This window comes from Natronorubrum tibetense GA33, from assembly GCF_000383975.1.
Taxonomy (GTDB): Archaea; Halobacteriota; Halobacteria; order Halobacteriales; family Natrialbaceae; genus Natronorubrum; species Natronorubrum tibetense.
On sequence record NZ_KB913017.1, the window covers coordinates 882,086 to 939,756 of the forward strand.

51 protein-coding genes (1 of these 51 cut by a window edge) are annotated in these 57,671 nt (G+C 62.7%); 33 read left to right on the forward strand and 18 right to left on the reverse strand.

The genetic code is table 11. From position 1 onward, the window contains the following. Window positions 1-232 carry the 5' end (the start) of a helix-turn-helix domain-containing protein gene (locus NATTI_RS0104630; RefSeq protein ID WP_006089217.1) on the reverse strand. Its footprint begins 515 nt before the window's first position, so 232 of the gene's 747 nt are visible here — the first part of the coding sequence; its start codon is at window positions 230-232; its stop codon lies beyond the left edge, outside the window. A gap of 62 nt (window positions 233-294) precedes the next feature. Between NATTI_RS0104630 and NATTI_RS0104635 the strand changes: the two genes are divergently transcribed. Both NATTI_RS0104635 and NATTI_RS0104640 read left to right on the forward strand, forming a co-directional pair. Further along, window positions 295-834, forward strand: a complete 540-nt coding sequence (locus NATTI_RS0104635; RefSeq protein WP_006089216.1) for a hypothetical protein — start codon at window positions 295-297, stop codon at window positions 832-834. Window positions 835-920: 86 nt separating this feature from the next. Continuing rightward, window positions 921-1,751 carry a CPBP family intramembrane glutamic endopeptidase gene (locus NATTI_RS0104640; RefSeq protein WP_006089215.1) on the forward strand — a complete coding sequence of 277 codons (831 nt, stop codon included), beginning with the start codon at window positions 921-923 and terminating at the stop codon, window positions 1,749-1,751. A gap of 295 nt (window positions 1,752-2,046) precedes the next feature. Here the strand turns inward: NATTI_RS0104640 and NATTI_RS0104645 are convergent, their stop codons facing one another. Continuing rightward, window positions 2,047-3,198: an acyl-CoA dehydrogenase family protein gene (locus NATTI_RS0104645; RefSeq protein WP_006089214.1), complete on the reverse strand. Its 1,152-nt coding sequence runs from the start codon at window positions 3,196-3,198 to the stop codon at window positions 2,047-2,049. A gap of 114 nt (window positions 3,199-3,312) precedes the next feature. Between NATTI_RS0104645 and NATTI_RS0104650 the strand changes: the two genes are divergently transcribed. Both NATTI_RS0104650 and NATTI_RS0104655 read left to right on the forward strand, forming a co-directional pair. After that, complete coding sequence (locus NATTI_RS0104650) at window positions 3,313-5,286, forward strand: 3-hydroxyacyl-CoA dehydrogenase/enoyl-CoA hydratase family protein (protein WP_006089213.1); 1,974 nt, start codon at window positions 3,313-3,315, stop codon at window positions 5,284-5,286. A 339-nt stretch (window positions 5,287-5,625) separates the two neighbouring features. Beyond that, a complete protein-coding gene (locus NATTI_RS0104655) occupies window positions 5,626-6,210 on the forward strand; it encodes a HalX domain-containing protein (protein WP_006089212.1) in 585 nt (194 codons plus the stop codon). 139 nt (window positions 6,211-6,349) lie between these two features. On the opposite strand, the gene NATTI_RS0104660 is transcribed toward NATTI_RS0104655, so the two are convergent. The 4 genes from NATTI_RS0104660 to NATTI_RS0104680 all read right to left on the reverse strand — a co-directional run bounded on the left by NATTI_RS0104660 (window position 6,350) and on the right by NATTI_RS0104680 (window position 10,876). Beyond that, complete coding sequence (locus NATTI_RS0104660) at window positions 6,350-8,431, reverse strand: sensor histidine kinase (protein WP_019991640.1); 2,082 nt, start codon at window positions 8,429-8,431, stop codon at window positions 6,350-6,352. Window positions 8,432-8,672: 241 nt separating this feature from the next. Next, window positions 8,673-9,827, reverse strand: coding sequence for an acyl-CoA dehydrogenase family protein (locus tag NATTI_RS0104665; RefSeq protein ID WP_006089209.1), 1,155 nt, complete (start codon window positions 9,825-9,827; stop codon window positions 8,673-8,675). Between the two features lie 100 nt (window positions 9,828-9,927). Beyond that, the gene (locus NATTI_RS0104670; RefSeq protein WP_006089208.1) at window positions 9,928-10,266 is read right to left on the reverse strand and encodes a hypothetical protein; all 339 of its coding nucleotides are present in this window, start codon (window positions 10,264-10,266) and stop codon (window positions 9,928-9,930) included. 238 nt (window positions 10,267-10,504) lie between these two features. After that, complete coding sequence (locus NATTI_RS0104680) at window positions 10,505-10,876, reverse strand: cupin domain-containing protein (protein ID WP_006089207.1); 372 nt, start codon at window positions 10,874-10,876, stop codon at window positions 10,505-10,507. 390 nt (window positions 10,877-11,266) lie between these two features. Here NATTI_RS0104680 and NATTI_RS0104685 point away from each other — a divergent pair, with 390 nt between their 5' ends. Beyond that, window positions 11,267-12,616 carry a metallophosphoesterase gene (locus tag NATTI_RS0104685; protein ID WP_006089206.1) on the forward strand — a complete coding sequence of 450 codons (1,350 nt, stop codon included), beginning with the start codon at window positions 11,267-11,269 and terminating at the stop codon, window positions 12,614-12,616. Between the two features lie 90 nt (window positions 12,617-12,706). On the opposite strand, the gene nikR is transcribed toward NATTI_RS0104685, so the two are convergent. Next, window positions 12,707-13,135 (reverse strand): nickel-responsive transcriptional regulator NikR, encoded by a 429-nt coding sequence (nikR, locus tag NATTI_RS0104690; protein ID WP_006089205.1) that lies wholly within the window; start codon window positions 13,133-13,135, stop codon window positions 12,707-12,709. Window positions 13,136-13,263: 128 nt separating this feature from the next. Between nikR and NATTI_RS0104695 the strand changes: the two genes are divergently transcribed. The 3 genes from NATTI_RS0104695 (at window position 13,264) to NATTI_RS0104705 (ending at window position 18,077) form a co-directional block, all read left to right on the forward strand. Continuing rightward, window positions 13,264-14,037, forward strand: a complete 774-nt coding sequence (locus NATTI_RS0104695; RefSeq protein ID WP_006089204.1) for a creatininase family protein — start codon at window positions 13,264-13,266, stop codon at window positions 14,035-14,037. A gap of 177 nt (window positions 14,038-14,214) precedes the next feature. Continuing rightward, window positions 14,215-17,682: a PAS domain S-box protein gene (locus tag NATTI_RS0104700; protein ID WP_006089203.1), complete on the forward strand. Its 3,468-nt coding sequence runs from the start codon at window positions 14,215-14,217 to the stop codon at window positions 17,680-17,682. A 143-nt stretch (window positions 17,683-17,825) separates the two neighbouring features. Then, window positions 17,826-18,077 carry a hypothetical protein gene (locus NATTI_RS0104705; RefSeq protein ID WP_006089202.1) on the forward strand — a complete coding sequence of 84 codons (252 nt, stop codon included), beginning with the start codon at window positions 17,826-17,828 and terminating at the stop codon, window positions 18,075-18,077. Between the two features lie 170 nt (window positions 18,078-18,247). Here NATTI_RS0104705 and NATTI_RS0104710 read toward each other — a convergent pair whose 3' ends face one another. Both NATTI_RS0104710 and NATTI_RS0104715 read right to left on the reverse strand, forming a co-directional pair. Further along, the gene (locus tag NATTI_RS0104710; RefSeq protein ID WP_006089201.1) at window positions 18,248-18,436 is read right to left on the reverse strand and encodes a hypothetical protein; all 189 of its coding nucleotides are present in this window, start codon (window positions 18,434-18,436) and stop codon (window positions 18,248-18,250) included. 323 nt (window positions 18,437-18,759) lie between these two features. Then, a complete protein-coding gene (locus NATTI_RS0104715) occupies window positions 18,760-19,080 on the reverse strand; it encodes a hypothetical protein (RefSeq protein WP_006089200.1) in 321 nt (106 codons plus the stop codon). Between the two features lie 224 nt (window positions 19,081-19,304). Here NATTI_RS0104715 and NATTI_RS0104720 point away from each other — a divergent pair, with 224 nt between their 5' ends. Next, complete coding sequence (locus tag NATTI_RS0104720) at window positions 19,305-19,760, forward strand: hypothetical protein (RefSeq protein WP_027119058.1); 456 nt, start codon at window positions 19,305-19,307, stop codon at window positions 19,758-19,760. 144 nt (window positions 19,761-19,904) lie between these two features. Here the strand turns inward: NATTI_RS0104720 and NATTI_RS0104725 are convergent, their stop codons facing one another. Then, the gene (locus NATTI_RS0104725; protein WP_006089198.1) at window positions 19,905-20,573 is read right to left on the reverse strand and encodes an O-methyltransferase; all 669 of its coding nucleotides are present in this window, start codon (window positions 20,571-20,573) and stop codon (window positions 19,905-19,907) included. Window positions 20,574-20,659: 86 nt separating this feature from the next. Between NATTI_RS0104725 and NATTI_RS0104730 the strand changes: the two genes are divergently transcribed. Continuing rightward, window positions 20,660-21,328 carry a LysE family translocator gene (locus NATTI_RS0104730; protein ID WP_006089197.1) on the forward strand — a complete coding sequence of 223 codons (669 nt, stop codon included), beginning with the start codon at window positions 20,660-20,662 and terminating at the stop codon, window positions 21,326-21,328. Between the two features lie 45 nt (window positions 21,329-21,373). Here the strand turns inward: NATTI_RS0104730 and NATTI_RS0104735 are convergent, their stop codons facing one another. Both NATTI_RS0104735 and NATTI_RS0104740 read right to left on the reverse strand, forming a co-directional pair. Then, window positions 21,374-22,708, reverse strand: coding sequence for a DUF7544 domain-containing protein (locus tag NATTI_RS0104735; RefSeq protein ID WP_006089196.1), 1,335 nt, complete (start codon window positions 22,706-22,708; stop codon window positions 21,374-21,376). A gap of 229 nt (window positions 22,709-22,937) precedes the next feature. Then, the gene (locus NATTI_RS0104740) at window positions 22,938-23,609 is read right to left on the reverse strand and encodes an HD domain-containing protein (protein WP_019991642.1); all 672 of its coding nucleotides are present in this window, start codon (window positions 23,607-23,609) and stop codon (window positions 22,938-22,940) included. A gap of 322 nt (window positions 23,610-23,931) precedes the next feature. Here NATTI_RS0104740 and NATTI_RS0104750 point away from each other — a divergent pair, with 322 nt between their 5' ends. The 3 genes from NATTI_RS0104750 to NATTI_RS0104760 all read left to right on the forward strand — a co-directional run bounded on the left by NATTI_RS0104750 (window position 23,932) and on the right by NATTI_RS0104760 (window position 26,476). Next, complete coding sequence (locus tag NATTI_RS0104750; protein ID WP_006089193.1) at window positions 23,932-24,348, forward strand: cobalamin B12-binding domain-containing protein; 417 nt, start codon at window positions 23,932-23,934, stop codon at window positions 24,346-24,348. Beyond that, the gene (gene meaB, locus NATTI_RS0104755; RefSeq protein ID WP_006089192.1) at window positions 24,345-25,427 is read left to right on the forward strand and encodes a methylmalonyl Co-A mutase-associated GTPase MeaB; all 1,083 of its coding nucleotides are present in this window, start codon (window positions 24,345-24,347) and stop codon (window positions 25,425-25,427) included. Before NATTI_RS0104750 ends, meaB begins: the two co-directional genes overlap by 4 nt. Before the next feature lie 107 nt (window positions 25,428-25,534). Next, complete coding sequence (locus NATTI_RS0104760; protein ID WP_006089191.1) at window positions 25,535-26,476, forward strand: alpha/beta fold hydrolase; 942 nt, start codon at window positions 25,535-25,537, stop codon at window positions 26,474-26,476. A 159-nt stretch (window positions 26,477-26,635) separates the two neighbouring features. Here NATTI_RS0104760 and NATTI_RS0104765 read toward each other — a convergent pair whose 3' ends face one another. Then, window positions 26,636-27,031: a Zn-ribbon domain-containing OB-fold protein gene (locus tag NATTI_RS0104765; protein WP_006089190.1), complete on the reverse strand. Its 396-nt coding sequence runs from the start codon at window positions 27,029-27,031 to the stop codon at window positions 26,636-26,638. Beyond that, window positions 27,031-28,197 carry a thiolase domain-containing protein gene (locus NATTI_RS0104770; RefSeq protein WP_006089189.1) on the reverse strand — a complete coding sequence of 389 codons (1,167 nt, stop codon included), beginning with the start codon at window positions 28,195-28,197 and terminating at the stop codon, window positions 27,031-27,033. Before NATTI_RS0104770 ends, NATTI_RS0104765 begins: the two co-directional genes overlap by 1 nt. Before the next feature lie 235 nt (window positions 28,198-28,432). On the opposite strand from NATTI_RS0104770, the gene NATTI_RS0104775 reads away from it, so the two are divergent. After that, window positions 28,433-29,500, forward strand: coding sequence for a M42 family metallopeptidase (locus NATTI_RS0104775; protein ID WP_006089188.1), 1,068 nt, complete (start codon window positions 28,433-28,435; stop codon window positions 29,498-29,500). A gap of 50 nt (window positions 29,501-29,550) precedes the next feature. On the opposite strand, the gene NATTI_RS0104780 is transcribed toward NATTI_RS0104775, so the two are convergent. Further along, window positions 29,551-30,072, reverse strand: a complete 522-nt coding sequence (locus NATTI_RS0104780) for an SRPBCC family protein (protein ID WP_006089187.1) — start codon at window positions 30,070-30,072, stop codon at window positions 29,551-29,553. Between the two features lie 122 nt (window positions 30,073-30,194). Between NATTI_RS0104780 and NATTI_RS0104785 the strand changes: the two genes are divergently transcribed. From NATTI_RS0104785 to NATTI_RS0104875, 18 genes are all read left to right on the forward strand, one after another. Continuing rightward, window positions 30,195-30,983: an FAD-binding protein gene (locus NATTI_RS0104785; RefSeq protein WP_006089186.1), complete on the forward strand. Its 789-nt coding sequence runs from the start codon at window positions 30,195-30,197 to the stop codon at window positions 30,981-30,983. Window positions 30,984-31,074: 91 nt separating this feature from the next. Further along, window positions 31,075-33,213, forward strand: a complete 2,139-nt coding sequence (locus tag NATTI_RS0104795) for an IucA/IucC family protein (RefSeq protein WP_006089185.1) — start codon at window positions 31,075-31,077, stop codon at window positions 33,211-33,213. A gap of 74 nt (window positions 33,214-33,287) precedes the next feature. Beyond that, window positions 33,288-34,499 (forward strand): bifunctional phosphopantothenoylcysteine decarboxylase/phosphopantothenate--cysteine ligase CoaBC, encoded by a 1,212-nt coding sequence (gene coaBC / locus NATTI_RS0104800; RefSeq protein ID WP_006089184.1) that lies wholly within the window; start codon window positions 33,288-33,290, stop codon window positions 34,497-34,499. Window positions 34,500-34,697: 198 nt separating this feature from the next. Then, a complete protein-coding gene (locus tag NATTI_RS0104805) occupies window positions 34,698-35,285 on the forward strand; it encodes a DUF7344 domain-containing protein (protein WP_006089183.1) in 588 nt (195 codons plus the stop codon). Window positions 35,286-35,542: 257 nt separating this feature from the next. Further along, entirely contained in the window at window positions 35,543-36,112 is a 570-nt protein-coding gene (gene hpt, locus NATTI_RS0104810) for a hypoxanthine/guanine phosphoribosyltransferase (protein ID WP_006089182.1), read from the forward strand. Between the two features lie 306 nt (window positions 36,113-36,418). Continuing rightward, entirely contained in the window at window positions 36,419-38,197 is a 1,779-nt protein-coding gene (locus tag NATTI_RS0104815) for an ABC transporter substrate-binding protein (RefSeq protein WP_006089181.1), read from the forward strand. Between the two features lie 139 nt (window positions 38,198-38,336). Beyond that, window positions 38,337-39,392, forward strand: a complete 1,056-nt coding sequence (locus tag NATTI_RS0104820; RefSeq protein ID WP_006089180.1) for an ABC transporter permease — start codon at window positions 38,337-38,339, stop codon at window positions 39,390-39,392. Further along, window positions 39,389-41,131, forward strand: coding sequence for an ABC transporter permease (locus tag NATTI_RS0104825; protein WP_006089179.1), 1,743 nt, complete (start codon window positions 39,389-39,391; stop codon window positions 41,129-41,131). The genes NATTI_RS0104820 and NATTI_RS0104825 overlap by 4 nt, the downstream gene beginning before the upstream one ends. Further along, window positions 41,131-42,492, forward strand: a complete 1,362-nt coding sequence (locus NATTI_RS0104830; protein WP_006089178.1) for an ABC transporter ATP-binding protein — start codon at window positions 41,131-41,133, stop codon at window positions 42,490-42,492. Before NATTI_RS0104825 ends, NATTI_RS0104830 begins: the two co-directional genes overlap by 1 nt. Further along, entirely contained in the window at window positions 42,489-43,841 is a 1,353-nt protein-coding gene (locus NATTI_RS0104835) for an ABC transporter ATP-binding protein (RefSeq protein ID WP_006089177.1), read from the forward strand. The genes NATTI_RS0104830 and NATTI_RS0104835 overlap by 4 nt, the downstream gene beginning before the upstream one ends. Next, window positions 43,838-44,284, forward strand: a complete 447-nt coding sequence (locus tag NATTI_RS0104840) for a DUF7555 family protein (protein WP_006089176.1) — start codon at window positions 43,838-43,840, stop codon at window positions 44,282-44,284. The genes NATTI_RS0104835 and NATTI_RS0104840 overlap by 4 nt, the downstream gene beginning before the upstream one ends. Window positions 44,285-44,336: 52 nt before the next feature. Further along, window positions 44,337-44,840: a DUF7529 family protein gene (locus tag NATTI_RS0104845; RefSeq protein ID WP_006089175.1), complete on the forward strand. Its 504-nt coding sequence runs from the start codon at window positions 44,337-44,339 to the stop codon at window positions 44,838-44,840. 657 nt (window positions 44,841-45,497) lie between these two features. After that, complete coding sequence (locus NATTI_RS0104850; protein WP_006089174.1) at window positions 45,498-47,426, forward strand: ABC transporter substrate-binding protein; 1,929 nt, start codon at window positions 45,498-45,500, stop codon at window positions 47,424-47,426. Window positions 47,427-47,518: 92 nt separating this feature from the next. After that, window positions 47,519-48,475 (forward strand): ABC transporter permease, encoded by a 957-nt coding sequence (locus NATTI_RS0104855; protein ID WP_019991644.1) that lies wholly within the window; start codon window positions 47,519-47,521, stop codon window positions 48,473-48,475. Next, entirely contained in the window at window positions 48,468-49,520 is a 1,053-nt protein-coding gene (locus NATTI_RS0104860; protein WP_006089172.1) for an ABC transporter permease, read from the forward strand. The genes NATTI_RS0104855 and NATTI_RS0104860 overlap by 8 nt, the downstream gene beginning before the upstream one ends. After that, window positions 49,520-50,596 (forward strand): ABC transporter ATP-binding protein, encoded by a 1,077-nt coding sequence (locus NATTI_RS0104865; protein ID WP_006089171.1) that lies wholly within the window; start codon window positions 49,520-49,522, stop codon window positions 50,594-50,596. The genes NATTI_RS0104860 and NATTI_RS0104865 overlap by 1 nt, the downstream gene beginning before the upstream one ends. After that, window positions 50,589-51,965, forward strand: a complete 1,377-nt coding sequence (locus tag NATTI_RS0104870; protein WP_006089170.1) for an ABC transporter ATP-binding protein — start codon at window positions 50,589-50,591, stop codon at window positions 51,963-51,965. Before NATTI_RS0104865 ends, NATTI_RS0104870 begins: the two co-directional genes overlap by 8 nt. A 61-nt stretch (window positions 51,966-52,026) precedes the next feature. Then, window positions 52,027-52,575, forward strand: a complete 549-nt coding sequence (locus tag NATTI_RS0104875; RefSeq protein WP_006089169.1) for a hypothetical protein — start codon at window positions 52,027-52,029, stop codon at window positions 52,573-52,575. Between the two features lie 32 nt (window positions 52,576-52,607). Here the strand turns inward: NATTI_RS0104875 and NATTI_RS0104880 are convergent, their stop codons facing one another. From NATTI_RS0104880 to NATTI_RS0104890, 3 genes are read right to left on the reverse strand one after another with little or no spacing between them, the layout of a single operon-like run. Next, the gene (locus NATTI_RS0104880; RefSeq protein ID WP_006089168.1) at window positions 52,608-53,942 is read right to left on the reverse strand and encodes an ABC transporter ATP-binding protein; all 1,335 of its coding nucleotides are present in this window, start codon (window positions 53,940-53,942) and stop codon (window positions 52,608-52,610) included. Beyond that, on the reverse strand, window positions 53,939-55,006 hold the full coding sequence (locus tag NATTI_RS0104885) for an ABC transporter ATP-binding protein (RefSeq protein WP_006089167.1): 1,068 nt from the start codon (window positions 55,004-55,006) through the stop codon (window positions 53,939-53,941). Before NATTI_RS0104885 ends, NATTI_RS0104880 begins: the two co-directional genes overlap by 4 nt. A 9-nt stretch (window positions 55,007-55,015) precedes the next feature. Further along, window positions 55,016-56,209: an ABC transporter permease gene (locus NATTI_RS0104890; RefSeq protein ID WP_006089166.1), complete on the reverse strand. Its 1,194-nt coding sequence runs from the start codon at window positions 56,207-56,209 to the stop codon at window positions 55,016-55,018. 273 nt (window positions 56,210-56,482) lie between these two features. Between NATTI_RS0104890 and NATTI_RS0104895 the strand changes: the two genes are divergently transcribed. Then, window positions 56,483-57,475 (forward strand): ABC transporter permease, encoded by a 993-nt coding sequence (locus tag NATTI_RS0104895; protein ID WP_006089165.1) that lies wholly within the window; start codon window positions 56,483-56,485, stop codon window positions 57,473-57,475. Window positions 57,476-57,671 lie beyond the last annotated feature (196 nt).

The following is a 57,671-nucleotide window of genomic DNA, read 5'->3' on the forward strand; positions in this document are numbered from 1 at the left end:
CGCCGCAGTCGTCTTTCACGAGACAGTCCGCGAAGAATTCCGCCGTTTTGTAGGCCTTCTCGAGGGCCTCGAGCGCCTCCGGGGAGCCCTCCGCGTGGTCGACCCGCCAGAGGCTGTCGCTCGTGACGTGACACGACAGCGAACGAATCGACGCGTCGGGGTAGTCGGCGAGCACGTCGGCGACCGGGTTCGTCCTCGATTCGTACTCGAGGGCGAAGACGAATTCTCTCATTAGCCCTACAAAGGGGGGCACACGCCAAAGGGGTTTCTCGATGGCTGCTGTAGGGGTAGCCGATGGTGCCGGTATCGATGGTCGTGCTCTCGAACGTCACGCACTGGGTTCAGGACTTCTGGGTGTTCTATCGTCGCTATACGGACACAACGGTCCACACGGCGTCGACGGCAGCACTCGCCATCTTCGGGATCCTCGTCTTCGTCGACCCGTGGTTCGCGGCGGTCGCGATATTCTGTTACGTCGTTCCACCGATCGCACTGTACGTCCTCGCGGACGATCCGGTTCCCGGCCCGGAACGCCCCATCGATCGGCGCGGTTCCGAGGAGCAGGCGACGGAGACGCGCGGTCGAGCCGTCGACTCTGTGGCCGTGCGGGGTGAAACGGCTCGCTCGAGCGGCGAGGACGGTGGCTCGAGAGTGGTTCCGAACGACAAGTCCGAGGCCGGAGACGCGGACACCGACAGCGACATCCACTCCGACGACGGAGACACTGATTCAGATAGCGATGGTACAGATACCGATTCTGACAGCGACGGTACGGACACTGATTCCGACAGCGATTCCGACGACGGCGACACCGACTCGGATTCCGACGACTAATTGAACCACTCGAGTACACGTCTCGAGCAGCGCCCAGCCAGCGTCGGAGACGGAATGTTAAGACGATCGGCTTGCATTCTCCGGGAATGGACTCGAAGAGCGACTCCGAACGCGACAGCGGTGAGCGCAAAACGGAATTTGACGGCATCACGGCCCGTGGCGTCGGCGCGCTGTTCGCTCTCGGATTCCTCGGTATCGTCGCACTGGCGGCCACGACCCCCGCACAACTGGCCGACATCCCCGAGGCCGCAGACGTTCCCGTGGTATTGCTCGTCGCCGCAGTCATCGTCCAGTCGTCGATCCTCCTCGTAATCGCCGTCTTGATCGGCTGCTATACCGCACCCAGAGTCGGGCTTCGCTCGCACGTCCTCGAGCGAGTCACCCGCGGCACACCGATCCTTCCGCGACTCCGCGAGGAATTCCCCATCGCTGCCGGACTCGGTATCGCCGCTGGACTCGCGATCGTCTTGGCGGAAGCCGTCCTCGCACCGACGCCCGCGAACGCGCCGGGATCGGCCGACGCGACCATCGGTGCCGTACTCGCGAGCGTTCCGCTCCGATTCCTTTACGGCGGGATCACCGAGGAACTGCTCCTGCGCTGGGGCTTCATGTCGCTCGTCGCGTTCGGCCTCTGGAAGACGGTCGGCCGGACGTCGGCCGAGCCGTCCTCGAGACTGATGGCCAGCGCAGTTACAATCGCCGCTGTCGTCTTCGGAATCGGCCACTTGCCCGCCGCACTGGCGCTCTACGGCGAGTTGACGCCCGAGGTCGTCACCTGGATCGTCCTCGGCAACGCGATCGGCGGGCTGGCGTTCGGATGGCTGTTCTGGAAGCGGAGTCTCGAGGCGGCCATGCTCGCTCACGGCTTCGCGCACGTGGTGTTCGTCGCGCTGTCGCTCGTGATCGTGGCCGTTTGAGCGAAGCAGGCAGAGAGTACTGGCCGGGAGCGCGACTCGAGCAGACGCGAGAGTCGCGCGATCCGGGGGAGGGCAGGCTGTCAACAGTTACTCACCGCGAACGGCGAAGCCGTGAGCGGGCCGACGACTGATGTGACCGAACGACTGAAACGAGTGAGAGAACGGAAGGAGGAGTGCTTTTAATCGAATTTTTGCCGAGGGCCGGCGAAGCCGGCCCGTGGTTCGAGAGAGCTCCGCTCTCTCGTCATCACGAAAGGCGCGAGCGCCTTTCGAACGACAGAGCAAAACTTCGTTTCTAGAAGCCTTTGCCGAGCAATTCGCGTGCGATAACGTTCTTCTGGATCTCGCTGGTTCCCTCGTAGATCTGGGTGATCTTCGAGTCGCGGTAGAAGCGCTCGACGGGGAAGTCGTTGACGTAGCCGGAGCCGCCGTGGATCTGGACGGCTTCGTTCGAAACGTCGACGGCGACGCGGGAGGTGTACTCCTTGGCCATCGACGCGAGTTTCGTGATGTCGTTGCCCTGGTCGACGTTCCAGGCGGCCTTGTAGGTCAGGTTGCGGGCGGCTTCCGTCTGGGTCGCCATATCGGCGAGTTTGTGCTGGATGGCCTGGAACTCGCTGATCGGCTGGCCGAACTGTTCGCGGTCCTGGGCGTACTCGAGGGCCGCGCGAAGCGCACCCTTGGCGATACCGACGCCCTGTGCGGCGACGCCGGTTCGGGTGGCGTCGAAGAACTGCATCTGCTGCATGAACGCAGCGTCCTGCGTGCCGATGAGGTTCTCCTCGGGGACGCGGACGTTATCGAAGATGAGTTCGGCGGTGTCGGAGGCTCGAATGCCGAGCTTCCCGGTGATTTTCTCCGAACTAAAGCCGTCGCGATCGGACTCGACGACGATCTGGCTGAAGCCGTTGTATCGGCCCTCGGCGTCGGGGTTGGTCTTACAGAGGACGACGAAGAAGTCGCCGACGGTGCCGTTGGTGATCCACATCTTGTTGCCGTTGACGACCCACTCGTCGCCGTCCTTCTCGGCGCGCGTGGAGACGGAAGAGACGTCGGAGCCGGTGTCTGGTTCCGAAATCGCAGCGCCCGAGATCTTCTCGCCCATCGCGACGGGCTCTAAGAAGCGCTCCTTCTGGTCTTCGTTCCCGAACTCCTGGATGGCTTCGGTCCCGAACGAACAGGCCATGATCGAGAGCGCGATGCCGGGATCCCAGGAGAACAGTTCCTCGGCGATGAGCACCGACTCGAGCGTCGAGTAGCCCGCGCCACCGTACTCGATCGGGATCGACGAGCCGACCAGGCCCATGTCGGCGGCCTTATCGACGATTTCGTGGGGGAACGTTTCTTCGACGTCGTACTTTTCGGCTTCTGGGACGATTTCGTTCTTGGCGAACCGCTCGACTTCCTCGCGAATCTGTTCCTGCTCTTCGGAGATACCGAATTCCATGTGAACGTGTTCCTAGGCCAGCGGTAAAGAACTTTGTAACCGGGAGTAAACTGAACTATAGTTTCCGACGGGCGGAGGGAAACGTTGAAACACGTGCCGATTGCATGTGTACCCATGGAGTTAGAAGACATCAACACCGTCGCAGTTCTCGGCGCAGGGAATATGGGCCACGGCATCGCGGAGGTCGTCGCGATGGCTGGCTACGATGTCAACATGCGCGACATCAAAGGCGAGTTCGTCCAGAACGGCTACGACCAGATTGAGTGGTCGCTCGGGAAACTCGCCGAAAACGACCAGCTCACCGAAGACGAAGCCGAGGCCGCCCTAGAGCGGGTCACCCCGCTCGTCGACATGGAGGAGGCCTGTGGCGACGCGGATGTCGTCATCGAGGCCGTGCCGGAGCAGATGGAGATCAAAGAGGATGTCTACACCGAACTCGAGGCAGTCGCTCCCGACCGCGCGATTTTCGCGACGAACACCTCGAGTCTCTCGATCACGGACCTCGCGGAGTTTACCGAGCGCCCCGAGCAGTTCTGCGGGATGCACTTCTTCAACCCGCCGGTTCGGATGGACCTCGTCGAAGTCATCTCGGGCGCGGAGTCGGGCGACGAAACGCTCGACGTGATCGAGGAACTGGCCGAAGATATCGGGAAGTCGCCCGTTCGCGTACACAAGGACTCGCCCGGTTTCATCGTGAACCGTATTCTCGTTCCCCTAATGAACGAGGCCTGCTGGCTCGTCAGCGAGGACGAAGCCACCATCGCCGAGGTCGACTCGACGACGAAGTACGACATGGGGCTCCCGATGGGGTCGTTCGAACTCGCCGACCTCACCGGAATCGATGTCGGCTATCACGTTCTCGACTACATGCACGAGGTGCTGGGCGAGGCGTACGAGCCGAGCCCACTGTTCGTCGACAAGGTTGAAAAGGAAGAGCTCGGCAAGAAGACCGGGAAGGGCTTCTACGACTACGAGGACGGTCCGGGTGCCGACATCCCGACCGACGAGCAGTCCGATCTCGTCAAGGCGCGACTGGTCGCCTCGATGGCGAACGAAGTCGCCAAACTGATCGGTAACGACGTCGCACCGCCGGCGTCCATTGACGAGGCGACCAAACTCGGCGCGGGTTTCCCTGACGGCCCCGTGAAGATGGTCGACCAGTTCGGCCTCAAGAACGCCCTCGAGGCGCTCGAGGAGGCCTACGAGAAGACGGGCCACGAACGCTACGAGCCCGCCGACTACCTCGAGGAACGCGCCGGCGAGGGTGGCTTCTACGAGCAGACGGCCGACAACGGACGTGCCGACTTCGACGCAATCCGCGTCGAGTACCCTGGCAATATGGTCGGCCACATCGTCCTCGACCGACCCCACCGAATGAACACGATCAGCGGCGAACTGCTCGAGGAGCTCTCGACGGCGATCGACCTGCTCTCCGACGACGACGAGGTTCGTTCGATCCTCATCACCGGCGAGGGCGAGAAGGCTTTCTCCGCGGGTGCGGACGTCCAGAGCATGGCCGCAGGCGGTGCGGACCCGATTCAGGCCCAGGAGCTCTCGAAGAAAGGACAGTCCACGTTCGGCAAGCTCGAGGCCTGCGACATGCCCGTTGTCGCCGGTGTCGACGGCTTCTGTCTCGGCGGCGGGATGGAGATGGCAACCTGTGCCGACATGCGCGTCGCGAGCGAGCGATCGTCGTTCGGCCAGCCCGAACTCGATCTCGGGCTGCTCCCCGGGTGGGGCGGTACCCAGCGGCTCAAGCACATCATCGGTGAGGGCCGCGCGAAGGAGATCATCCTCACGGCCGAGCGCTACGAGGCCGAGACGATGGCAGACTACGGCTTCGTTAACGATGTCGTCGGCAACGACGAACTCGAGGACGCGGCGCTCGATCTGGCGGCCGACCTCGCGGGTGGGCCACCGATCGCCCAGAAATTCACCAAGCGCGCGATGCTCGCCGGTCGCGACGACACCGACGCCGGCCTCGAGTACGAGGCCTCCGCGTTCGGCCACCTGATGGCGACCGACGACCTCATGGAGGGGATGACGGCCTTCATGGGTGACGGCGAGCCGAACTTCGAGGGGAAGTAAGGGGCGTCGAACGGTTCGCAGCGCGAGTCGTTCGAAAGGAAGTCCGAGTTCGAAGGGAAATAAGAGGTATCGGAGTCGTCGGCCGACGCCGATCGGCGGCCAGCGACACCGGTCCGTGACCGGTGTCTCCTCGAGTTCGTGGTATCCACGTCTCTCGGAACGGGTATATTTTCAAGACGGTCACGACTCCGTAGCTGTGTCCGCCGGTTATCGAGTTCGCCGTGTCCACTTCGGGCTGAAACAGTCTGAATTATGATAACTGGTCGCGAGATTTATCACCAAGAGGTACCATTGATGGCCCGTGGCAGTATTCGATGATGAGAACCGAGGGGGCAACCAATGAGTGAGGATCTCGAAGTGCTCGTCGTAGACGACGAGGCTCGACTTGCCGACCTGTTCGCCGCGTGGCTGCAGGGCGAGTGGAGCGTCGATACGGCCTACGACGGCGAAGAGGCGCTCGAGAAGATGGCCGACTCCGTCGAGGTCGTGCTGCTGGACCGCCGCATGCCGGGACTCTCCGGTGACGAAGTGCTGGCGGAGATCAGGGACGCCGGCTACGACTCACGGGTGGTAATGGTCACAGCGGTCGATCCCGACTTCGACATCATCGAGATGGGCTTCGACGACTATCTCGTCAAGCCAGTCTCGAAGGACGAACTCGTCGAGATCGTTGACCACGTCGCCGATCGATCGAAATACGAGTCAGATATCCAGGAGTACTACGCGCTGGTCTCGAAGACAGCGCTGCTGGAGTCCGAGAAGGCAGACCGCGAACTCGCGGACAACGAGGAGTATCAGGACCTCCGCGAGCGCGTCGCGGAACTCGAAGAGCGAGTCGACGAGTCGGTCTCCGGGATGACCTCTCACGACGACTTCGTCGGCGCGTTTCAGGATCTCCAGTCCGAGAACTATAGTAGTCACTGAACGTCGATGCACACGTGATCGTACGAGGGAAGCGCGGTTCGGAGCGTACGCGGTTCGGAGCGAACGAAGTGAGCGAGAACCGCGGAAAGCGAGCGGGGAGGAACGACCCGCGAGCTGTGCGATCAGTGTGTCAACCAGTTCAATTGTTACTATAACGCCGGCCGTTCGACTCGGCGTCGAACGCGAACTCGAACCGGGCCCCTCCGGCTTCGCTCTCCGCTGCGGTAACTGACCAGCCGTGTCCAGTAGCGACTTCTCTGACGACCCACAGCCCGATTCCGAGCCCGTCCGACGACGACGATACGGACGGATCGAACAGCTCGTGGCGCATGTTCTCGGGTAACCCCGTGCCATCGTCCTCAACGAAGAAGCCGCGCGGTTCGGTGGGCGTCCCGCCGCCCGACTCGAGGAGCCCGATTCGAATCGAGAGTCCTGCGTCAGCGTCTTCGACCGCCTCTCGCTGAGCCTGCGACGCGGGGCTCGTCGAGCCGTGTTCGACTGCGTTGCGAAACAGATTCTCGAGCAACCGTAACAGCCGCGATCGATCGGCCTCGACGGCGGTGGTTTCCGCGATGGAGAGCGACGCATCGGCCGTGGAGACGTACTCCCAGGCGTCGCGTGCGACCGACTCGAGGTCGACGGGTTCGGTGTCGGTCGCCCACTGGCCGTCTCGGGCGATCGCCAGGACGTCTTCGACGATCGACTCCATTCGATCGAGTCCGTCGCGGACGTTTTCGGCGTGCTCGAGCGATTCGGTCTCCTCGAGTAAGTCGAGATAGCCCTGGGCGACGCTCAACGGATTTCGGAGGTCGTGGCTGACGATTCGTGCGAAGGCGTCGAGGCGTTCGTTCTGTTCGCGGAGTTTCCGTTCGCTTCGCTTGCGTTCGGTGACGTCGCGGATAACGGCGACCGAGCCCAGATACTCCCCATCGTGGACGAGCACGGCGACCTGAGCCTCACACGGGATTCGGTCGCCGGTTTTCGTCTCGAGGGATAGCTCGAGGGTGTCGGTCCCGGTCCCGCTGGAGAGCAGCGAGCGAATCTTCGCCTCGCCGGCTTTGATATCGTCCTGATCGAAGACGAGCGAGGTGTGTTCGCCCAGCAGTCCCTCGCGGCTGTAGCCGGTCATCTCCGTGAGGGCGTCGTTGACCGTCATGAAGTGGCCGTGCTCATCGAGGACGTACATGCCGTCACCGGCCGTCTCGACGAGACGTTCGTACCGCCGGAGGGTTCGTTCTTGCTGCTCGAGTTGTCCGCGGGCGACGATCGTCTCGAGGACGTGTGAGCTCGCGGCCGCGGCCGAACGGATCGCCGTCCGTTCGGCCTCGGTGAACGGCTCGAGGGCGTAGACGACGAACACGCCGTAGACATCGTCGCTCGAGGAGAGCGGGGCGACGGCGACGGCGCGGGCGCCGTGATCGAAGGCGTGGTCGCCGAACGGAACGGCGTCGCGGTCGCTCGCGATGTGCTGGAACGTCTGGAGTTCGCCCGTCCGAAGTGCGCGTTCGAGCAGCGGGTGCTCACCGTCGCCGATGGGAAAGGTTCGTTGCATCGGCCACTCCATGCTGTCGGGATCGGTCAGCCACGGGACGACCTCGCGCTCACCGCGATCGTACTCGCCGATCCAGGCGAACCCGAACCGGTCGGTGGCCGTGAACCCCTCGCGGAGGATTTGCTCGACAGCGACGGGTGAGGTCACGTCGACGAGGCGTCTCCTGACATCGCTGACGATGGCCTCGAGATCGTCGGGGAGGTCGGGAGTCCGTCGGTCGTCGGCAGTCGCGTCCGCGTCGCTCGAATCGTCGGTCTCACCGGCCGTACCGGATTCGTTCTCCGCCCCGGTAGCCACGGCACCTGACGGTGTGTCGATCCGTCTCGCAACGGCATCGGCCAGCCGATCCGGCGATTCGGTGTCTTCGGTGCGTGCGACCACTTCGCTGAGGACGGCGACGGATCCTGCGTCCGTTTCGGTGTCGCCCCAGTGAACGAACGTCGGCGTCTCTGCGGACTCGGATTCGACGGTGTCGACGAGTGTCGGTACGTTCGCGACCGTGCTCGCGTCGATGACGATCGCGTCGATCGACTGCCGTGTGAGTCGCTCGACGGCGTCGGAAGCGCACTGGGCGACGACGACGTTGACCGGTGTGTCGGTCAGCGCGAGCGTCACGGACGCCCGCGTCGAGCGATCGCTACTCACACAGAGGACGCGTGGTCGGCTCATCTCAACTCGACTCCGTTGGGTGGTCCATCTCCATCACGGCGATTCGTCGTTGCTAGACGATCGAAGGCGACCGCAACAGATTGTTCTTTCGACACAACTGTTGCACTGACCGGCCCACGAGGCATTACTACTGTTCGTCAGTGGCCCGCCGTGTTGGTGGTTTCGGCCAAGGCGGAGATAGCACGCGCGAAACCCAGGTTCCAGTCCGAGACCGAACTGCGGCTGACCGGTTCGACGGCCGTTAGGACGGCGCCTGGCCGTAGATCAGGTTCCGCTGGATTTCGTTCGAGCCCTCGTAGATGACGGGGATACGCACGTCACGGTAGACCCGGGCGATTCGGCGTTCGTCAAGCACCGAGCGACCGCCGTGGAACTGCATGCCACGTTCGGCGACGTCGACAGCCGTTTCCGTCGCGCTCGTCTTTGACAGCGCCGCCCAGTACCCCTCGTTCTCGCCGTTTTCGACCTTCTCGCAGGCTCGCCAGGCGAGCGACCGGGCGCGTTCGAATCCCATCAGCATATCCGCGAGTCCGTGCTGGACCGCCTGAAAGTCGCTGATCGTCCGGCCGAACTGCTCGCGATCGTGGACGAACTCCCAGGTCTCCTCGATGGCAGCCGCCGCGAGTCCGAGACCGTGGCCGGAGACGGCGACCCGACCGTGGTTGAAAAAGTCCGCGAGCATCCAGAAGCCCGCCCCCTCCGAGCCGATGAGGTTCTCCTCGGGGATGCGACAGTCCTCGAGTTCGATGTGGGCCTGCTTCGAGGCACGCATCGCCATCTTCTCGGGGATGTGCTCGGCGTCGTAGCCGTCGGTATCCGTCGGCACGATAAAGAGCGAGTGGTTGCCGTACCGGTTGGTCTCGTCGTCGTCCGTCCGCGCGTAGAGCGTGATCCAGTCCGCCTCGACGCCGTTCCCGATCCAATACTTTTCGCCGTTGATGACGTACTCGTCACCATCCTTTTCCGCCGTCGTCTCCATTCCCGTGAGATCGCTGCCGGTGTCGGGTTCAGAGACCGCGAGCCCCGAGCGCTGGTCGCCTTCCGCGACCGGGCGGATGTACTCCTCGCACTGCTCGTCGGTCCCGTACTCGCAGGTCATCTTGCAGCCGAAACTCGCCAGTTGGAGCGTCAGCGCGATGCCCGCGTCCGCGCGGTAGAACTCTTCAGTGAGTGCGAGCAACTGGGGCAGGTCGAGCCCACGACCGCCCCACTCCTCCGGGATGTCTTGGGCGACGAGGTTCGCCTCCTGACCGGCCTCGAGGATCTCCTCCGGGTAGGTCCCCTCCTGGTAGTGTTCCTGTGCGTTCGGTTCGATGTGTTCGCGAGCGAACTCGCGAGCCTCGGCTTTGATCTCGTGGGCGTGGTCCGGAACGATACTCTCGTCGAGTAGATCCATATCGTGTCATACGGCAGCACGGTGGATATATTCGCGGGGCAACAGTGCAAGCCCTGGGACAGGCCCGCGGAACACCAGCGGCCGCTGAACCACCTACGCCTCACCGAAGCGCCCGTATCAGTTCGTCGGTGCTCGCGATCTCTGCGGCCCGTCGTTCCAACCGCCACCTATCCCAGAGCACGTCACAGAGGATGTGAACGTAGAGGACGACGCCGGTCAGGATCGCGAGCGAGACGCTCGAGAGCGCGATCATCGGGACGACGACGCCGAGGATGAGGAGGTGACTCGCCAGCCTCGAGAGGAGTCCGACGTCACCCGCGTCGAAGATCCGCCGCTGGTCGGCGACGGTCGCAGCGGGATTCGTGAAACAGAACCGAACGGCGCTCCAGCGTCCCGTCTTGAGCCGGGCGATGAGAAAGTGATCGAGGTCGACGAGCACGCCGACCGCGGTGCCGTAGGCGACGAGGACCGGAACCGGAATCAGCTCTCCGAAGATGGTGACCGGTGACAGTGCGAAGCCGAGAACGCCGGCGACGGCGAACGAGACGAGGGCGTGGTGTTTCGAGTAGATCGATCGTCACCTGACCGATGCGACGGCGTCGGCCCACTAAACCGTCCCGCCGGGTTGCCGGGATCGTGTCGGGTCAGCGTCCTCGAGAAGCGTCTCGACCGACGACTCAACCGGCGAACCCCGAGAGGAGCCACTCGTCGTCATCGTCGTCACCGATGCTCGGTGCGCTGACAAGCACGAACGCGCTCTCCTCGTCGCCGTTTTGGATCTGGCGCGTCGAGGCCGGCGGGATCCACAGCGCGTCGCCGGTCTCCATCTCGATCGGTTCGTCGTCGATGAGGACCGTTGCGGCCCCCTCGATCAGCACGTAGATCTCCTCGTGCTCGTTGTCCGTGTGGTCGTGTGGCTTGCTGTTCCAGCCCGGGTCGCAGCGTGCAACCGTCACGCCGACCTGTTCGGTCTCGAGCGGGTCGCTCAGGAAGTGCATCGCACTCGAGACCTGATCGACGTCCTCGTAATTTACCTTCCGATAGCTCATGGCTCTCCATTGGACGGGAAACCAGTAAAACTACGCGTTCCGCGGCGGACGGCGAGAAATCGTTCGGCCGGGCGATGCCTCGAGCGTGGCGTCGCGGCTAACAGTCGTCGCAACTGCAGTCGTCGGCACACGTACAGACCGGATCACAGGCGCAGTCGGGTTCACAACAGGCAAACATTGGTACAGTGTACCACTGTGGAGAGCACGAGCATAACTGTTGTGGGAATTTCGGGAGACGGTACGACGTCGATGCGAGTCGCTCGATTCCGTTCCGGTCAGCGCACATCGGCGGCGGTTCGATCGTGACGATTGGGTCGTGCCATCGTTGTGACTCGAAGGCGGAGGGAGAAGACAACCTTTTTTGGGGGGTAGCCGGAGTTGAGGAAGATAATGGCCTCCGACTCCGATGATCCGGTCTACTACGTCATTAGTGACCTCCACATCGGCGGCGACGAACAACTCGAGGAAGTCGAGTTCCTCGACGAGTTGTACGAGTTTCTCGAGCGACTGGAAGCGACCGACGAGAACGCGGAGCTGATTATCAACGGCGATGCGTTCGGGTTGTGGGAGTTTACGACGGTCGAGGGCATCGAAAAGTTCGACGTACTCGAAGAGACGTATCCGGAACTCTTCGAGCAGTTGCGCGCGACCGGCGAGAACGTCCAGATTACGCTCCTGCCGGGGAATCACGATCACGAACTCGCCGCATACGACGAGTACGTCGAGCGCCTTGCCGAGTACAACGTGACGCTCGTCCAAGACCGATCGATTACGCGGTCAGTCGGCGAGCAGGCGATTCACTTCGAGCACGGCCACCAGCAGGATCCGAACAATCGAATCGAAGATTGGGGAAACCCCCACTCGACGCCGCTCGGCTACTACTACAATACGCTCGTCACGAGCCGGGCCGGGCAGCTCTCGGATCGCGGTCGGTACAACTGGCTGAAGGACGTTCAGGCGGTGACGCCGACCGAACGGATGCCGGTGTGGCTCCTCTCGAAGTACTTCTATCGAGAGATGAACCCGCTGTTGCGGTACTCGCTGGTTCCGTTCCTGTTGCTGTTCAATATCAGTGCGATCATTGCAGTGCTGGCGGGACTGAACATCGCAGGTATCTGGTCGATGCCGGTCGATCGGACGGAAACGTTTCTCGGTCAGTTCGGCACGGCCGGGACGGTAGCCTGGTTCATCCTCGCGCTCAACGCGGGCGTCGCCGGCTTGCTGTTGCTCGTCGGAGTCCCGCTGCACTTTATCCGACGCGACATCAGGAAAACCGTTGACCGATTCGGGGTGTTCGAAACTGAGATGACCGTCGATCCCGAAACGCCGTACGAGGAGGCCGCCAGCGACGTCTTCGAGGAGCAGTCGGAGACGACGATCTTTTGCTACGGTCACACGCACCGCCCGACGATCAAAGAAATCGACGGCGGAGTCCTCGTCAATAGCGGAACGTGGTTGAAGCGTCTCCACCGGAAAGACGGGATCATCGGGATCCTTCCACCGGTCTTTCACCCGTCCTACCAGCTGGCTGCAGTCCGGATCGCCCCCGAACAGTCGGGTGTGGCCGTCGAATTCGAAGAGATCACGAAGCCAAGCCCTGCGCCGGAAGAACTGACGCGCACTGAGCGGTTTTTCACCGTCGGCCGAGAACCCCGTCCCGAACTACCAGACCGGTACGTCGTGGACGAAGAGACGGTAGAGACCTCCCGAAAGGCGACTCCGGATTCATCCCCGCCCTAAAGGGCGAGGCTTTCTCCTTCATTATCCGTAAGTTGGGCACCCCAACGGATTATTCTCGCGGAGCAGTAGAGACGAAACCGTGTGCGTCGTCTAGTTGTCTTGTGAGATCGGATCGAAGCTGTCGACGGGAATCACGGAATAGTCGACCGTCAGCGCGTCCTTCGTCGCGCGAATCTTTCCGACGAACGTCGAGATGTCCTCGAGTTCGCCCTCCAGGACGAACAGTTCCATGCAGTAGTGGTCGCCGACGTGGCTGTGGAAGTTCGAGGCCACGAGATCCTCGTGTTCGTGGCGCAGGTGCATCATGCGCTCTTCGACGCTGGTCGTCTCGTAGTCGAAGAGGACGGTAACGATACCCATCAGCTCTCGGTCCTCGAGGCGGGTGTCCTCGAACTCGCCTAGGAGATTACGGGAGGCCTCTCGGACGACTTCGCTGCGGCCGGTGTAGCCGTGTTCGTCCGCAAACTGGTCGAGTCGCTCGAGGAGTTCGTCCGGCATGGAGACGCTTACGACTGCCATATAATAACTCGAGGGGCATAAACTATTAAGCCTTATCATATATCTGGCGCTCGAGCCGGTCGGGATGGTATCCGATCCGCCGGTTCGTCGGCACACACTGTTTTCTGACTCGACCGTGAGCAGCGTGTATGTACCTTCCAGACCGAACCTGGCCGGAGGTCGGCGAGTACGTCGCGGACGAGTCGCTCGCCGTCGTCCCGCTTGGCTCCACCGAACAGCACGGTCCCCATCTCCCGGAGGGGACTGACCACATGATCGCCGAGGCGCTCGCCCGCGAGGCGACCGATCGGACCGGCTTTCTCTGTACGCCGCCGGTGCAGATCGGCGTCAGCTCCCACCATCGGCAGTTCCCCGGCACGATGTGGGTCGAAGCCCCGGTGTTCCGGGACTACGTCGAGAGCCTGTCGCGGAACCTCACCTACCACGGCATCGACCGGATCGTCTACGTCAACGCTCACGGGGGCAACGTTTCCCACCTCCGGGAGGTCGGCCGACGGCTCCACGACGACGGGACGGCCTACGCCATCGAGTGGATGTGGGACGAGTCGATCCCCGGGCTGATCGAGGAAGTTTTCGAGACGCCGGGTCCCCACGGCGGTCCCAAGGAGACCGCGATGATCATGCACATCGCCGAGAAACTCGTTCGCGACGATCGCCTCGAGGACGCCCGCGACGGCGGCGCAGTCTTCGATTACGACGCCGAACGGGTCCACGGTGCGACCACCTTCTACGATTGTATCGAGAACAGTCCGAACGGCGTTTTCGGCGACCAGACGGACGCGACGCCCGAAATCGGCGAAGAGCTGTTCGAGGCCGCGACGGACCAGCTCGTTGCCTTACTCGAGTGGCTCGACGCCCGCCCGATCGACGATCTCATGCCCGAACCGCCGCTCGAGCCGTAGCCGCCGGTGGGAGATTGGTGTTGCTCGGCGTCGGAGTACCCTGCTCTAACGTCGTGTAGCCTGTGTCGTTCCCGTTTCGGTTGGGAAACGGGGGACGCCGAAAGGCAGGTCGAGGACGCCGCGCGCCGGCCTTCCCGTCTCGCTGGACTTATGCGCTCGAGACGCCTGACACAGTCAATGAGCGACCGAACGGAGTCGTCGGGGACGAGGTTCTGGACGGCCGGCGACGACCGGGCAACGATGGCGTGTTGCCAGACACTCGTCGACACGGTCGAAGACGGCGTCTTCCGGCTTGATGCCGACGACCGTTTTCTCGCGATCGACGACGCACTCCTCGAGACGACAGGCTACGCGCGCGATGCGGTCCTCGGCGAACACGTCTCGCTCCTGTTTCCGAGGTCGGACGCCGAAACGCTCGAAGGAGCCGTTCGAAACGACAGCGACGGCGTCACGTCCCTCGAGCTCCTGATCCGAACGAGCGACGGCACCACGATTCCCTGTGACTGTCGAGTGAACGGCGTGCGGGTCGACGACCGGTTTCGAGGATCGATCGTGACCGTTCGGGAACTCGAGGCGTCCGCCACTGAGACCGACAGCGTGTCCGAACGAACGAGTTCCCCCTCACCGTCTGCCACGTTCGAAGCGGCGACGACGGTCCTCGAAGAAGCCGACGTCGGCGTCTTCGTTCTCGACGACGAGTTCGATGTTGCCTGGATCAACGAGGCGACAGAGCGATACTTCGGTCTCGATCGGGAGGCAGTCGTCGGCCGGGACAAACACCGGCTAATCGACGAGTCGATCGCGGGTCGACTCGCCGACCCTGACGCGTTCACCGAGGCCGTCACCGCAACCTACGCGGACAACAGCTCCGTCGAGCGCTTCGAGTGTCACGTCACCGCGGGCGACGAGCGCGAGGAGCGCTGGCTCGAACACCGGAGTAAACCGATCGACACCGGACGGTACGCCGGCGGCCGAATCGAACTCTACTACGATGTCACTGCACAGCACGACCGGGTGAGCCAGCTGCGACGGCTGAACGAGGCCGTCCGGGAGTGGCTCGCCGAGGACTCTCGCGAGCGGATCGCCGAACTGGCGAGCCGTCACGTTCGGGAGATCCTCGATCTCGAGATCAACGGCGTGTTCTGTTACGACGACGAGACGCGGACGCTCCACCCCGCTGGCTGGTCCGATCCGGCGGAGGCGTTGCTCGGCGACATTCCGTCGTTCGCGCCGGGAGAGGGCATCGCCTGGCGCGTTTTCGAGACCGGAGAACCGGTCATCTACGACGACGTCACGACCGATTCGGACGTTTACAACCCGGACACGCCGATCCGCAGCGAGATCTGCCTGCCCATTGGCGACCACGGTATCCTCATCATCGGCTCCGAGCAGCCGACCGAGTTCGACGACGGCGATCTCTCCCTGGCGAAAATCGTCGCCTCGAGCCTCGAGGTGATCTTCGATCGGATCCGTCACGAGCGCCACCTCGAGCGCGAGCGAACTCAGACGGAGAAACTGCTCCAGACGGCCCCGATCGGCATCTCGGTCGAGGACGCGGACGGTGAGACCGTGCTCGCAAACCAGCGGGTACAGAAGCGCGTGGATTCGATGGCGGAGGCGGCGCTCGGCGAAACGGAGATGGTGCGAGAGTGGGCCGTCCGCGATGCCTCGGGCGAACCGATCGAGCCCGGATCGAACCCGTCGGCCCGGGTCAGGGAGACTGGCGAACCGGTGTTCGACGAAGAGCTCGTCGTCGAGGGGCCGACGGGCGAACGCCGGTGGCTCTCGGTCAACGCCGTCCCGGTGTTCGACGCCGACGGTGGGCTCGAGCGCGTGATCTCCAGCGCGGAGGACATCACGGCACTCAAAGAGCGCAAGCGTCGCCTCGAGCGCCGGAAAAGCGAACTGGAGACGGAGCTGAGCGAGATCTTCGGTCGAATCTCTGATGGCTTCTACGCGCTCGACGAGGAGTTCCGGTTCACGCACGTCAACGAAACCGCCGAACGGCTACTGGACCGGTCGCGAAGGGAGTTGCTCGGGACCGTGCTGTGGGACATTTATCCCGAGGTCGCGGGATCCGAACTCAAGGAACGATACGGGGAAGCGTTGACCACGCAGGAGCCGGTCTCGTTCGAGCAGTACGTCGAACCGATGGGTATCTGGGCGCAGGTGCAGGTTTACCCCTCCGAAACCGGCCTCTCCATCTACTTCCGGGACGTCACCGAGGAGAAAACCCGCGAGCGGGAGCTGATCACCTACGAAACGATCTTCGAGACGGTCGAAGACGGCATCTACGTCATCGACGGCGAGGGACGGTTCACGGCCGCCAACGAGGCCTACGCCGCCATGACCGGCTACGATCGCGACGAACTGATCGGGACCCACGCCTCGATCGTCGTCGACGAATCAGTGATGGATCTCGCGCGCGAAATCGCCGCCGAGGAGAGCGACGTGCCGACGGTCGAAGCCGAACTCGAGACGAAAGCCGGAGGTTGCGTGCCGATCGAAGCGACGGTGACCGCGCTCTCAGTGACCGGTTCCGATCGCGAACGCGTCGGCGTCGTCCGGGACGTCACCAAGCGCAAGGAGCGCCAGCGAAAACTCGAGGCGAGCGAACAACGCTATCGGACCCTCGCGGAGAACTTCCCGAACGGGACCGTCGGCCTGTACGACGAGAATCTGCGGTACACGGCCGCCGGCGGGCAACTGCTCGACGAGCTCGGGATCGACCGTGACGACGTGATCGGCCAGACGATCGCCGACCGGTATCCCGAGACTATCCTCGAGACGGTCGAACCCCACTTCCGGGCCGCACTCGAGGGCGAGGAGCGGTCGTTCGATCTGCGCTACCACGGCCGGGAGCTACTGGCCCACACCCTCCCGGTCCAGACGGACGGCACCGTTCGTCGGGGGATGCTCGTCGTGCAGGACATCACCGAACGGAAGGCCTACGAGCGGAAACTCGAGGAGTCGAACGAGCGACTCGAGCAGTTCGCCTACGCTGCCAGCCACGACCTCCAGGAGCCGTTGCGGATGGTTACGAGCTACCTCCAGCTGATCGAATCCCGCTACGCGGACGAACTCGACGACGACGCCGAGGAGTTCATCGCGTTTGCCGTCGACGGTGCCGACCGGATGCGCGAGATGATCGACGGACTGCTCGAGTACTCCCGCGTCGAGACGCGGGGCGATCCGTTCGAGTTGGTCGATCTCGACGACGTGCTCGAGGACGTTCGGCGGGACCTCGAATTACAGGTCGACGAGAGCGGGGCCGTAATCGAGACGCCGGACACATTGCCTGCGATTTGTGGCGACAGGAGTCAGCTCCGGCAGGTGTTCCAGAACCTGCTCGCCAACGCGATCGAGTACAGCGACGACGAGCCGCGCGTGACCGTCTCGGCCGAACGCGACGGACAACGGTGGACCGTCTCGGTCAGCGACGAGGGGATCGGCATCGACCCGGACGACGCTGACCGTGTCTTCGATATCTTCCAGCGACTCCACAGTCACGAGGAACACGACGGCACCGGGATCGGGCTCGCGCTCTGTCAACGTATCGTCGAACGCCACGGCGGTGAGATCTGGGTCGACTCCGAACCCGGGAAGGGGTCGACGTTCTCGATGACGCTGCCGGTGGCCGAATGAGCTCCCCACCAGCGAGGGCACTGGCCAGGTGCTGATCGCTGGGACGGAAATCGGCCCCTGCCGTGATTCAATCACGTGTATTCAATCTTGAATGTGTGAAAGTCACCCGAACGTTTACTACTGTCTACCACACTTGATCAATCATGTCCACCGACCAAGCAGGCCTGTCACTCCGATTCGGCGCGGGACGGTTCGAAGAACAGTTGCTCTACCTGATCCTCATTCTCCAACTGACGCTGGGGGCGATGCTCGTCGTTGTCACAGTCGGGTGGCTGTTCTTCTCGTTCAATCACCTCTCGTACTCGGCGCAGTCAGTCGTCTACCTTCTCTGGATCGTTCCGATACTGATCGGGTTAGCGGCGCCGCTTTACTTTCTCACGCAGCTGTACGAATGAGATCTGCGCCAGCGTGAGCGACGTGGTTTCGACCGGCGTGGTGGTTCGGTAGTGGTGGTGTGTCGAATGCGGGCCGCTGATCCGGCCCTCCGCCCTCCCTCGAGCGTTTCGCGCTCGGTTCTCGAGCGGTGGGAGACTCCAGTCGGTTTCGTGACTGTATCTCGAGTCCGTCAATCACCCGGGTGGGAGTTCTCCTGTGAGGCGGGCCAGAATCGGCAGCCACAGGGGTGGGCCGTTCCCTCGCTCGGCCCGCGGACGGTTACGGCGGTGATCAGGTTGCCACAGGTCGGACACTCGGGCAGCGTCGATCGATCGGTCGTCGATCGCTCCTCCGTCGCCTGCGACGACGTGTCGCTCATCGCGCCTCCCGGCCGGGCGATGGACGGGGCGCTCGAGGCGGGCGGTTCATCGGTCGTGCGGGACGTTTATATCCCGTCGAAATAGACGTAATCATGGCTTCAACCCGTCGTGGGGTTGGAAGCCACGTCTCGGGTGTCTCAGCACCCGGGGCATTTCGGCGCATGCCCCCGGCGACTGGTGTGGAGAGTGGCTTCCGTTCTAATTGTTGAACTATTGTTGCTTATATCTACTGCTAATGAGTGGCGAGGAGAGTGTTCGATCGAGGGGGAGTGCCGCTTTCGTTTGGTTCTTGGCCGTCTGAGGTCCTTCAGCCAGAAATTCGTTAGTCAAATCCGTATTTGACCTGTAGGAAGAGTGCGAGAAGAAACACCCCTATACCGAGGACGAGAACGACAGTCGTTACCGATTCAGGAGCCGTCGTTATCTCGAACTGCTGTTCGACCTGATTGACCAGCAGAGCGAACGCACAAACACTCATCAGAGCCCATACGGCTATTTTGTAGCTGTCTGCACTCGAACGGTACAGGCTAAGCGTGGCCAACAGAATGGCACCGAAGAACGACAGATGTAATATAATCCCGAGTTCCGAACTGGAGAGATACAGTACTCCGCTCTCCAAAGTGTGTTCTATATAATCTGTCATTTGCGCTTTTGAAGATTCTCTGGTCAAATAATTCTTCGGAGCAAGCAGGACGTTAGCAGCACTTGTATAATATCGCCAGCTCTCGTCAGAGAGAACTTGTATATGCACAATTCACTGGTCCACTAGTGTGTTTTACTTTAAATCACTCACCGGAAATTGGAAGTCGTAAAGGCGGACTGAGACAACAGCTATATATCCAACCACCTGTTCGTCCCAGCAAAGCGGTGCACGACGTGATTTCGATACCTACTCGATCGAATCGGCTGTTGCTCGCCGTATCGTTCGTCTGCTTCGCCGTTGCCGGTCTTCTCACCAGTGCCGTCGACACACTCGTGCCGACCCTCGCGGCCACCGCGGTCGCCATCGCAGGCGTCTACTGCGTCGCCCGCTACGCGACCCGCGTCTCCCGGCGGACGCTCGCCAATCTCTCGCTCGCGTTCTGGGTCGCCTTCCTCGCCGTCGCCGGCGTCCACGTGATTGGTCTCGAGACCGTCGGCGCTGCCATCCCTGGCAACGCGTCGACGTACGTCCACTCGCTGACCGCGATCACCTGGGGCACGCTGCTCATCGCCGCCGCGGCGACGGTCTTCCTGGGCTTCCGCGAGTACGGCGCGACCTCGAGTGCCGACGCCCCCGAAGAGCAGATCCTCGAGAGCGAATCCGACTACTCGACGCGGTAACGATCGATAGCTGTTTTCGGCACGATTCTCGGGTCTCGAGCCGACGGGAGGTTCTTGTTGCAGTTCTTGGTGACCGACTGTGATACTCACTCGAGAGGCGTCTCGAGATCCCGAAGCCGGACGACGAACCCCCGAGCGCCGCTCTCAGCTGACCCGGTAACTCGCCGCGATCCCTTCACCCAGTGGGAGCACGATCGTCTCGAAATCGGGATCGTCGGTCACGCGCTCGAGGTAGTCCGCGATCCCCCGCGTGTGTTCGTTCACGTCGTCGGGCGCTCCGCCCTCCGCGATTGTTAGCAACGCCTCGAAATCGATCGGGCCGGCGGTTATCGCGTTGTCCGCGATCACGACGCCGCCGACGGGGACCTTCGAGCGGACGGCCTCGAACGCGTCCGCGTACCGGTGTTTCTGGTGGTCGATCAACACCACGTCGAACGGGCCCGTGTAGTCCTCGACGGTCTCCATCGCGTCGCCCAGTTCGTACTGCGCGAGGTCGTCGTACCCGCCCCGATCCATGTACTCTCGAGCGAGCTCGAGTTCGTCCTCGTCGACCTCCGTGAGCACGATTTCGCCGTCGTCGGGCAGCGCCGCTGCCATCCAGTACGCCGAGTAACCGTAGCCGGAGCCGAACTCGAAGATCCGCTCCGCGTCGGCCATCCGGGCGACGAACCGCAAGAATGCACCGACCTCGGGACCGACGTGGGGGAACCCCTCCCGTTCGGCGTAGTCGTCCATCTCGCTCAGCGTCTCGTCGGGGTCGGGTCCGACCGCGCGAACGAAGCGAGCGATCTCGTCCGAGAGAACATCGACCATACGGCTCCTTACGGCGGCACCGATATCAAAGCCAGTGGCCTTTTCACGACCCGCTGCGGACTCGAGACCGAGAACCAGTGACGCTGATGACGGCCCTCGCAGGAATGATCTTCGGACTCGCCCTCGCCGCACCGCCGGGACCCATGAACGCAATCATCGCCGAGGAGAGCGTCGTTCGCGGCTGGATGGCCGGCTTTCGGGCCGGACTGGGCGCGATGTCAGCCGACGTGCTCTTCTTCGTGCTCACGCTCGCCGGCGCGGTCGCCGTCATCGATCAGTTTCCGGTGGCTCGGCCGCTTCTCTACCTCGTCGGCGGCGTCCTCATGCTGTACTTCGCCGTCGGCGCGATCCGAGAGGCCAGAGCCGCAGCCACGTTCACCGCCGACGGCGACCACGCCGTCTCGACGGGGTTCCGAAAGACGTTCGCCCTCTCGTTGACCAACCCCTACCAGATCGGCTTCTGGCTCACCGTCGGCGTCGGCTTACTCGAGTCCGGCACGCTCGACGTGCTCTCGCACGTCCCGGGCGCCGGCGCGGCGCTCGAGGGTGCGCTGACCGTCCAGACCGGTTCGCCGACGCTGCTCGTCGGCTTCTTCGCCGGCATCGCGGTCTGGATCGTCGTCTACCCCGCCGCGCTGGTCGCAGCGGGCCGGCGCGTCGACGCCTTTGCACCCGTCGTCGCCGCGCTGAGCGCGGTCGTCCTGGTCGGCTTCGGACTCCTCTTTCTCGCGATTGGGGCGCTCCGCATCGTCTGAAGCGAGGCGAAGCGCGACTTCCACGAAAAACGACCGACTGCCGAATCAGAACCGGTCGGATCGATCGTCGGACTCCTCGCGGTCCTTCTCACCGGTCGAGTCCTTAGCACCGTTCGATTGCACGGAGTCGTCGCCTTCCGTCCCCGACGTATCGGCGTCGTCAACGTTCGTCTCCGCATCGTCCCACCCAGACCACGGTCTCGAGTCGGTATCCGATCCTGCCGAACCGTCCCGATCCGACTCGTCGGACCAGCCGTCCAGGTCGTCCCACGCGGTCGAACCGTCCCACGTGGGTTCGTCTCGAGCCGTGTCGCGTCGGTCGCTCGAGGGGGACTCATCACCTCGACCGATCCCGTCGGCGTCGGTCCCGCGGCCCCAGTCCACCGTCTCGCGGGGATCGCGACCGGCTGATCGATCAGGAGCGGCCCCCGTCCCGTCGTCGGCTCGAACCCCTGTCCGCTGTTCCGGGATGAGGTCGAGCGCGTCGTCCGTATCGCCGAGGATCAACAGCGCGTGATAGCGCACGAAGCTCCGAACGGGTGCTTCGAGCGCCGCGACGACGTACTGATAGGCCAGATAGGCGAAGACCAACAGGACGACCGCAACCCAGACGAGGTTCGGATGGATCGCTTCGAATAGCAGCGCCACGAGGACGAACGCGATGATCCCGAAAAAGGTGAGGAAGAATCCGATCATCGCGAACAGCATCCAGAAGGCGAACCCGATCAGCCAGGCGATCAGGAGGTAGCCGACCGTCCCGCTCCAGTTCGACGCCAGCGTCGGGGCGAACCGTCGCCAGGCGGCGATCGGGCCACACGCCTGCTGCAGCATGATCGGAACTACGAACGCCGTTGTGAGCGTATAGACCGCGTACCAGCCGACGCCGATGCCGATCGCGGAGAGTATTACGAGCGCGAGTTGTTGGTTCGTCACGTCTGCAACGTCGGTGACGTTGCCGCCGAGGATCACGGCCGAGACGGGAATCGCGAGCGCGACGATCAGCCCGAGCCACAGCAGGACCCGGAACGCTAGCAGCCACAGGGCGCGGCCGAGGTTCGCACGACCGTACCGCCGCAGATGGATCGCCTCAGATCGGAGCGACTCGACGAAGACGAACTCGAGCAGCGCGGCGAGATACCTGAACGCGGCGTAGATCGCGAGAACGATCAGAAGTACCGCCGTTGCGATCCACCGGACGTCGGGATCGTCGACCCCTTCTGCAATCGCCTCCATCGGGACGTTGAAAAACTGCGTCGTAACGGTGATCCCGCCGAGAAAGAGGACGACGAGCGCGAGTTTGAGCCAGCCGACGGAGCCCAGGGCTCCGAAATACCGCTTCGTGATCGCGAAGGCGTCACCCAGGGTATCGATCGTATACATATCGCTCTTTCAATTATTTCGAACTGTCAAATAGGTGCTGATACGTTTTAGGCGAACCGATGCGCCTCACTCCCCGGAGTAGCCACCCGCGAGAAAACAATTCTCTATGCGAACGCCACTGACGCAACGAAGCACGGAAAGCGGACTGCACGACTGGCGAATCGGTAGCGATGCTCCCGGCAGGACTGTCGGCCGAGGGTGGATCGCGTCGACGCGGGCGACGGAACCGCTATCCCATCGCTGCGATCTCGTCTTCGAGCCACTCGCTGAACCACTTCACGCGCTTGAGTCGCTGGTGGGCGATGCTCTCGGCGGTGTCGCTCCGGACGCGCGAGGCGGCGTCGTAGCCGCGTTCTAGGACCCGTTCGACCATCTCGTCGGTATCCATGTGCGTGCGAGCCTCGTAGCCCATCCGGAGGAGCATGAGCGCAGTGCCGTTTGCGCCGACCTTGTCGAGTAGGTCGGCCTCGATGAGACACTGCGTCTCGAGTGCGAGGTCGGTCAACTCGCCCTGATAGGAGTGGTGTTCGATCGCGCGACACACCTGTTCGATAAACGATTCGGGGTACTCCGCGCGGGACTCGAGGTACTCGCGGGCGACGCGAGCGCCGGCCTCGGCGTGGAGTTCCTGATCGGTCTCGAGTTTGGCGACGTCGTGAAAGAGTGCGGCGACGCGCGTGACGTCGGGGTCCGCGCCCTCCTCGTGAGCGATCTCTTCGGCGAGTTCGACCACGTTGAGGATGTGGTTGTGCCGGTACTCCGCGGAGTGCCACGGATACCAGCGCATCCGGCCGCCTTCTTCCTCTTTTTCGACGCTCGCCGCGAGATACTCGAAGACAAAGCCCTTCATCTCCTCGAACTCGGCGTCGGTCACCCTGGTCTCTTTTATCTCGACGCCCACGAGAGATCCCTCCGCAGTAAACGAACGATAGTCATTACCGGAATGTTAGGTCGTTTCGCTCTTTAGCCTTTGGTTCATCTCAGATCCGTCTCGCCGTGAGACGGACACGAATTCAGGTGGGTGCCGCCTGTCGGTATCGTCGATTCGGAGCCGATCGCTCGCGTACGGATGACAATCTCGCTCGATGAGGAGGTCAGGAAACGGCACGCCTGACGACGTTCGGTTCGAACGATGTCCCGCGCGACCGTTCCGCCGGCCACGTTCCGGCGAAATATGCACGAATTTCCGTTAAAGTCAAACAGGCGGCTGGGAAAGTGGGGGTATGAGCAGCGAACAGGAACAGGAGTCGATTCGGTGTCTCGTCGCCAAAGTCGGTCTCGACGGTCACGACCGGGGAGCCCACGTTATCGCGCGGGCCTTCCGCGACGCCGGCTTCGAGGTCATCTACTCCGGACTGCACAAGGCCCCCGAAGAGATCGTGCAGGCGACCGTCCAGGAAGACGTCGACGTCCTCGGCATCTCGATCCTCTCGGGCGCACACGACACGCTCGTCCCGAAGATCATGGACGGCCTCGAGGAGTACGGCGCGAAAGAGGACACTCTCGTCTTAGCCGGCGGCGTCATCCCTGACGAGGATCGCGCGGAACTCGAGGCACAGGGCGTCTCGGCGATCTTCGGGCCCGGAACGTCGATCGAGGAGACGATCGAGTTCGTCCGCGAGAACGCCCCCGAACGATGACAGCCGACGAGGAACTGCTCAAGGCCTTGCTCGCGGGCGAACACCGCGCGCTGGCTCGAGTGATCTCGAAGATCGAGAACCGCTCGCCGGGCTACCGGGACCTGGTCTCCGAACTGTACGCACACACGGGTGAAGCCGACGTCATCGGCATCACGGGCAGCCCCGGCGCGGGGAAATCGACCTTGGTCGACAAACTCGCCGAAACCTACCGCGACCGCGGCGAGACGGTCGGCGTCATCGCGATCGATCCCTCCTCACCGTTCACGGGGGGTGCTGTACTGGGCGATCGTATTCGGATGGCCTCCACCGTCGGCGACATGGACGTCTTCGTGCGCTCGATGAGCGCCCGCGGCACGCTCGGCGGCCTCTCCACGGCCACCGCGGACGCGGTCAAGGCGATGGACGCCTTCGGCAAGGACAAGATCATCATCGAGACCGTCGGCGCCGGCCAAAACGAGATCGACATCGTCCGCACGGCAGATACCGTGGCCGTCCTCGTCCCCCCGGGATCGGGCGACGATATTCAGACCCTGAAGGCCGGCATCCTCGAGATAGCGGACGTCTTCGTGGTCAACAAAGCCGATCGACCCGGCTCGGACCGGACGGTCCAGGAACTGCGAGACATGATCCAACTCGGCGACGGTGGTGGCGGGATGGGCGGCGGCGATGGCAGCCACCACAGCCAGGAGGTCATCGACGCCCACGACGACTGGGACGGCGAGGTCGACGACGAAGCGGAGGTAACGGGCTGGACCACTCCGATCGTCGAAACCGTCGCCACGAAGGGTGAGGGTGTCGACGACCTCATCGACGAGTTCGGGAACCATCGAACCTACCTCGTCGATTCCGGCGAGCACGCCGAGCAGGTTCGTGGCCGCTACGCCGAGGAAATTCGGACGCTGCTGCGCGAGGACGTCCACGCTCTGCTCGAGGACCGACTCGCCGAGCGCGGCGGGATCGACGACCTCGCGGAGTCCGTCCGTCAGGGCGAGACCGATCCCTATTCGATCACCGGCGAGTTGCTCGATCCCGTCGAGGACTGTCTCGACGAACTCGAGACGCGCGGCGAAAACGGTTAACCGGGCCGATCCGCTGGAATCGACCGGCCGGGAACGATCCGGCCGAATCGGCACAGATTGTGAACGCCGACCGCAGGCCTAAGGCGGTCGACGGCATACGCTCCAGTATGAAACTCCGTACAGTCCTCGGTGCCGCGGTCGGTACCATCGGCGCAGCCGTGCTCGGCAATCGACTTCTGGCGAAGCGAGCCGGAGAACTCGAGAACCCGCTCGCCGGGGTCGAACGGACGTACCGCTGGCGCGGGATCGAGACGAAGTACACTGTCGCCGGTGATCCCAACGACCCGGATATGATCCTTTGTCACGGGATCCACGCGGGCGCGAGCAGCCGCGAGTTCGAACCGATCGTCGAGCGACTGGCGGAGGACTACCACGTGATCGCGGTCGATCTCCCCGGGTTCGGCCGGTCGAACCGGCCGCCGTTGATCTACTCGTCGACCCTCTACGCGGAGTTCATCCGCGACTTCGCGGCCGACGTCGCCGACGAGCCGACCGTCGTCGCCTCCTCGCTGACCGGTTCGTTCGCTGCCGAAGCCGCCCAGGAAAGCGAGTTCGAGCAGCTCGTCCTGATCTGTCCGACCGACGAGACGACCGACGAACGCCCCTGGGTTCGGACCCTCGTTCGGACGCCGATCGTCGGTTCGACGCTGTTCAACCTGCTCGCCACCAAGCCCGCGATCCGCTACTTCTACGACCGGGACGGCTACTACGACAGCGACCGCATCGACGACGCGGAGATCGAGTACGCCTGGAAAAGCGCCCACCAGCCCGGCGCTCGCTACGCCCCCGCCTCCTTTAGCTCGGGCACCCTCGATCCCGAGTTCGATCTGGCGACGGAGCTGGCAGCGCTCGAGACCCCGACCACGCTCGTCTGGGGTCGCGACGCCGAACTCGTCCCGCTGCGCGAGGGCCGGGACCTCGCCGATGCGGCCGATCTCGAACTCGTCGTCATCGACTACGCGACGCAGCTCCCCCACGCCGAACACCCCGACAAGTTCGTCGAGTACCTGAACGCTGAGTTGCCACACGCCGATATCGATCTCGAGTAGACCGACTCGAGCCGAAAACGCGGCTCATCGACGTTCAACGGCATTCAGGACGGGACGAAAACCGATAGCTCCGCATCTGCGCCGTGCTTTTCCACCGTCGTACGTTCGGCGCTCATGGAAGAGAAAGGGCGTGCGTTCAGTTCAGCGTCTCCGACCGAGCTATACCGGACTGAAGCTGAGCACGCGTTCGCCCGTCGTCTCCGAGACCGTGATTTCCGGCTCGACCTCGAGTCCGTTCTCGATCGCGTCGAGGTCGATCCCGACGATCTGTCCGGTGATCCGAACGGGTCCGAAGTCGACGACGGCCGTCGCGTACGGCGCGTCCTCCTCGAACGCCGGCGTTGGGACGTGCGTGACGGTGAACGTGGCGACCTCGCCGGATTCGGGGAGTGGAGTCTCCGCTAAGTCGGTCGAGCCGCAGTCGGGACAGACTCGCCGCGGCGGCAGCGAGCCGTGGCCGTTCGTACACTCGAGGTAGTAGGCCTCGCCCGCTTCCGCGGCGTCGAGCCACTCGTCGAAGCCGGCGTCTCGCGTCCGGGATTCGTCGTCGCTCATCAGTTATCCACCTCCAGCACGTGAACGGTCGCACTCGCAACCGTGCCACCCGCGTTGTGGGCGACGGCGGTCGTCCCGCTCTCGACGAATTCGCTGTTCGGGTGATCGCCGGAGAGGAGCGTCGCGACCTCCGCGATCTGTGAGGCGCCGGTCGCACCGACCGGGTGACCCTTGGCTTTCAGCCCGCCGGAGAGGTTGATTGGCGTCTCGCCGTCGGCAGTGGTCCGACCGTCGCGGGCCGCCGAGATGCCTTCCCCGACGGGGAAGAGATCAAGCGACTCGATCGCGAGCACTTCCGCGATGGTAAAGCAGTCGTGAACCTCCGCGAAGTCCACGTCCGCGGCGTCGATGCCGGCGTCGGCATAGGCCTGCTCGCCGGCCTCGCGGGCCGCGGGCGAGCGCGCGAGGTGTTCGCGGTCGTGCAGGGCCATGCGGTCGCCGCCCTGACCGGTTCCCGTGATGGAGACCGGCGCATCGAGGCCGTGTTCGTCCGCGTACTCCTCGCTCGTGAGGACGATCGCGGCGGCACCGTCGGAGAGCGGACAGGAGTCGTAGAGGCCCAGCGGGGAGGAGACCTGCGGGGCCTCGAGCACGTCGTCCACTTCGATGGCGCTCTGATACTGGGCCTTGTCGTTGTTCAGCGCGTTCTCGTGGTTCTTGACTGCGATATGGGCGAGATCCTCGTGTTCGCCGCCGTACTCAGTGAAGTAGGCCTGAGCCATCAGCGCGTACGCGCCTGGGAAGGTCGTTCCGGCGCGCACCTCCCAGAGATCGTCGGCGGCGATGGCGAGCGCTTCCGTTGCGCCCGCGGTGCCGAGGTTGGTCATCCGTTCGGCGCCGCCGACGAGGAGCACGTCGTCCTCGCCGTTTCGGATCCGCATGACCGCGTCTCGAACGGCCGTTCCGCTCGAGGCACACGCGGATTCGTAGCGGGTTGCAGGGGCCTGTACGCCCGCGGCTTCGGCCATCAGGGGGCCGTGATGGCCCTGGTGTTCGGACAGTTCGCCCATGAAATTGCCGTAGAGGAGGGCGTCGACGTCGTCGCGGGGAACACCACTGTCTTCGAAGGCTGTGATGCTCGCTTCCGCGAAGAGGTCCCGGCTCGTTCGCTCGGGCGTGTTCCCGAACGGGGTCAGACCGACACCTGCGACACGTACGTTACTCATGTACACGGGCTTAGTAGGTCGTTCCGTTAATACTCCGCGGTTGCTCTCGCGGCGAAACGTCCCGATTGCTACAGTAGCCACTGAACGTCACTGCACATCTGATCGCGGGACGACGTTGCGATCGGTGTGTAAATCGGTTCAGTGGGTACGCTAGTCGTTCAAGATCGATCACGCGAGAGCACCGCCAGATCTCCGTAGCCCGTATGTTTATCACGGATTCCCGGTCAGATTGTGTATGGAAACCGTTCCGTTCGATGGAGACCTTCTGACGAAACTGACCGAGACGAGTGGCGTCCCCGGCTACGAGGATCGAATTCGTGACCTCGTAATCGACGAGTTCGCGGATAGCGTCGATCGAGTCCGCACCGACGCGATGGGGAACGTCGTCGGGACGCTCGAGGGCGATTCGGACTACTCCGTGGCCATCGCAGCCCACATGGACGAGATTGGCTTCATGGTACGCCATCTCAAGGGTGACGACGACGGGTTCGGGTTCGTCGAACTCGACGCGCTCGGCGGCTGGGACGCCCGGATCCTCAAGGCCCAGCGCGTCACGATACACACCGACGACGGCGACCTCCCGGGCGTCATCGGCTCCCCGCCCCCACACACCCTGACCGACGAGGAACGCGAGAAAACGCCAAAAGTCGAGGACACCGTCGTCGACGTTGGCCTGCCCTACGAAGACCTCGAGGAACGCGTCTCAGTCGGCGACCTCGTGACGATGGACCAGACCACCGAACGCGTCGGCGAGACGATCACCGGCAAGGCCTTAGACGACCGCGTCTGCCTGTTCGCGATGCTCGAGGCGGCCCGTCGACTCGAGGATCCCGATGTGACGATCCACTTCTGTGCGACGGTCCAGGAGGAGGTCGGCCTGCGCGGTGCTCGCGCGCTCGGCGTCGACGTCGATCCGGACCTCGCGATCGCGCTGGACGTGACCGTCGCCAACGACGTCCCCGGCTTCGACGCCGGCAAACACGTCACCGAACTCGGCGACGGCGCGGCGGTCAAGCTCAAAGACGGGAGCGTCATCACGAGTCCGAAGGTCCACAACCGACTGCAGTCGGTCGCCGAGGCGGAGGAGATCGAGTTCCAACACGAGATTCTCCCCGCCGGCGGTACCGACACGGCCGGCTTCCAGTTCCCGGCCGGAGCCAAACCCGTCGGCGCGATCTCGATCCCGACGCGGTACCTCCACACCCCGACCGAAGCGGCCCACGTCGACGATATTTCGGCGACGATCGACCTCCTCGCGGCGTTCCTCGAGAGCGAAAACGGGGAGCACGACTATACGCTCTGAGCGGCAGCGACAGTGACCGTTTCCCCTGGTTCAGCGCGTTATTCGCTCCGTCAGGGAATCTCGTGGACCGTCAACGTCACGTCCCGCCGCTGACCCTCGATGTCCGCGACGAGCCGTTCGACGACTGACTCGGCTTCGCTCAGCAGTTTCGGTTGGACCTTCCTGACGACCCAGTCCAGCGAGACGAATCGGGGCAGCGAGAGCGCGCTCTTGTCGGCCGAGTAGGGATCGTACTGAGCCTCGAAGTAGATTCGACTCGCCGTCTCGACTCCCTCGGGCGCCGACTCGGGCTCCGGTTCGACGCGCCACTCACCGCGGGCGTCGAGATTGTTGATCAGGTGCCACTCGAGCGAGTCTGGCGCGGAGATCGCGGTTACCTTCGAACGCGCGGTGTAGCTGAGCTTCCACCAGCCCAGTTCGAGGTCGTAGACGGAGCCGACGTCACCGTCCCCGTGTACGCGGACTTCTTTCAGGTGTTCGGTGTAGCGCGGGTAGTTGGTGAACGCTCGCACGTACGGAAAGACCTCCTCTGGCGAGCGATAGGCGACGGTACTGAGGAGAATTCTGTCCACATCGGCGTTACAACGTGTCCGAAAGTAAGGATTGCCATCGTGACGGTCGACTCGAGATGGATTCCGTCCGAAGTCGGCCACAAGTACGAACCTTTGATACCCGCGACGGCCTACGACGACCCATGCGAGACGTCTGTATCGTCGGTGGGGGCGTCGCCGGCCTCGCCGCATCGATCTTTACCGCGCGTGCAGGGCTCGACACCCTCGTCGTCGATGGAGGAGAGTCCATCCTCGCGCGCAACGCCAGCCTCGAGAACTTTCCCGGCTTCCCCGACGGGCTCGACGCCCGCCGATATCTGCAACTGACCCGCGAACAGGCCCGGAACGCCGGTGCCACGTTCGAACTCGGACACGTAACGCACGTCCATCCCGTCACCGACACCGATCCCGCGGAGTCCCAAGAGATAGGCGCGACGACCCGAGAGTCGAGTCTCGAGGACGGTTTCGTTCTCGAGACCGAGGGCGGTGAGCCCCTCGAGGCCCGGCGAGTGGTCGCCGCCTCGTGGTCGAACAGCGACTACCTCGTCCCGCTGGACGTCGGCCGCAAACAGCGCGGCAACAAGCACTTCGTCGCGGTCGACGAGGCCGGACGGACGGCCGTCGACGGCGTCTACGCCGCGGGCCGAATCGCCGACGAACCACACCAGGCGATCGTCGCGGCCGGCCACGGCGCGAAAGTCGCCCTCGCAGTCATCCACGACTCCGACGCGAACTTCTATCACGACTGGGTCGTGCCGGAGGGCTACTTCACCGAGCGCGGGATCGAGGTACCGCCGGGCTGTGAGGAGATCGACGACGCGGAACGGCGCGAGCGCGACGAACGCGCCCGCAAATCGGTTCTCGAGGCGTTCGCCGAACCACTCGACGAGACGCCGACGATGCACCCAAGCGTCGAACGGGAGCGAGAGTGATTCCAAACGTGGCGGGCGTTCGAACGCCGCGCGACGCCGAACTCGAGTGCACTGAGGTCCCGACGAACGCCGAACTAGCGATTTCGTGACTATGGACGGGACGAAACGAAGGAAACGAGACCGCACGATCCTTGAGACGACCGCGGAACGGGACGCGTTCGGTGCTGGGACCCACTACGCGCGGGCGAACGACCTCTCGGTACCGGCGGATTCGGCCTTCCTCGAGGCGCTCGAGGACGCTCGCCGGGAGATTTGTCATCGGTTCGTCCGCGGCGTGCTCCGCGGGAAACCGACGGGGCTCTCCGACGTACGATTCGTGGGGCTCGAGCCGACTGCGACTCGAGTGCCGTCCGTGCCGGACGACCCCGACCCGCTGTCGGCCCTCGACGGCGAGCAACTGCAGTCACTCGCCGCCTCGCTTCCGGACGCGTGTCAGCAACTCGCACTGCTTCCGTTGCCCACCGGCGAAAGCGTCCTGCTCGCGCCGATCGCCGCGCGTCACGGCTACGATCGGTTCCGGCTGTGCGGTCCGGTCCGCCGCTGGTCCATCGAGGGGGCGACGACGGCCGTCGAGCACCCCGTCGATCTGGTCCCGCTACTCGAGCGCGAGGGAGCGTTCAGCGACGCCGAGCAGGCCGACCGAATCCGGGCGGAGGTCGCCGAGAGCGTCGCCAACCTCGCGCTGGCTCGGCTCGCCTCCTGCGTTCACGCGCGTGCGTGTAACACTCGCTCGAGAGAGGATAGTGGATCGCCGCTCGAGACCGTCGCGACCGGGCTCTCGGCCGCCGACGCTTCCGCTGCGTTCGAACGGATCGTCACCGACGGCCACCCGTTTCACCCGAGCGGCAAGATCCGTCGCGGGATGAACGCCGCGGACGGCCTCGCGTACGCCCCCGAGTTCACCGACCGGGTCGACCTCCGATTCGTCGCGATCGACCGGGAGTACGCCCTCGAGACGCGGGCGGAGACGGCCGGCGACGATCGGCTGACCGAGCGGCTGTTTGCGACGTTTGACGGACTCGAGAGGGCGCTCGAGGGAGCGATACCGGCCGAACGGCGGTCCGGCGAGTACGCCGTCGTCCCCGTCCATCCGCTGCAGTACCACCGGACGATTCCGGACCGCTACGCGGACCAGATCGGCGACGGTCGCGTCGTACCGATTCCCGACTACGCGCAGCCGGCGACGCCGCAGCTCAATCTCCGGACGGTGGTACCGTACGAGACCGAGCGAACTGCCACTGCCGACGCTGACGGCCCTCTCCCACACCTCAAGCTTGCGATCCCCGTCCAGACGACGAACGTCGTGCGGACGCTGTCGCCACATGCCGTCTCGAACGGGCCACAGGTGACCGATGTGGTGGAAACGATCGCCGACCGGGAGTCGTTCGAGACGCTCGGGCTGCTCGCCGAACCCGCGGCGACCTGTTACTACCCGCCGGGCGGTCCCCACCCGAGCGGCGACGGGTTCGACGACGCGCGACACCTCTCGGGCTTGCTGCGGACGAATCCCGAGGCCCATCCGTTCGTTGCAGACCGGTCGGACGACGCGTACCCAGTGGTCGCTTCGAGTCTCGTCGCCGAGTCGCCAGCGACGGGGCGGCCCCTTGTCTGCGACCTGATCGAGCAGTACGGCACCTCGAGGGGGATTTCGGACGACGAAAACGCGGCGCTCGCGTTTCTCGAGCGCTATGCGACAGTCGTCGTTCCCGATCAGCTTCGGTTACTGTGCAAATACGGCGTCGCCCTCGAGAGCCACCTCCAGAACAGCCTCGTCGTCTTCGAGGGCGAAAGCGCACGGCCGACGGCGACGATCGTCCGGGATCTCGGCGGAATTCGGGTACACGAGGGGCGACTTGAGGAGCGCGGACTCTCGATCGATCCCTATCCCGACTCGGATCTGGATGCGGGCGGTGAGGAGGACCTCTACCGGAAGCTGTACTACGCGCTCTTCCAGAACCACCTCGCGGAACTCCTCGCGACGATCAGTTACGAACTGGACGTCGACGAGCGAGCGTGTTGGCTGCGGATTCGCGAGCAGTGTGAGCAGGCGTTCGAGGTGATCCGGGCTGAAGGGGCCGTTCCTGACGAGCGGATCGGACGCGACGAACGGGCGCTGTTCGAGGATCCCACGCCCCACAAGGCGCTAACCGCGATGCGACTGCGCGGGAAACGCCACGAGTACGTGACGAGCGAGGTGTCGAATCCGCTTTTTTCGGCGGATCGAACGTAACTCGACGACGTGAGAACGCACGATCGGCGAAACCTCGCTACGCTTAACACATCCCGAGAGAGACTAGCAGACGAATGCTCGAGGGAGTCAACGTCGCGCTCGGGGTGACGGGATCGATCGCGGCCGTCAAGACGGTCGAACTGGCCCACGAGTTGCGACGCCAGGGTGCCAAGGTGCGAGGCGTGATGACCGGCAGTGCTCAGGGGATCATCCACCCGTGGGCGGTCGAGTTCGCCACCGAAAACGACGTGGTCACGGAGATCACGGGCAGCGTCGAACACGTCGAACTGTGCGGCTACGACGGCTGGGCCGATGTTCTCCTGATCGCGCCCGCGACGGCGAACACGGTCGGCAAGATCGCCGGGGCCGTCGACGACACGCCCGTCACGACGACGGCAACCACCGCACTCGGGGCCGACGTACCGGTGGTCATCGCGCCCGCGATGCACGAACCGATGTACGACCACCCCGGCGTCCTCGAGGCAATCGACACCGTCGCCGACTGGGGCGTCGACTTCGTCGACCCGCGCATCGAGGAGGGAAAGGCAAAGATTGCCAGCGAGGCGGCCATCGTCACCGATGTCGCGCGTGCGGCGGGCGATCGGTCGCTCGAGGACGAACACGTCGTCGTCACCAGCGGCGCCACGGGCGAGTCGATCGATCCCGTCCGCGTGCTCACGAACCGCTCGTCGGGGAAGATGGGCCGAGCCGTCGCGAGAGCCTGCTACGCGCGCGGTGCCGACGTAACCCTCGTCCACGGCTTCGTCGGCCCGCAGCCAGTGACGCAGGATGCGGATCTGCCAGAGACCGACGACGATGGCAACGTCCCCTACGCCACCGTCGAACACGTCGAGAGCGCAAGCGAGATGCTCGAGGCAACCCGCGAGGCCTGCGAGACGGCGGATACGCTGGTCTCGGCGGCCGCAATCGGCGACTACACCGTCGAACCGAGCGCGGAGAAGATCCGTTCGGGGCAGGAGCTCACCCTCTCACTCGAGCCGACGCCGAAGCTCATCGACGAGGTCCGCGGCGAGCGACCGGAGCTACCGATCGTCGGCTTCAAAACGGAGACTTCGGGCGACGAGACGGCGATGATCGAACAGGCGCGACGGACGCTCGAGCGCGCAGGGCTGGCGTTCGTCGTCGCCAACGACGCGAGCGTGATGGGCGCGGAGCGAACGACGGCCCTCCTGGTCCACGACGAGGACGCCGCCCGCTACGAGGGGACGAAGGCGGGGCTGGCCGGCGAGATTGCCGATTCGGTCGCGGCGATCACCGGATCGTAGACGTGTTTTCTAGTCGGCAGTTCGGACGTTCTTTCCTTCGGTTACCGTCCGTCAGGAGAGTTATATAGGTGGGGTTCCTGCCACGAATTAACAGGTATGCGACCGGTGTCAGCTGCAGACTCGGCTTCGGTAACGGACTCTCTTCCCGACTCCGGCAGCTTCGATTCGACGACGACCGGCGTACCGAGGTGATTCGTGGTGGCTCAACAACAACAAACTGACAATATCGACGACAGTGGTCCGCTGTCGAAAGGCGAAATCTTCGAAGTGTTACGCAACCAACGACGGCGCTACGTCCTCCAGTATTTGAAACAGGACACTCGGCCCGTCGAACTCGGCGACCTCGCCCAGCAGGTCGCCGCCTGGGAGTACGAGACGACTCTCGACGAGGTCACCCCCGAACAGCGAAAGCGCGTCTACACGACGCTCCAGCAGACCCATCTCCCAAAGATGGATCAGTCGGGTATCCTCCTGTTCGATTCCGACGACGGCGTGATCGAAGCCACCGACCGGACGCAGGACATCAGCATCTACCTCGAGATCGTCCCCGGCCACGAGTTCGCGTGGCGCGAACTCTACCTCTCGCTGGGGGCGATCAGCTCCGCGCTGGTCGCCGCGCTGTGGCTCGAGATCTACCCGCTGACAATGCTCTCGGATCTGACCTGGGCCGGGCTCGTCGCCGTGACGTTCACCCTGACCGCCACGGTTCATATCTACTACGAGCGCAACATGCGACTCGGTCACGGCGAGCAGCCGCCAGAGCTCAGCTACGGCAGCGACGATTGATACGGATTGCTGTACCGGTTTACCGGCGCAACCGCCGCCCGGGTCGCGGTTGCGCCGGAAATGACTTACAGTAAACCGTATGACTGCCGCGTCGCAGTTCGGGGCTAGACGAATCGTCGAACTTAGAAATCCGGCATTCTTCCGACTTTCGAGCGGTGAGGCCGTCGGATTTGAGCGACGCGACCGAACGTGACAGAGAGTCACCCACGCCTCGAGTGGATCGTCAACTTTTACTCCGAGACCACCAGACCCACGACATGGATCAGTTGAAGCGGTCGCTTCTCGAAGCGCCAATCATCGAGAAAGACGGTTACCACTACTTCGTCCACCCGATCAGTGACGGCGTTCCGAAGCTCGACCCGGGACTGCTTCGGGAGATCGTCATTCGCATCATCCGAAAAGCCGAACTCGAGAACGTCGACCGGATCGTCACCCCGGCAGCGATGGGTATCCACATCTCGACGGCCGTCTCGTTGATGACCGACATCCCGCTGACCGTGATCCGGAAGCGACAGTACGGACTCGACGACGAGGTCGCTATCTCCCAGAAGACTGGTTACTCGGAGAACGAGATGTACATCAACGACGTTCGCGAGGGCGAGCGCGTACTGGTACTCGACGACGTGCTCTCGACGGGCGGCACGCTCGCGGCGGTCCTCGAGGCGCTCGACGGAATCGGTGCCGAAGTGATCGACACGGTCGCGGTCATCAAGAAGGTCGGCGGCGAGAACAAGGCCGACGACGCCGGCTACGACATCAAGACGCTGATCAACGTTGACGTCGTCGACGGTGAAGTGGTTATTATCGACGAAGACGGCGACGACTGAGCGCGTGACGGAGCGGGGTCACCGTTCTGCGGGCCGATTATTCAGTGAAGTTGCATCACTCGTCGATTTGGCGCACCCAATTCTTCAATTCGGTCGTTTCGGATAAGGTCCGAATTTGCACACTCCTGAACACATTTGTCTGACGAAGATTGTAAAATTAAACTGAATAAGAAAGTCATCAACTAAAGGAGTTTAGATAATGAACGTAAGCTCGATACTGCCGGTAAGTTTATAATAATGTCCTATAATGAAATAGCTATGTCCGAGCTATCGGATCTAGAGAACGACGGATCATCACGACGCCAGATGCTTGCACTACTTGGCGGCACCGCAACGGTCGGCCTCGCCGGCTGTTCAGCTCTCCTCGGCGATGACGACGACGACGACGACGAGGGCTGGAGCGATTTGGAAGTCAGTGAACACGCTGACAAGGCACAGGCTGCCTGGGAAACGGTAGTCGACAACCCGAACCCGGACGATGAAGCCGTTCGAAACGAGGCCTACGTCGAGATCGAAGAAGCCGCCAGAGACGATATGGTCCTCCTACCGCTGTATCACGAGCTCGAGGAGGTATTCTCCTACGATCACGTCGACGCTCCCGAAACCGGTTCGCTCGGTTTCTGGATGCAACAGCACAACCACACTGAACTGGACGATAGTTCGGAGCTAAACCTTCTCAACTCCAGTTTCAACGAAATCGACCCGATCATGTCAACTGACACCGCCTCGGGTCGAGTTGTCAACCAGATCTACGAGACGCTGACCCACTACCCCGACGGTGTCGCTGAAGTCGAAAACCAGCTACTAGACGATTTCGAACTGTCCGATGACGGGCTGACGTACACGCTCGAACTCAAAGAGGGCGTCCAGTTCCACGGCGGCGAGGAGATGACCGCCGACGATGTCAAGTACTCGTGGCGGCGGATGGCCGAATCCGAGTACAGCGAACGGCGTAATTTCATGATCGCGACGCCGAACGGTCTCGGAATCGAGTACGAGGGCGAGCCCACCGACATCGAACCGGATTCTATCGCAGTCGACGTGATCGACGACTACACGCTCGAGGTCACTCTCCGCGAACCCAATCCGATGGCTCTCGAGATTCTCACGTACTCGGCGTTCGCCGTAATTCCCGAAGGGTACGTCGGCGACATCGAGGGCTACGACGGCGAGGTCGACCACGACGAGTTCCGGTCCGACCTTGCAAACGGGACTGGGCCGTTCGAGTACGACGAGTTCAACCCCGGCGAGGATATGCGTGTCGTTCGGTTCGACGATTACCACGGCGAGGTTGCGAGCATCGAGGCCATCCACTGGGCAGAGATCGAAGACGCAGAAGCCCAGTGGACGAACATCGTCGAGCAGAACCTGGACATCTTCGACATCCCGACGAGCCACTACGACCCTGATCTGGTTGATGCCGACGAAGACGATGCGGGTAACAGATCCGGCGAGTACGGGCCGATCGAGAACGACGAAACGCTCAACTACACCGCTTCTCCGCAGACAAGCACGTTCTACTTCGGGTTCAACGTCACGAACGTTCCCCGACCGGTCCGACGGGCGATTGCGCACGTGACCGACCACGAAGAACTCATCGAGGACATCTTCCTCGAGCGTGGCTCCCCAGCTTACAGCTTTACTCCGCCGGGACTGTGGCCGACCGGCGACGACGGGTATCAGGACTGGATCGACGCATGGCCGTACGGCGTCGACGAAACCGACACCGAGTCCGCCGCGGAGGAACTCGAAGAGGCCGGCTTCACTGAGGACGATCCGTTCGAAATGACAGCGAGTACGTACGCTAGCTCCCCGACATTCGCGGATCTGGCCAACCTGATCCGTGAGAAGCTCTCCGGCCTCGGCGTCGAGATCGACGTCGACGAAACGGAGTTCTCGACGCTCCAACAGGACGGCGAAGACGGTAACCTCGATATGTACTCGCTCGGCTGGACGTGGAGTTGGGTCGACCCAGCGTACGGGCACTTCGGCTTCGAGCCGAAGAACACTGATACGTCGCGGATGCCGACCGACGCAACCGGCTACTACCTCGACTGGCAGGAAAACCTCGACGACGAAGCCTAACTGCGCGACAACCGAACTTCGGGGCGTTTCTCGGAGAGCGCCGAAACAGAACGATTATTAACACTGCAAAGAAGACGATTAAATCAACAAATATGCAACGTTATACGGGCACGACGTTCATTAAACCAATACTTATTCGATGAGTCGCTGGAAATACTTCTTCAAACGGGTCCTCCTCTCGATTCCGGTCCTGTTTCTGGCACTCACGTTCATTTTCGTGTTGCTGCGGATGGGGCCAGTGGATCCGGTCGCAGCGAGACTCGGCCCCGAAGCGACCGGTGCCGAAGCCGAACAGATGCGCGAACGACTCGGTCTCAACGACCCGCTCTGGGAGCAGTACATCGACTTCACCACCAGTTACCTGACGTTCGACTTCGGCCAGTCGTGGGTCGTCTACTCCGGCTACGAGGTGACGGCAATCCTGTCGTGGACCGCCCCGCCGACCCTCTGGCTCGGGTTCTGGGCCATCCTCCTTCCGCTGTTTATCGGGATCCCGCTCGGCTTCTATGCCGGCTTGCGGCCCAACACGGGCGGTGACTACGTCGCATCGGTCGCCGGTATCCTCTGGCAAGCGATGCCGAACTTCTGGCTCTGCATCATGCTGCTTGCCGTCCTCCGACAGACGCAGGGCAACGAGTGGTTCGACTGGTACGCGGTCGGATACGACAGCGTCACGGGAACGCCCAACCTTGGGTTTTTCAACGTGAGCGCTATCGATGTCGGCCTCACCTCGATTCCGTTCGTAACTGGAATCGACTGGGGGATACTCGGAGCGGACATCAAACTCATCCTCCCGGCCGCACTGGTACTCGGCTCCGCATCGATGGCCGCTGAGATGCGCATCGGTCGAACGGCCATCCTCGAGACGATCAACTCGAACTACGTCGTGACGGCCAAGGCGAAAGGGCTCAAAGACCGAGTAATTATCTGGAAACACGTCTTCAGGAACGCGATGATCCCGCTGGTACCTGTCATCACTAACGAGGCGTTCTTGTTGATCGGCGGCTCGGTGGTCGTCGAACAAATCTTCAACATCAACGGTATCGGCCGGACGTTCTTCCGCGCGATGATCGACGCTGACCTTCCGTTGGCCGGTGCGTTGTTGTTCATTTTCACCGTGATCATCATTCTACTGAACATCTTCCAGGACTTGCTCTACACGATTATCGATCCACGAGTGGGGTACGACAAATGAGCAACGCTGATACAGAGACAACTATTGCGGGCGATTCGAACGACGAAGAGACCTCGCTTCGCCAGCGCATCGAGGACGATCCGCGTCCAGCGATGCGCTGGCTCGGCGTGGCCGCAGTGCTCGTCGTCCTCGAGTTCGGCCGGATCATGGACGGAGCCCTCACGCTCGGTTCGGCGGTCTCGTTCGTCCTCGGTGGGTTCGTTCGCGCACCCGGCTGGGTCGGCGGCAACATCGGTGGCGTAATATCGCCGATCGCCGCCGCCATCGTCAGTGATATCTTCCTATTCGTCTTCTTCCTGGGCGTCTCGGCGCTGGCGACAAAATATCTCCTTCCGTGGTCGATCGCCGACGCCGTCGACACCCGCATCAGTCGGCACACGATCGTCCAACTCGAGCGGGTCGCGTTGGCCGCTTTCCTCACAGCCTTTGCGCTCCTCGCCATGTACACGCCGCTGGGAGCGATAATCAGGGCTGCGCTCGCGGCGCCGTTCGAAGCACTGTCGTCGCTTCCGACCATCACCAGCCGCGAACTGATCTCGAATCAGGGTCACAGAACGCCTGACGGCGGCTGGGAAGGAACGTTCCTCGGTCTTTCACCCGCTGTCGCGTGGGCGATTCGGGTCGTGCTCGTCTACGCCTACGCGTTCGCGGCCGTCGCTTGGGTTTGGAATGGGTACAACGTTTACCGGGAACACTACCGGCAGGCCGACTGGACCCCCCGAGACGACACGTTCCGGCGTGTCCGGAATCACTACTGGGGGATGTTCGGCATCATCGTCGTGTTGTTATTCATCGTCACAGCGCTGTGGGCGCCGGCCATCGGTCCGGCGACCGCCGAAGAGAACATTTACTCGACGTATCAACACGAGGTTGAGTATCTATCCGACGACGGAACCGTAGAGACGGCACTGGTTGGGGAAGCGAACCTCGACTCGCGGTCTAACGGACAGAATACGGTCGGACCGTTGAGCTACGACGAGTACGACCGCTGGGCACCGCTCGGGACGACGCCGAATGGGCAAGATATGCTGACAAACATCGCATACGGTGCACAGACGTCGCTGATCATCGGACTCCTTGCGATCGGGATCGGCGGGACCATCGCGGTCACGCTGTCGCTGCTGACCGCCTACTACAAAGGACTTGTCGACATCATGACCGTCATCGCAAGCGATACGATCATTTCGATTCCGGCGTTCCTGCTCGTGATGATGATCTCCGTACTGTTCAATCAGGGTGATCACTTCCTCGCCGAGCCAATGGACGGCGCGATACTACTCGGACTGGTCTTCGCGTTCGTCTACTGGCCCGGCATGTGGCGTTCGATCCGCGGCCCCTCGCTACAGGTCGCCGAAGAGGAGTGGGTCGACGCCGCAAAGAGCTATGGACAGACCCCAGCGAACACGATGCGCAAACACATGGCACCGTACATCGCCGGTTACATCATGATCTACGGCTCGCTGCTGCTTGGCGGCGTAATCATCTTCACCGCCGCCCTCTCGTTCCTTGGTCTCGGCATCGGCGCCCCGACACCGGAATGGGGCCGACTCATCAGCGACGGACAGTACTACGTCTCGTCGTCCTCGTGGCACGTCGCGACGATCCCCGGCCTGATGATCGTCCTCGTCGTCACGGCGTTTAACGCTCTCGGGGACGGTCTTCGCGACGCGATCGATCCGGAGGCCGACACCGGCGGGAAAGACGACACCAACGCTGCTGCGGCTGGAGGTGGTGGCTAATGTCTCTGCAACAATCTCACTCAGAACGGTCGGCCGATCGAGACGCACCAATTATCGAGGTCCGAAACCTTCAGACGGCCTTCTTTACCGAGAAGGAGACGATCCGGGCCGTCGACGGAATCTCGTTCGACATTCGAGCCGGCGAGACGGTCGGAATCGTCGGCGAGAGCGGATCCGGCAAGAGCGTCACGGCCCGGTCGATCATGCGGCTGGTCGACTCACCCGGGCACATTCTCGAGGGGAGCAGCGTCCGATACAATCACCTCGAGGCCGTCCGCGAGTACGCGGATACGTTCGGCGCTCGAACGGTCGATCTCAGTGACCTCGAGCGCCAGTACGACCCGGCCGAACTAGTATCCCGGGGCGAGGTCGACATCGTTCCGGCCGAGCTCGGCTACGAAGACGCGAGTGAGGTCTCGCTCGCGGATATTGTCGCGGCTGGCTACGTCGACGATCTCGGTATCGTCGACGAGGGCGATTGCGTGTTCGTCAGGTACGACGACCCCGACAATCCTGAGACGATCACCGACGGTTTCGTCGAAATCACACGCCTCAGCGGTGAGGCGGAGCGAAAGATGCGTGGTGGACGAATCGCGATGGTGTTTCAGGATCCGCTCACTAGCCTCAATCCCGTGTATACCGTCGGCAATCAGATCAAGGAATCGCTGCGCCTGCACCAGGGACTAACCGGGAGCGAGGCGACCCAAGAGGCCGCAGAACTCCTCGAGGCTGTCGGTATTTCGGACGCCCGTCGGCGGGTCAACGAGTACCCTCACCAGTTCTCCGGCGGCATGCGCCAGCGGGCCGTCATCGCGATGACCCTCGCTTGCGATCCGGACCTGCTGATCTGTGACGAGCCGACGACGGCACTGGACGTGACGATTCAGGCACAGATCCTCGAGTTACTCGAGGACCTCCAGCGGGAACGGGACCTGTCGATGATGTTCATCACTCACGACATGGGCGTCATCGCCGAAATCGCGCATCGGGTCAACGTCATGTACGCCGGACAGGTCGTCGAGACTGCCGACGTCGAGGACCTCTTCACTCAGCCGGAACACCCCTATACAAGAGGGCTTCTCCGGTCGATTCCCGGGCAGCAGTCCGACGATCGGCTCGAGACCATCGAAGGGAACGTTCCGACGCCGAACGCGCCGGCGACGTCCTGTCGGTTCGCACCGCGGTGTCCGGAGGCGTTCGACGCCTGCGAGCAGGTCAACCCGGTCCCGGTTCCGGTCGACGACGAGCGGGACAATCACACGGCAGCCTGTCTCCTCTGTCCGAAACACCGTTCGGCCGAGAAGGCGGTGAGAGTGCATCAACAGCGAAGCGCCAGACACGACGGTGGTGAGAGCCAATGAGCCAGGAAGTCGGTCAAGACACGACGGGATTCGAGACGGACGCATCGGCCGGTCCGACCAGTGACGTCATGGTCGAAGTCGAGGACCTGAAGACGTACTACGACGACGGCGGGCTCCTGAGCAACACGCCGGTCAAGGCCGTCGACGGGGTCACGTTCGACATCCGCCGCGGTGAGACGCTCGGGCTCGTCGGCGAGTCCGGCTGCGGGAAGACGACCCTGGGGCGGACGCTCCTGCAACTCGAGGAGGCGACCGCCGGCGAAATCCGGTTCGACGATACGGACGTTACGAAACTTGACGGCGATGAAATCCAGACGTGGCGCAAAAACGCCCAAATTGTGTTTCAGGACCCCGACTCGAGTCTCAACGATCGGATGACGATCGGTGAAATCGTCCGCGAGCCGTTGGACGTCCACGACTGGGAGACCTCCCGCGCGAGGCGACAGCGTGTCAAGGAACTGCTCGATACCGTTGGCCTCCAACGCGAGCACTACTATCGATATCCCCACCAGTTCTCCGGCGGCCAGCGCCAGCGGATCAGCATCGCCCGGACCCTCGCGCTTGAACCGGACTTCGTTGTCCTCGACGAGCCGGTCTCGGCGCTCGACGTCTCCGTCCAGGCCGAAATCATCAATCTGCTCGAGGACCTACAGAACGAGTTCGGACTGACCTACCTGTTCATCGCCCACGATCTCTCGGTCGTCAGGCATCTGTGTGACCGAGTGGCAGTGATGTATCTCGGTAATATCATGGAGATCGGTCCGACCGAAGAGCTGTTTACGAATCCGGCGAACCCCTATACGCACGCATTGCTGTCGGCGATTCCCAGGCCGGATCCGACCGTCGAACGCAATCGGATCATGCTCCACGGGACGCCGCCGAACCCGCGGTATCCGCCGTCGGGCTGTCCGTTCAGCACTCGCTGTCCGGCCCGGATCCGTCCGGAGGAATACCGCGGTCTCGACGACGCCCTCTGGACGCGCCTCATCACCCTCAGAGGCCTGATCAATGAGCGAAAGCGGGCGGAGTTGTCGATCCGAGAGCGAGTCAAATCGAAACTCGGCGGGAGCACGCGCTTCGGAACGGTCGAGGAGATCTACGACGAACTGTTTGGCGACCTCAAGGTCCCCTCGTCGGTCCAGCCGGTCCTAGACGAGATCGCAACCCATCTCCGGGGTCGGGACGAAGACGGCGCGCTGGCAGTCTTCGACGAGGAGTTCGGCGGCGTCTGCGAGCGTGAGTCGCCCGATTATCAGACTGTCTCCGAGACCGGGCAACAGACCCTGTGTCACCGTCACACGGGCGATTACGAGTCTCCCGAGACCGTCCTCGACCGACGTCACGGATGACGATGGAAGGCCTGTTCGGTGAGCGGTTGCGGATCATCGCGCGAAGCGCGACGGACGCGCTCACGTACGTGCTCGTAGTGACTGCCAGCGCTGCCGTCGCCGCCGTCGTGCTGGCCGTTGCGACCGGTGGCGGACTTGTCCGTGCGAAGCATCTGTTGTTCTTGGGTGGATGGCTACTGCTGGCGTACGCGACGGTTCGACTCTGGCCAACCTCCCCCGACGACCTCGAGTCGGAGCCGAACCAGCGAACGCCGGGTGAATCGGTTCCCAAAGTGCGGGATTCGACCCGGTTCCAGCGACTCGTCCGACGTCTTCCGCCCCGCAGATGGGTTCGGTCACCGCGACCGCGCTACCGGATCACGGTCTCGAGCAAACTGTTTCTGAGTGCCGTTTCGATCCTAGTGGTGTCGTTCCTGTTGGAGACCGTCTTCGGCGTCGGTTAAGCGGGATGGTCGCTCCGAAAAGCCTACCCGGATCCCCCCTCGACGATGGTGCATGAGTGACGATTCCGAGACAGCGACCCCCGACGCCCCGCAGACGATGGCCTGGAAACGAACCCTCGAGGAGATGGAGGTCATCGCCGACGACCGACGAAGCAACGGCTGGGAGGTCCTTCCGGTCATCGCTGCTCACACGGACACCGTGAGTCGCGATATGGGTGAGGACGAAAAGTTCGGCCTCGTCCACGTCATCCCCGGCAACTACGCCGACGACCTGCGCAAAACGTACGACGCAGACGAGTTCACCGAATACCTCGCCTACGGTCGAGATGTGGCGAACTCGATGTTCGTCGTCACCGAGTTCATCGACGCGGCGACCGAGCGGTCGATACTGGTCGCCAGCCGATACGACATGGCACACCCCAGCGCCCGAAAAATGGCCGCATCAGTCGAGAGCGAGGGCGTGTTGAATACCTACTTTAAGAAGATCGACGGGACCATCCTCGGAACGTTCGAACACGAAGAGTACGAACCGCTGATCGAGAAGCCGGCCCCATAGCGGTCTCGGTGCCTCTCACGGAGCGATGGCGCTCACGATAGTCTGATAGTTCGCTCCGTACACCATCGTGGCCGATCGGATAGTAGCCATTGCAAGTCAGTACACACCTGATCGCCAGACGAGTCGACGATCAGTGTGTAAACCTTACCGTTGTTACTATCCTCCCAGGGCGAGCACGAACGCAATACCGGCGAACGGGTGGACCTTCACCGTTCCGGCCCCAAGCCCGATGACGGCTCGAGTCGACGGGCGGGCAAGTGGTTTCGAACGACTGTTGGAGCGGTGACGCCAACAGTTCCCGTTCGACTCCCGCATTCCCCGCCCGGTCAACGAGTCGCTCTCATTTCGTCCGACCTGGCGTCGTCCGCCAGTTTCGCCCCCCAGACGGAGACACATTTCAAATACAACATTAACTAACCGACAATATATTAATTCATGATTAGATATTGTATTAATTGTGGGAGTATATCTGACTCCTACAATTCACAAATCCTTGTTTGTTTCTTCCACTAATGTTGGCCTCCATTCGACAAATATGGTTACAAATGAACTCCTTTTATACTATATAGGGTTTAAAGTATGCACTACTGCACACGGTAGTACTTGCCTTAGAGTAAAACCATACATATTTATATCTTCGAACTACACCAAATATCCATGGTCAGGAATACCAAACAATCACGGTCATCGATTAAGCGACGACGAGTTCTCCAAGGGATTGGTGCAGCAGGCGCAATCAGTATTTCCGGGTGTCTCGGCGGCGACGACAGCGATGCGCCGTTTGACATTCAACTCGAGGTTAACTCGGACAACGACGACCGCGTGCAGATGGTCGAACTGATCGCCTCGTCGCTCGAGGAGTCCGGATATTTCAATACGGAAATCGAGGACTACGAGTGGAACAACTACATCGCTCGGGTCATGGATCCCGCATACGCAGAAGACGGCTACGTGCCGTGTATCGGCCTCTCGGGAACGTTCAACCCGGAGAGTTTCTGTCAGGCACTCCACCACAGCGAAAACCACGGCCAGTGTTGTAACCTAAACGGGATCGACGACCCCGAACTCGACGACATGCTGGACGACGCGCGATACGGTGTCGACGTCGTCGAAGACCCCGACCTCCGTCGCGAACGGTACGACGAGATCTGGGAGCGACTCGCCGAGGAGCGATACAGTTCCATCACGCACTTCGATCTCGACGCCGCCGTCATGAACACCGACGTTCACGGGTTCAACATGTTCCCGTTCAGCGAGAGCATCTTCGACTACGGGCTGTTCTCCCCACAGGACGAGCAGGTCATGTGGATGGACGAGGACGCCCACCCGGACGACACCGACCTGTCGGACCTCCAGGAAGGCGGCACGCTCCGAATCGGTGCCGCGGAGAACCCCGACTCGTTCGACCCGCCGTACAGCACTGACACGACCTCGACGATGGCGCAGGTCTTCGTCTTCGAGCAGTTGCTCACGAGCGACCGGGACGGCAACCTCTACCCGTGGCTCGCCGAGAGCTACGAACTCGTCGACACGCAGGACATCGATCGGACCGACTACGAGGAGTACATGACCGAAGTCGACGTCGACGAGGAAGGTGCGCTCGACACCGACGAACAAGTCATTGTCCAACACCCCGAGGACGATCCGGCAGACGGTTCCGTCCGCGTGCTGACGCCCGACGAGGCCGCTGCCGCCGTCGACGACGGCGTTTTCGGCATGCAGTTCCGCTACGAAATCCGTGAGGGCGTCGAGTTCCACAACGGCGAGGAGCTGACGGCCGAACACGTCGTCGCAACCGTCGAGCGCTACGAGGGATCGGACCTCTCCGCACAGACGTTCGACTCGCTGCTTCACGCCCGGGAAGTCGACGAGTACACCGTCGACCTGTACGCACAGATTCCCGACGCGGAGGCGGAACGCGAACTGCCGGGACTGTACATCCACTCGCTGGAACAGGCTGACCTCGAGGGCGGCGACCTCGACCCCCGCGAAGACAACGACCCGATCGGCACCGGTCCGTACGTGTTCGAGGAGATCTCGGACGAACAGTACTTCGAGTACTCCCGCAACGAGGACTACTGGGTCAGCGAACTGGGCGTCGAACAGATCGACTGGTTCGACGGATCGTCCGAGTTCCCAGATGGGCCCGTTATCGACGAACTCGAAGTGGAAGTCGTCCCGGACAACTCGACCCGATCCGGTGCCCTCCAGAGCGACGAGATCGACATCACCTACGGCCTCACCACGGACGACCTGGACGGCTACGACGACTCGGACGACTACGTCGTCGAATCCATCGAGGCGGGCGGCTACGAATACATCCAGTACCCGATGCACGTCGAACCGTGGGACGACGACCGACTCCGACGCGCCGTCAACCTCCTCGTTCCACGAGAGTCGATCGTCGAAAACGTTCTCAACGGCTGGGCACGTCCAGCGTGGACGGACATTCCCGAACTCGCCGAAGAGAACGGAACCGCAGACGCCGCCGCCCTCGAGGACAAAATCCGACCGTACAACGAGTACGACCCCGAACGCGCCGAAGAACTGCTCGAGGAAGTTATCGAAGACCACGACCTCGACTAGGTCGAAAGCGATAGCTCCTTGACGTTTGCCTGTTCAAACCGGTACACTGACAAGTCGTCGATTACCATGATGCTATACAATTTGACATTCGCATGAGCTTACGACGTTTCATACTGAAGCGGATACTATCGATCATCCCGATTCTGTTCGGTGTCTCGCTAATTACGTTTGCACTCGTTCACCTCACACCTGGCGATCCGGTCGATCAGATGGTTGGGGTAAACCCGCACGTGACGCCGAGCGACGAGGCACAGCTCCGGGCCCGTTACGGGCTCGACCGACCACTGTGGGAGCAGTACGGAGTCTGGATGAGCAACGTACTAACGGGGGATTTCGGTCAGGTTTACAGCAACGGCCGAGACGTCTCGGCAGTCATCATGATGCGCCTCCCCGAAACGATCGCACTCGGTATCTTCGGCTGGGCCTTCGGCCTCATAATCGCGATCCCAACCGGGATCTACGCGGCCGTCAAGAAGGGGGAACTCGCCGACGACGCGAGCCGATTTATCGCCCTTTCGGGAATCTCGATCCCGAACTTCTGGCTCGGTCTGATGCTGATACTGATCGGAGCAATCACGCTCGGCCTCTGGCCCGTGCTTCCGCCCTCTCGACAGCCACTCTATCACCCCCACATGTTGTGGTACCTAGTATTGCCGGGGATCACGATCGGGACGGCCGCCGCGGCCAGCATTATGCGCGTCATGCGCACCTCGATGGCTGAAGAGCTGAACAAGGAGTACGTGACCGCTGCTCGAGCCAAGGGACTTCCCGAGCGAACGGTGATACTCAAGCACGTCCTTCGTAACTCCCTCATCTCGGTGGTGACGCTCGCGGCTACCCTGACCGCGAGTATCGTCGCCGGATCGGTCGTCGTCGAGGTCGTGTTCAACTGGCCGGGACTCGGCAGAGAATTAATCGGCGCGATCAACGAGCGAGAGATCAACCTCATCATGGCGATCACGCTCTTTACGGGCGTGTTCATCATTATCGCGAACCTGATCGCCGATATCCTGTACGCGGTACTCGATCCGAGGATCAGATATGACTAACGAGAGAGCAACATCTACGGAACGTGGTCGAATACGGATCTCCGGATTCGATCCCGAGCGTGTAACCGAACGAGAGCCGCTGTCGGACTGGACCGAAGACACCGGTGGCGAGACGCAGAGTCGATGGAAACGGGCATTCGTCCGGTTCAAGCGGAACCGAACGGCATTGATCGGCCTCTCCGTCGTCACCCTATTGACGCTGCTGACGGTGTTCGCACGTCCGATCGTGGTCATGGGAGTCACGGTACAACCGTTCGGCCTCGCGCCGCACGACCCCGGGACGATCTTGTACATGCAGGACCCATCGATCAGTACCTGGGACTCCCCGTCGTGGGCCCACCCGATGGGCGTCGACGGCAATGGCCGTGATATATTCTCCCGCGTGCTCTACGGCGGACGATACAGTATTTCGATCGGCTTCGTCGTGGTCGCACTCACCGCGAGTTTCGGACTTATTTACGGCGCCATCTCGGGCTACTACGGCGGCTGGACCGACGAGATCATGATGCGCGTCGTCGACACGATCTACGCGTTCCCCGGTCTCATCCTCGCCCTGATCGTCGTCGCGACGCTCGGCCGTGGCTACTGGCAACTCGTACTCGCGTTTTCGCTGTTCGGCTGGGTTACCTACGGCCGTCTCATTCGCGGCGAAGTCCTGAAGATCAAAGAAAACGAGTACGTGATGGCGGCAAAAGCCCTCGGTGCGCGAGATCGATCGATCATCTTCAGACACATCGCGCCGAACGCGATGCCGCCGCTAATCGTCCTCGCATCGCTCAATATCGGCACCGTCGTTATCGGTGTCGCCGCACTCGGTTTCCTCGGACTCGGTATGCCGCCCGGATCGGCCGAGTGGGGTACCATGCTCGACCAGACTCGCGACACGCTCATCCAGCCACCCGGCGGATCGATCCCCTGGTGGGCGACAGTGTATCCCGGTGCAGCGATCTTCCTGTTCGTGATGGCCATGAACATGATCGGTGACGGAATCAACGATGCACTCGACGCACAGGAAACCGGTGTCGAACAGCAGGGAGGTGCATAATGACGCTACTCGAAATAAACGATCTCACGGTCAAGTTCTACACGCAGGAGGGAGTCGTTACCGCGGTCGACGAACTCTCTTACAGCATCGAACGCGGTGAAAAGTTCGGCGTCGTCGGCGAGAGCGGGGCTGGAAAGAGTGTCACCGCACTCTCGCTGATGCGCCTCATCGACAGTCCCGGACAGATCGAAAGCGGCGAGATCCTGTTCAAAGGCGAAGACCTCCTCGAGATGAGCAAATCGGAGATGCAGCGCATCCGGGGCAACGAGATCGCGATGGTCTTCCAGGACGCCCAGACCGCACTGAACCCGGTTTATCCCGTCGGCGAACAGATCGCCGAGGCGATCAGACATCACCTCGACTACGACGATCAGGAGGCTCGCGAACGGACCATTCAGTTACTGGATCGGGTCGGGATTCCGGAGGCAGAAGCCCGATACGACGACTATCCCCACGAGTTCTCCGGCGGCATGCAACAGCGCGCGATCATCGCGATGGCGCTGTCGTGCGACCCCGACCTGTTGGTCTGTGACGAGCCGACGACCGCACTCGACGTGACGATCGAGGCCCAGATCCTGGACGAACTCGAGGCGCTGGCCGACGACTTCGACACGGCGATCCAGCTTATCACCCACGACCTCGGTGTCGTCGCTCAGGTTTGCGATCGCGTGATGGTGATGTACGCGGGAACGCCGGTGGAAAAGGCCTCCGTCGAGGAACTCTACTACGATCCGAAACACCCCTACACCGTCGGACTGATGAGTTCGATTCCGCGGGTCGGCGACGACCGGGAACGGCTCCAGACCATCCCCGGAACGATGCCCGACCTCGTGGAACTCCCACCAGGGTGTAGCTTCCACCCGCGCTGTCCGTACGCCGAAGAGTGTTGTACCCGGAAGGATCCGCCGTTGCTCGATCCGGAAACCGGTGCCTCGGCGACCAGCGACACGGAACATTCTGCCGCGTGTCTCGAGTACACCGGCGATCTCACCGGCGGCCTCGACTACGAGGTCACGGTCGACGAATCGGTACTCGAAGACGAAGCGCAGTACGCCGGACGTGATCACAATGTCTAAGCGAGACGAACCGATCCTGCGAACGGAGGGTCTGACGAAGTACTACGACACGAGCGGCGGCTTCATCGACAGTCTGCTCGGCCACGGCCAACAGGTAAAGGCAGTCGACGGTATCGACCTCGAACTACTCGAGGGCGAGACCCTCGGCGTGGTCGGCGAGAGTGGCTGTGGAAAAACCACCCTCGGCCGAACCCTGCTGCAACTGATCGAGCCGACCGACGGATCGGTCTACTACCGAGGGCACACCGACTCGGACGGCGACGAAATCGATCTGGCCGAGTGTTCGAGTTCGGAACTCCGTGACCTTCGTACCGACCTTCAGTACATCTTCCAGGATCCGTTCTCGAGTCTCAACCCGCGACTGACCGTCGGTGACATCATCGGCGAGCCCCTCGACATTCACGACATCGCCGAGGGCGAGGAACGGACGGAGCGCATCTACGAACTCCTCGAGACCGTCGGCTTGAACCCGAGCCACACCCACCGATACCCACACGAGTTCTCCGGCGGCCAGCGCCAGCGGATCGGGATCGCACGTGCGCTCGCGGTCGATCCGGAAATCATCGTCTGCGACGAACCGGTGAGTGCACTCGACGTTTCGGTCCAGGCCCAGATCCTCAATCTGCTCGAGGACTTACAGGAGGAGTTCGGCCTGTCGTACATCTTCATCGCCCACGATCTGAGCGTCGTCGAACACATCTCTGACCGGATTGCCGTCATGTATCTCGGCGAGTTCGCCGAGGTCGGCACCACCGAAGAGGTGTTTTCGCCGCCCCATCATCCGTACACGGAGGCGCTGCTCTCGGCGATTCCCGAACCGGACCCGCTCTGGGAGGGCGACCAAATCTTCCTCTCCGGGACGGTCCCCTCGCCGATCGATCCACCGTCGGGCTGTCGATTCCACACTCGGTGTCCCAGCGTCATCCAGCCGGCGGAGTACGACCTCGAGCAGCCGGTTTGGCGATCCATCATGGATCTGAAACTGCGGGTCAAGGATGCCGAATCGGTCGATTCGATCGTCGTCCTCGAGAACGACGACGGGACCGACGACGAACCGGTCCGAGTGGGCGACCTGTCTCGAGACGAGTTCGGCGCCCAGCTCAGGGCGGAGTTCGACCTGCCGCGACCGATCGCGGACCCCGACGCCGAGCGAACGCTCTCGACGGTAATCGACGACCTCGTCGCCGGGGAGCTCGACGACGCCCGAACGGCCCTCGAAGACGCGTTCACCTCGCCCTGTGAGGTCCACGACCCAGAACAGGTCCCCACCGGGAAGACCCACCGAATATCGTGTCTGCTCTACGACGAGCGATACGACGACGAACGGACGAGATTCGGTGGCCCGAGCGACGCCGTCGCCGACGACTGATCGTCTCGACGGCCGGCCCGCGAACTGAACGTTTTTGTGCTCCCAACTCTAGAACCAGCCAATGCGCCGGATCTACGAATCTGGAGCCATTCGCCGCGACGAAGGTCCCTTCAGTCCGTCCGAAAAGGACACCGAACGCCGCATCGAAGCGATGCGATCGATAAACTCGAGCAAACTGAGTCGACTCCTCTTACCGAACGGGCTGAGTCGTCGTGCGATCTCGATCGACGTCTCGACGCCTCGAGACGAGTATCCGCTCGACGTCGCGATTCCGTTTCGGGTGACGATGCGAAACTCGATGCCGTTTCCGATCACGATTCCGACGCGGTCGCCGCTGTTGTGGACCTGGGACATCGACGGCATGACGGATGCGGCACACGTTCCGCTCCACGACCCGCCGGACGAAACCGACTCGCTGGTGTTCGATCGCGGCGAGCGAAAGCAGTTCACGAAGCGGTGGCAGCAACTGTTTCGCGTCTCCGACAGCGAGTGGGAGCCCGCCGAACCCGGCGAGTACACGATCGGTGCCGAACTCAACGTGGAGAACGCAGTCGAGAAGGGGCTTCGCGGCGAGACGACGGTTCGTCTCGATCCGGAGACGGACGCGTAAGGAAGCGAGGTGCAGACCGGTCGTTCGCGACGCTATCGTACCCAGGACCGAGGCTCGGCCTCAATCGCCGGGTCGTAACGGTGACAGCACACCGAGTGACCCGGTTCGCGTTCCGTATCCGTCGGCGTTTGTCGCTCACAAACGGTCGGAACCGTCTCGCTGAGACGGTCACGAGCGGCCTGCAGATCTCCCGTGATCAGCGCCGATATCGCCTCGTTGACACCTCGATCAACGGTTTCGTCCTGCAGTGTCGCGGGGAGATCGAACCGGTCTCGAACCGTCGCGTCATCGAGTTCGCCATCGGCCGTTTCGACGGCGATCGATTCGGGCAACTCGCCAGCCTGGAGGGTGAAGCGAAACGCGACGACCACCATCCACTGGTCCCAGGGAAGTTCCACGCTCTCCGGCGGAACAATCTCCGGACAGCGCGTGTGAAACCGACAGCCCGACGGCGGGTCGGCGGGATCCGGCACGGTGTCGGTTAGCGGCCGTTCGAACTGCTGGTCCGTCGGGTCGAGACTCGGGACGGAGCCGAGCAGCAGCCGCGTGTACGGGTGTGCAGGGAACTCGAGGACGTTCTCGATCGGTCCGCGTTCGACGACTTCGCCGAGATACATCACGGCGACGCGGTCACAGAACCGGCGGACGACGTCGATATCGTGGCTGATGAACAGGATAGAGATGTCGAACTCCCGTCGAACGTCGTCGAGCAGTGCGAGGACGTCCGACTGGACTCGGCCGTCAAGCGCGCTCGTCGGCTCGTCTGCGACGATCAGATCCGGGTTGAGGACGAGCGCCCGCGCGATCGAGAGTCGCTGTTTTTCGCCGCCGGAAAACTCGTGCGGATAGCGATCCGCATCCGGCGCCGACAGTCCGACTCGCTCGAGGAGATCTTCGACGATCGCTCGGCGGCGGTCAGCATCCGTCATCCCGTGGAGCAAGAGCGGCTCGGCGACCGCCTCGCCAATCGTCATTCGCGGGTTGAACGCCTCGTTCGGGTCCTGGACGACGAGTTGGGCTCGGCGGCGGAACGCTTGGAGCGCCGCGCCCGACAGCTCGCTCACGGGCTCCCCGTCGAACCTGATTTCACCACCGGTCGGCTCCTCGAGTCCGAGGACGGAGTGTGCGGTCGTGGTCTTGCCGCTGCCCGATTCGCCGACGAGGCCGAACGTTTCACCCCGTGTGATATCGAAACTCACGCCGTCGACAGCCCGGACGCGACCGACCTCGCGTCTGAGCAGCCCTTTCGTGATCGGGTAATGAACGTCGAGGGCCTCGACCTCGAGCAACGGTGGGGCATTTGACTCCGTCTCCGTTTCGCCATCCTGCCGACCCTCCTCGTTGGAACCGGTCTCCGGCCCGATCATTTTTGCCCCTCCGAGAGCAGCCGCATATCCTGCCAATCGTCTAGGATCGGTTCCGGATTACCCCCGGGTCCGAAGTGGACGCACGAGACGGCGTGGTGTTCCCGCTCGTCGACGGCGGCGAACGTCGGCTGGTCGGAACCGGCACACCCGTCGACGGCGTGTGGACACTCGGCTCTGAACCGACAGCCGTCGGTCGGAATCTCCCCTCGAGCCGAGCGATTCGCCCGTCGCGAGAGGCCGTCGTAACTATCGAGCAGCGCCTGCGTATAGGGATGAGACGGCTGGCTGAGAAGCTGTTCGGTCGTGGCGCGTTCGACGATTGTGCCGCCGAACATCACCAGTACCCGGTCCGCGAGCGCGGCGACGACGCGCAGATCGTGCGTGATACAGAGGATCGACATGCCGTCGTCGGTCAGTTGCTGGAGCAGTTCGATCAACCGGGCCTGGACGGTGACGTCGACGGCCGTCGTCGGTTCGTCGGCGATCAACAGGTCGGGATCGGCTGCCAGTGCGATCGCGATCGCGATCCGCTGGCGCTGGCCGCCGGAGAACTCGTGTGGATAGTCGTCGATCCGCGCGGACGCTCGCGGGATGCCGACCGCTCGGAACCGCTCGATGGCACGCTCGCGGGCGGCCGCGTCGGAGATCTCCTCGTGGATCGCGATCGCCTCGACGAACTGGTCGCCGACCGTACAGACGGGATCCAGTGCACTCTGTGGGTTCTGAAAGACGTGTGCGATGCGGTCGCCGCGGATCGAACGAAGCGCCGACTCGTCCGCGTCGAGGAGTCTGTGGCCGTCGAACTCAACCGTCCCGTCGACTATTTTGGCCGGCGGCTGCTGGATGATTCCGGTCAGCGATTCGCACGTGACGCTCTTGCCGCTGCCGGATTCGCCGACGAGACACACCGTCTCACCACGGTCGACGGTGAAACTCACGCCGTCGACGGCGTGGACGGTCTCGCGCTCGGTTCGAATTCGCGTTCGAAGGTTCTCGACGGTCAGGAGCGGCGTCGCTCCGGACCGATCGTCTGCCGTCGTCGTGGAGTCGTGTTCTGTCGTCATCGATCGTGTTCAGTGGTTGCGACGCGGGTCGAGCGCATCTCGGAGCCCGTCGCCGACGAGTTTGAGCGAGACGACCGTCAGCGTGAGTGCGACCGCGGGGAACGTCGAGACCCACCAGATTTCGTGAGGCTCCATCACGAGACCGACGCCGGTCATCGCTGGGTCGAGTCCCTCCTGAATCGTCGACCCCCACGAGTAGAGCTCGAGGTGGTGAAAGCCGAGGAACGCGACGCCGGCTTCGACGAGGACCAGCAGTGCGAGGAGGTGGAAGATTGCCGGGACGAGCGTATTCGTAATGTTCGGGACGATGTGTCGTTTCGCGACATAAGACGGCGAGGCACCGAGACTTCGAGCGACGAGCACGTGGCCGTCTTCCCGTCGCTGGAGCGTCTCGCTTCTGACGAGTCGGGCGATACCGCCCCAGCTAAACAGCCCGAACATGACTAACAATAACAGCAGCGAAACGTTCCAGTACATGTACCCGATAAAAAAGACGACAACCGCAGGAATGCAGAGTTGCACGTCGACGTAGCTCATCAGCAGATCGTCGACGCGTCCGCCACGGAACCCTGAAACGATCCCGACGGTCGCAGCGAGTGGGACGACGAACGCGGCCGTAAAGACCAGCACGTACAGCGTCGTCTGTGCGCCTTCGATGATGAGGTGTCCCATCGGGTGCCCGCGATGGTTCGTTCCGAGCGGGTACGTCATCGTTCCGTCACAGTGGCGAGTGATTCCCTCGCCGTCGGTCACCTCGCCGAGACACTCGGCGCTCCACGACGCCTCCGCGGTAAACCCGTACGGTGCGTGAAACCGGTGTTGAAACATGAGCTCCGGAGAGCCGACGACGGCCGGGCCGACAACGGCGACGAGCGAGAGAATGCCGAGAAAGACGGCCCCAACAGCGTGGGCTGGCCGAGAGACAAGCCGATACAGCACACGTCGGGTCAGCTCGCGCCGTCGGACGGCGGGAACGACTACTACCGAAGTCAGCACGACGACGCCGAGTAAGATCACCCAGTCGATACGCCCGAAGTAAACGCCGAGCGGAGCCATGTCGACCAGTTGGAAGAGGTAGAGACCTACGAGAAACACTACTCCTACGAAGAACACCGCTCTGGTCGGCGTAACGAACCGCCTCGAGTGACCGACTTCGTTCCAGTCGACCTGTTCGAAGCGGTGGGGTCCGGGAGACGCTCCCATAGGGGGACGACCAAAATATAGACTATCGTGTAATAAATCTATCCATAGGAGGACGGTTTCGGCTCAATGTATAGAAGCGATACGTTTTTTATCTGATCGTTGGTACGGGTTGGCAATGCTCCCCACCCCCCGCTTCGGTACAGCACGTATCCGGGCCCGGACGGGGGCCGATCGTCGATTGCGATCGTGCACGACGCGGAACCTGCATGAACGGTCCCCCAAAACACCGACGTCACAGGTGGCCGATTCGACCGGGAAAACCGCCACAGTGTGGTGGTCGACGTGAACTTCGTTCGAATCATCGTCAAGCGGGTCTTCATGGGACTCGTCGCCGCGTGGGCCGTGTTGACCGCGGTCTTCGCGGCGTTCACCATGAGCCGAGACTGGGTCGAAGAGACGATCGAAGGGGCGATGCGATTCCGCGGGGCCGACGAACAGGAGGTCGAGAACTCGATCGACGAGTATCTGGCGACACACGGCTTCGATCGCCCGCTCTGGGAACAGTACCTCGACTGGATGGGGAACATGCTGACCCTCGAGTGGGGGGATTCGTTCTTTCTCGCCGCGGGCGAAGACGCGGAAGCGTCGTTTTACACGACCGGCGAACCGGTCTTTCCGATGGTCATGGATTCCGTCGTTCGAACGGCGATGTACGTTCTCCCCGCGGTCGTGATCGCGGTCGTGCTTGGGATTTGCATCGGTCTCTACGCAGCCATGAACCCCGACAGTCGCCTCGCCGAATCGGGACTGAATACGGCGTACCTCTGCTTTGCGCTGCCGAACTTCTGGATCGGCGGGATGTTGCTCTCGCTCGCCGCGGGCGGCGTGATCCCCGACTCGGCGGTGCTTTTCGATCACGTCCTTCCCATCGCACTGACCGCAACGACGCTGTTGGGCGGCTACGTGAGCTACTCGCGTGCACACTCGCTCGAGTACGCCGCTGCGGAGTTCGTGACGCTCGTCAAGGCGAAGGGGGCAGGCAGAGTGCGGATCGCGAGACACATCGTCCGGAACTCGGCGATTCCGCTGTTCTCGATGCTGTTTACCGAAGCGCTGGCGTTGCTCGTCCTCGCGGTGTTCGTGATCGAGTCGCTGTTTGGAATCGACGGCTTCGGGGCGCTCCTGTTCAACGCGGTCCACGTACGGGACTTGCCGGTCGTTCTCGGCTGTACGCTGGTCATCATCGCGGTCGGCATCGTCGGAAACATCGTCCAAGATCTGGCCTACAACAGTCTCGATCCGCGCGTCGATACCGGCCGTCGGTGATCGGCTACCGACGTCTCGCCGCCAGGGCTCGATACCGTCGTCCTCGCCGCCGATCTCTTTCGGATCGAACTCGACAACGGCGCCTCGCAGTCGGCACACTCGAGCGCGAGCACTGCGTACGATCGACAGCACGAGTCGATCGACGAGTACCGCAAGTCGAGAGAACAGATCCTCTCGATTGGAAATCCATACAAAC

What these genes read in the sequence shown, in the direction of transcription:
- NATTI_RS0104635 (WP_006089216.1), top strand. Translation starts at nt 295, where the DNA reads ATGGTGCCGGTATCGATGGTCGTGCTCTCGAACGTCACGCACTGGGTT.
- NATTI_RS0104640 (WP_006089215.1), top strand. Translation starts at nt 921, where the DNA reads ATGGACTCGAAGAGCGACTCCGAACGCGACAGCGGTGAGCGCAAAACG.
- NATTI_RS0104645 (WP_006089214.1), bottom strand. Translation starts at nt 3,198, where the DNA reads ATGGAATTCGGTATCTCCGAAGAGCAGGAACAGATTCGCGAGGAAGTC.
- NATTI_RS0104650 (WP_006089213.1), top strand. Translation starts at nt 3,313, where the DNA reads ATGGAGTTAGAAGACATCAACACCGTCGCAGTTCTCGGCGCAGGGAAT.
- NATTI_RS0104655 (WP_006089212.1), top strand. Translation starts at nt 5,626, where the DNA reads ATGAGTGAGGATCTCGAAGTGCTCGTCGTAGACGACGAGGCTCGACTT.
- NATTI_RS0104660 (WP_019991640.1), bottom strand. Translation starts at nt 8,431, where the DNA reads ATGAGCCGACCACGCGTCCTCTGTGTGAGTAGCGATCGCTCGACGCGG.
- NATTI_RS0104665 (WP_006089209.1), bottom strand. Translation starts at nt 9,827, where the DNA reads ATGGATCTACTCGACGAGAGTATCGTTCCGGACCACGCCCACGAGATC.
- NATTI_RS0104680 (WP_006089207.1), bottom strand. Translation starts at nt 10,876, where the DNA reads ATGAGCTATCGGAAGGTAAATTACGAGGACGTCGATCAGGTCTCGAGT.
- NATTI_RS0104685 (WP_006089206.1), top strand. Translation starts at nt 11,267, where the DNA reads ATGGCCTCCGACTCCGATGATCCGGTCTACTACGTCATTAGTGACCTC.
- nikR (WP_006089205.1), bottom strand. Translation starts at nt 13,135, where the DNA reads ATGGCAGTCGTAAGCGTCTCCATGCCGGACGAACTCCTCGAGCGACTC.
- NATTI_RS0104695 (WP_006089204.1), top strand. Translation starts at nt 13,264, where the DNA reads ATGTACCTTCCAGACCGAACCTGGCCGGAGGTCGGCGAGTACGTCGCG.
- NATTI_RS0104700 (WP_006089203.1), top strand. Translation starts at nt 14,215, where the DNA reads ATGAGCGACCGAACGGAGTCGTCGGGGACGAGGTTCTGGACGGCCGGC.
- NATTI_RS0104705 (WP_006089202.1), top strand. Translation starts at nt 17,826, where the DNA reads ATGTCCACCGACCAAGCAGGCCTGTCACTCCGATTCGGCGCGGGACGG.
- NATTI_RS0104710 (WP_006089201.1), bottom strand. Translation starts at nt 18,436, where the DNA reads ATGAGCGACACGTCGTCGCAGGCGACGGAGGAGCGATCGACGACCGAT.
- NATTI_RS0104715 (WP_006089200.1), bottom strand. Translation starts at nt 19,080, where the DNA reads ATGACAGATTATATAGAACACACTTTGGAGAGCGGAGTACTGTATCTC.
- NATTI_RS0104725 (WP_006089198.1), bottom strand. Translation starts at nt 20,573, where the DNA reads ATGGTCGATGTTCTCTCGGACGAGATCGCTCGCTTCGTTCGCGCGGTC.
- NATTI_RS0104730 (WP_006089197.1), top strand. Translation starts at nt 20,660, where the DNA reads ATGACGGCCCTCGCAGGAATGATCTTCGGACTCGCCCTCGCCGCACCG.
- NATTI_RS0104735 (WP_006089196.1), bottom strand. Translation starts at nt 22,708, where the DNA reads ATGTATACGATCGATACCCTGGGTGACGCCTTCGCGATCACGAAGCGG.
- NATTI_RS0104750 (WP_006089193.1), top strand. Translation starts at nt 23,932, where the DNA reads ATGAGCAGCGAACAGGAACAGGAGTCGATTCGGTGTCTCGTCGCCAAA.
- meaB (WP_006089192.1), top strand. Translation starts at nt 24,345, where the DNA reads ATGACAGCCGACGAGGAACTGCTCAAGGCCTTGCTCGCGGGCGAACAC.
- NATTI_RS0104760 (WP_006089191.1), top strand. Translation starts at nt 25,535, where the DNA reads ATGAAACTCCGTACAGTCCTCGGTGCCGCGGTCGGTACCATCGGCGCA.
- NATTI_RS0104765 (WP_006089190.1), bottom strand. Translation starts at nt 27,031, where the DNA reads ATGAGCGACGACGAATCCCGGACGCGAGACGCCGGCTTCGACGAGTGG.
- NATTI_RS0104770 (WP_006089189.1), bottom strand. Translation starts at nt 28,197, where the DNA reads ATGAGTAACGTACGTGTCGCAGGTGTCGGTCTGACCCCGTTCGGGAAC.
- NATTI_RS0104775 (WP_006089188.1), top strand. Translation starts at nt 28,433, where the DNA reads ATGGAAACCGTTCCGTTCGATGGAGACCTTCTGACGAAACTGACCGAG.
- NATTI_RS0104785 (WP_006089186.1), top strand. Translation starts at nt 30,195, where the DNA reads ATGCGAGACGTCTGTATCGTCGGTGGGGGCGTCGCCGGCCTCGCCGCA.
- NATTI_RS0104795 (WP_006089185.1), top strand. Translation starts at nt 31,075, where the DNA reads ATGGACGGGACGAAACGAAGGAAACGAGACCGCACGATCCTTGAGACG.
- coaBC (WP_006089184.1), top strand. Translation starts at nt 33,288, where the DNA reads ATGCTCGAGGGAGTCAACGTCGCGCTCGGGGTGACGGGATCGATCGCG.
- hpt (WP_006089182.1), top strand. Translation starts at nt 35,543, where the DNA reads ATGGATCAGTTGAAGCGGTCGCTTCTCGAAGCGCCAATCATCGAGAAA.
- NATTI_RS0104815 (WP_006089181.1), top strand. Translation starts at nt 36,419, where the DNA reads ATGCTTGCACTACTTGGCGGCACCGCAACGGTCGGCCTCGCCGGCTGT.
- NATTI_RS0104820 (WP_006089180.1), top strand. Translation starts at nt 38,337, where the DNA reads ATGAGTCGCTGGAAATACTTCTTCAAACGGGTCCTCCTCTCGATTCCG.
- NATTI_RS0104825 (WP_006089179.1), top strand. Translation starts at nt 39,389, where the DNA reads ATGAGCAACGCTGATACAGAGACAACTATTGCGGGCGATTCGAACGAC.
- NATTI_RS0104830 (WP_006089178.1), top strand. Translation starts at nt 41,131, where the DNA reads ATGTCTCTGCAACAATCTCACTCAGAACGGTCGGCCGATCGAGACGCA.
- NATTI_RS0104835 (WP_006089177.1), top strand. Translation starts at nt 42,489, where the DNA reads ATGAGCCAGGAAGTCGGTCAAGACACGACGGGATTCGAGACGGACGCA.
- NATTI_RS0104840 (WP_006089176.1), top strand. Translation starts at nt 43,838, where the DNA reads ATGACGATGGAAGGCCTGTTCGGTGAGCGGTTGCGGATCATCGCGCGA.
- NATTI_RS0104845 (WP_006089175.1), top strand. Translation starts at nt 44,337, where the DNA reads ATGAGTGACGATTCCGAGACAGCGACCCCCGACGCCCCGCAGACGATG.
- NATTI_RS0104850 (WP_006089174.1), top strand. Translation starts at nt 45,498, where the DNA reads ATGGTCAGGAATACCAAACAATCACGGTCATCGATTAAGCGACGACGA.
- NATTI_RS0104855 (WP_019991644.1), top strand. Translation starts at nt 47,519, where the DNA reads ATGAGCTTACGACGTTTCATACTGAAGCGGATACTATCGATCATCCCG.
- NATTI_RS0104860 (WP_006089172.1), top strand. Translation starts at nt 48,468, where the DNA reads ATGACTAACGAGAGAGCAACATCTACGGAACGTGGTCGAATACGGATC.
- NATTI_RS0104865 (WP_006089171.1), top strand. Translation starts at nt 49,520, where the DNA reads ATGACGCTACTCGAAATAAACGATCTCACGGTCAAGTTCTACACGCAG.
- NATTI_RS0104870 (WP_006089170.1), top strand. Translation starts at nt 50,589, where the DNA reads ATGTCTAAGCGAGACGAACCGATCCTGCGAACGGAGGGTCTGACGAAG.
- NATTI_RS0104875 (WP_006089169.1), top strand. Translation starts at nt 52,027, where the DNA reads ATGCGCCGGATCTACGAATCTGGAGCCATTCGCCGCGACGAAGGTCCC.
- NATTI_RS0104880 (WP_006089168.1), bottom strand. Translation starts at nt 53,942, where the DNA reads ATGATCGGGCCGGAGACCGGTTCCAACGAGGAGGGTCGGCAGGATGGC.
- NATTI_RS0104885 (WP_006089167.1), bottom strand. Translation starts at nt 55,006, where the DNA reads ATGACGACAGAACACGACTCCACGACGACGGCAGACGATCGGTCCGGA.
- NATTI_RS0104890 (WP_006089166.1), bottom strand. Translation starts at nt 56,209, where the DNA reads ATGGGAGCGTCTCCCGGACCCCACCGCTTCGAACAGGTCGACTGGAAC.